This window comes from Xanthomarina sp. F1114 (assembly GCF_026410255.1).
Taxonomy (GTDB): Bacteria; Bacteroidota; Bacteroidia; order Flavobacteriales; family Flavobacteriaceae; genus Xanthomarina.
On sequence record NZ_JAPMLL010000020.1, the window covers coordinates 1 to 41326 of the forward strand.

Annotated in this window: 35 protein-coding genes and 1 pseudogene; 34 read left to right on the forward strand and 2 right to left on the reverse strand. The window is 36.1% G+C overall.

The annotated features are described in order from the left end of the window. Positions 1 to 265: 265 nt before the first annotated feature. Positions 266 to 2125: an ABC-F family ATP-binding cassette domain-containing protein gene (locus tag OS188_RS13900; RefSeq protein ID WP_267149460.1), complete on the reverse strand. Its 1860-nt coding sequence runs from the start codon at positions 2123 to 2125 to the stop codon at positions 266 to 268. Between the two features lie 106 nt (positions 2126 to 2231). Between OS188_RS13900 and OS188_RS13905 the strand changes: the two genes are divergently transcribed. The 34 genes and pseudogenes from OS188_RS13905 (at position 2232) to OS188_RS14065 (ending at position 40832) form a co-directional block, all read left to right on the forward strand. Continuing rightward, complete coding sequence (locus OS188_RS13905) at positions 2232 to 3026, forward strand: polysaccharide biosynthesis/export family protein (RefSeq protein ID WP_267149461.1); 795 nt, start codon at positions 2232 to 2234, stop codon at positions 3024 to 3026. Between the two features lie 2 nt (positions 3027 to 3028). Beyond that, positions 3029 to 5503 carry an exopolysaccharide transport family protein gene (locus OS188_RS13910; protein ID WP_267149462.1) on the forward strand — a complete coding sequence of 825 codons (2475 nt, stop codon included), beginning with the start codon at positions 3029 to 3031 and terminating at the stop codon, positions 5501 to 5503. 461 nt (positions 5504 to 5964) lie between these two features. Further along, positions 5965 to 7251 carry a nucleotide sugar dehydrogenase gene (locus OS188_RS13915; protein ID WP_267149463.1) on the forward strand — a complete coding sequence of 429 codons (1287 nt, stop codon included), beginning with the start codon at positions 5965 to 5967 and terminating at the stop codon, positions 7249 to 7251. A 345-nt stretch (positions 7252 to 7596) separates the two neighbouring features. Further along, positions 7597 to 7854: a GIY-YIG nuclease family protein gene (locus tag OS188_RS13920; protein WP_267149464.1), complete on the forward strand. Its 258-nt coding sequence runs from the start codon at positions 7597 to 7599 to the stop codon at positions 7852 to 7854. 751 nt (positions 7855 to 8605) lie between these two features. Continuing rightward, on the forward strand, positions 8606 to 9586 hold the full coding sequence (locus OS188_RS13925) for an SDR family oxidoreductase (protein WP_267149465.1): 981 nt from the start codon (positions 8606 to 8608) through the stop codon (positions 9584 to 9586). 478 nt (positions 9587 to 10064) lie between these two features. Then, entirely contained in the window at positions 10065 to 10928 is an 864-nt protein-coding gene (locus tag OS188_RS13930) for an ABC transporter permease (protein ID WP_267149466.1), read from the forward strand. A 182-nt stretch (positions 10929 to 11110) separates the two neighbouring features. After that, a complete protein-coding gene (locus OS188_RS13935) occupies positions 11111 to 11470 on the forward strand; it encodes a four helix bundle protein (RefSeq protein ID WP_267149467.1) in 360 nt (119 codons plus the stop codon). 212 nt (positions 11471 to 11682) lie between these two features. After that, complete coding sequence (locus tag OS188_RS13940; RefSeq protein ID WP_267149468.1) at positions 11683 to 12912, forward strand: ABC transporter ATP-binding protein; 1230 nt, start codon at positions 11683 to 11685, stop codon at positions 12910 to 12912. Further along, positions 12909 to 13913 (forward strand): glycosyltransferase family protein, encoded by a 1005-nt coding sequence (locus tag OS188_RS13945; RefSeq protein WP_267149469.1) that lies wholly within the window; start codon positions 12909 to 12911, stop codon positions 13911 to 13913. Before OS188_RS13940 ends, OS188_RS13945 begins: the two co-directional genes overlap by 4 nt. After that, a complete protein-coding gene (locus OS188_RS13950; protein WP_267149470.1) occupies positions 13906 to 14823 on the forward strand; it encodes a glycosyltransferase family 2 protein in 918 nt (305 codons plus the stop codon). Before OS188_RS13945 ends, OS188_RS13950 begins: the two co-directional genes overlap by 8 nt. 54 nt (positions 14824 to 14877) lie before the next feature. Beyond that, entirely contained in the window at positions 14878 to 15999 is a 1122-nt protein-coding gene (locus OS188_RS13955; protein WP_267149471.1) for a glycosyltransferase, read from the forward strand. Between the two features lie 222 nt (positions 16000 to 16221). Then, complete coding sequence (gene asnB / locus OS188_RS13960) at positions 16222 to 18045, forward strand: asparagine synthase (glutamine-hydrolyzing) (protein WP_267149472.1); 1824 nt, start codon at positions 16222 to 16224, stop codon at positions 18043 to 18045. 155 nt (positions 18046 to 18200) lie between these two features. Further along, a pseudogene (locus OS188_RS14815) lies at positions 18201 to 18377 on the forward strand (sulfotransferase); the annotation flags it as partial. 14 nt (positions 18378 to 18391) lie between these two features. Beyond that, on the forward strand, positions 18392 to 18655 hold the full coding sequence (locus OS188_RS13965) for an acyltransferase (protein WP_267149473.1): 264 nt from the start codon (positions 18392 to 18394) through the stop codon (positions 18653 to 18655). Positions 18656 to 18661: 6 nt separating this feature from the next. Beyond that, positions 18662 to 19624, forward strand: a complete 963-nt coding sequence (locus OS188_RS13970; protein ID WP_267149474.1) for a glycosyltransferase family 2 protein — start codon at positions 18662 to 18664, stop codon at positions 19622 to 19624. 76 nt (positions 19625 to 19700) lie between these two features. Continuing rightward, positions 19701 to 21086: an asparagine synthase-related protein gene (locus OS188_RS13975; RefSeq protein ID WP_267149475.1), complete on the forward strand. Its 1386-nt coding sequence runs from the start codon at positions 19701 to 19703 to the stop codon at positions 21084 to 21086. Positions 21087 to 21088: 2 nt separating this feature from the next. Then, entirely contained in the window at positions 21089 to 22084 is a 996-nt protein-coding gene (locus OS188_RS13980; protein ID WP_267149476.1) for a glycosyltransferase family 2 protein, read from the forward strand. 12 nt (positions 22085 to 22096) lie between these two features. Next, positions 22097 to 22684 carry an LbetaH domain-containing protein gene (locus OS188_RS13985; protein ID WP_267149477.1) on the forward strand — a complete coding sequence of 196 codons (588 nt, stop codon included), beginning with the start codon at positions 22097 to 22099 and terminating at the stop codon, positions 22682 to 22684. Continuing rightward, positions 22671 to 23774, forward strand: a complete 1104-nt coding sequence (locus tag OS188_RS13990; protein WP_267149478.1) for a glycosyltransferase family 4 protein — start codon at positions 22671 to 22673, stop codon at positions 23772 to 23774. Before OS188_RS13985 ends, OS188_RS13990 begins: the two co-directional genes overlap by 14 nt. Then, positions 23767 to 24618 (forward strand): sulfotransferase domain-containing protein, encoded by an 852-nt coding sequence (locus tag OS188_RS13995; protein WP_267149479.1) that lies wholly within the window; start codon positions 23767 to 23769, stop codon positions 24616 to 24618. The genes OS188_RS13990 and OS188_RS13995 overlap by 8 nt, the downstream gene beginning before the upstream one ends. 6 nt (positions 24619 to 24624) lie before the next feature. Further along, a complete protein-coding gene (locus tag OS188_RS14000) occupies positions 24625 to 26052 on the forward strand; it encodes an MBOAT family O-acyltransferase (RefSeq protein WP_267149480.1) in 1428 nt (475 codons plus the stop codon). Then, entirely contained in the window at positions 26052 to 26948 is an 897-nt protein-coding gene (locus OS188_RS14005) for a hypothetical protein (RefSeq protein WP_267149481.1), read from the forward strand. Before OS188_RS14000 ends, OS188_RS14005 begins: the two co-directional genes overlap by 1 nt. Before the next feature lie 210 nt (positions 26949 to 27158). Further along, entirely contained in the window at positions 27159 to 28325 is a 1167-nt protein-coding gene (locus OS188_RS14010; RefSeq protein ID WP_267149482.1) for a glycosyltransferase family 4 protein, read from the forward strand. Positions 28326 to 28617: 292 nt separating this feature from the next. Then, positions 28618 to 29826, forward strand: coding sequence for a glycosyltransferase family 4 protein (locus tag OS188_RS14015; protein ID WP_267149483.1), 1209 nt, complete (start codon positions 28618 to 28620; stop codon positions 29824 to 29826). A 105-nt stretch (positions 29827 to 29931) separates the two neighbouring features. Next, complete coding sequence (locus OS188_RS14020) at positions 29932 to 30669, forward strand: class I SAM-dependent methyltransferase (RefSeq protein WP_267149484.1); 738 nt, start codon at positions 29932 to 29934, stop codon at positions 30667 to 30669. Between the two features lie 119 nt (positions 30670 to 30788). Further along, on the forward strand, positions 30789 to 31832 hold the full coding sequence (locus OS188_RS14025; RefSeq protein ID WP_267149493.1) for a glycosyltransferase family 4 protein: 1044 nt from the start codon (positions 30789 to 30791) through the stop codon (positions 31830 to 31832). Next, positions 31829 to 32761 carry an FkbM family methyltransferase gene (locus OS188_RS14030; protein WP_267149485.1) on the forward strand — a complete coding sequence of 311 codons (933 nt, stop codon included), beginning with the start codon at positions 31829 to 31831 and terminating at the stop codon, positions 32759 to 32761. Before OS188_RS14025 ends, OS188_RS14030 begins: the two co-directional genes overlap by 4 nt. A 2-nt stretch (positions 32762 to 32763) precedes the next feature. Beyond that, positions 32764 to 33852, forward strand: coding sequence for a glycosyltransferase family 4 protein (locus tag OS188_RS14035; RefSeq protein ID WP_267149486.1), 1089 nt, complete (start codon positions 32764 to 32766; stop codon positions 33850 to 33852). Positions 33853 to 33924: 72 nt separating this feature from the next. After that, positions 33925 to 35205: a glycosyltransferase family 2 protein gene (locus OS188_RS14040; RefSeq protein WP_267149487.1), complete on the forward strand. Its 1281-nt coding sequence runs from the start codon at positions 33925 to 33927 to the stop codon at positions 35203 to 35205. 105 nt (positions 35206 to 35310) lie between these two features. Continuing rightward, positions 35311 to 36405, forward strand: coding sequence for a glycosyltransferase family 4 protein (locus OS188_RS14045; RefSeq protein ID WP_267149488.1), 1095 nt, complete (start codon positions 35311 to 35313; stop codon positions 36403 to 36405). Next, a complete protein-coding gene (locus tag OS188_RS14050; protein ID WP_267149489.1) occupies positions 36402 to 37526 on the forward strand; it encodes a glycosyltransferase in 1125 nt (374 codons plus the stop codon). Before OS188_RS14045 ends, OS188_RS14050 begins: the two co-directional genes overlap by 4 nt. Positions 37527 to 37659: 133 nt before the next feature. After that, positions 37660 to 38415 carry a transglutaminase-like domain-containing protein gene (locus OS188_RS14055; RefSeq protein ID WP_267149490.1) on the forward strand — a complete coding sequence of 252 codons (756 nt, stop codon included), beginning with the start codon at positions 37660 to 37662 and terminating at the stop codon, positions 38413 to 38415. A gap of 91 nt (positions 38416 to 38506) precedes the next feature. Continuing rightward, complete coding sequence (locus OS188_RS14060) at positions 38507 to 39871, forward strand: O-antigen ligase family protein (RefSeq protein ID WP_267149491.1); 1365 nt, start codon at positions 38507 to 38509, stop codon at positions 39869 to 39871. Beyond that, positions 39822 to 40832, forward strand: a complete 1011-nt coding sequence (locus OS188_RS14065) for a glycosyltransferase family 4 protein (RefSeq protein WP_267149492.1) — start codon at positions 39822 to 39824, stop codon at positions 40830 to 40832. Before OS188_RS14060 ends, OS188_RS14065 begins: the two co-directional genes overlap by 50 nt. 361 nt (positions 40833 to 41193) lie before the next feature. Here OS188_RS14065 and OS188_RS14070 read toward each other — a convergent pair. Then, on the reverse strand, positions 41194 to 41326 hold a 133-nt coding region (locus tag OS188_RS14070), incomplete at its 5' end, for a DUF559 domain-containing protein (protein ID WP_267149494.1).

The following is a 41326-nucleotide window of genomic DNA, read 5'->3' on the forward strand; positions in this document are numbered from 1 at the left end:
AACTCACAACAGATAACTCACAACATACAACTCACAACAGATACCTCACAACAGATAACTCACAACAGATAACTCACAACAGATAACTCACAACAGATAACTCACAACAGATAACTCACAACAGATAACTCACAACATACAACTCACAACATACAACTCATAACATACACATCCCTCATACCTAATACCCAACCTCTAACAACTCACCACTAACAACTAACCACTCACAACTCACCACTCACAACTCACAACTCACAACTCACCACTAACCCTCCATCTTCGCACTCAACTCAAACCACCTCATTTCTTTCTCATCAATCTCGTCCATTACTTTTTGAAGTTTTTCTGAGAGTTTTGCTATGTCATCAGGCGTGAGACTTTGGTCGTGAAACTTTTCTTCTAATTCCTTTTTATCAAACTCTAAAGAATTTAATTTGCTTTCCAGATTATTATACTCTTTCTGTTCGTTATAAGACAGGGTAGATTTGCTTTCTTTTTTCCATTGTTTCTTCTCTTTCTTAGATTCTGTAGTAGCTTCTTGAGCTACACTGTCTTCATAGGTTCTAAAGTCGGAATAGTTTCCTGGGAAGTCCTCAATAACTCCTTGTCCTCTAAACACAAATAAATGGTCCACCACCTTATCCATAAAATACCGGTCGTGAGACACCACAATCAAGCAGCCCGGAAAATCTAATAAAAAGCTTTCTAAGACATTTAGGGTTACAATATCTAAATCGTTCGTAGGTTCATCTAGGATTAAAAAGTTAGGGTTCTGAATTAACACCGTGCATAAATACAGACGTTTGCGTTCCCCACCACTTAGTTTTTCAACAAAATCGTATTGTTTTTTACGGTCAAATAAAAAGCGCTCTAACAATTGCTGTGCACTAATTTGTCGGCCTTTCTTTAAGGGAATAAACTCACCAAATTCTTTAATAACATCAATCACTTTTTGCTCTGGTTTTACCTGAATCCCTGCCTGAGTATAATACCCAAACTTGACCGTTTCTCCTAAAACTATTTTCCCAGAATCTGGTTGTTGGGTTTGTGTAATTAAGTTTAAGAACGTCGATTTCCCTGTACCGTTTTTACCAATAATGCCTAAACGTTCACCTCTTTGGAAATTATAATCAAAGCCATCTAAAATGGTTAAATCTTTATAAGCCTTAGACACCTTATGTAGCTCTAGAATTTTACTCCCCATGCGTTCCATGTTTAATTCTAACTGAACCTCATGGTCGTTTCGGCGTTGCTGTGCTTTGTGTTTTATATGATGGAAGTCGTCAATTCTGGATTTGGACTTTGTAGTTCTGGCTTTAGGCTGCTTACGCATCCAATCCAGTTCTTTTTTAAAGAGTTGTTTCGTTTTCCCAAGCTCTATGGCTTCATTTTCTATCCGAGCTTCTTTCTTCTCTAGGTAATACGAGTAGTTCCCTTTATAAGTATAGAGTTGTCCTTGATCTAATTCAATTATTTCATTACAAACACGCTCCAGGAAATACCTGTCGTGCGTCACCATAAACAAAGTCATTTGTTCTTTAGCAAAGAACGCTTCCAGCCACTCAATCATTTCTAAATCTAAATGGTTGGTTGGCTCGTCTAAAATAAGCAGATCGGGTTTTTTAAGTAAGGCAATGGCCAGAGCCAGTCTTTTTTTCTGTCCCCCAGATAGGGTGCTTACTTTCTGACTGAGGTTCTCTAATTTTAGCTGAAATAAAATCTGCTTATACTGAGTTTCAAAAACCCATGCTTCATGGATTTCCATCTGCTCAAAAGCTTTCTGATAAGCTTCAGCATCTTCCGGATTTTCTAAAGCTTTTTCGTAGTTTTTAATAACATCTAAAATGGGATTCTTAGTGTCAAAAATGGCAGCTTCAACGGTTAAGTCGTTGTTAATATCTGGTTCCTGAGATAGAAAGGCCACCTGGATGTCTTTTCTATAAATAATATTCCCAGAATCGGGGGTGTCTTTCCCCGATAGCATATTTAAAATGGACGTTTTTCCAGTCCCGTTTTTAGCTACAAAGGCTATTTTCTGATCCTTATGGATACTAAAAGAAAGATCTTGGAAGAGGTTTAGCTCTCCGTAAGATTTCGAAATATTTTCAACTGTTAGATAATTCAAAAGAGCTATGTTTTCTGCAAATAAACGTATAAAAACCAAAATTAACTACATTAGTTTTGATATTCCTATCGAAAAGTTATATTTGTGAATAACTATTTAAGTCCTCATGAAGAAACCTTTTGTTCTTGTGTGTTTTATTATTTGCATCAGTTTTATGTCTTGTATTCCAAACAAGGAATTGGTGTATTTACAAAACCAGGAAACAGCCATGGATACGACCCAGGTAATTACTGAGAAACAAAAACCTTATCGCGTTCAAATAAATGATATTTTAAATATCCGTGTCAAGTCTATGGATCAAAAAAATGTCCAGATATTCAACCCGGTGGGGGAAGAGAATTTAAATGCTGATGGGGATCAAAGAGCTTATTTTGATGGTTTTACGGTAGACCTGCACGGGAATATTAGAATCCCTGTTCTTGGGGAGATTAATGTCTTAGGTTATACCACCGAAGAATTGGAACAAATGCTGGAGAAAAAACTACTGGAAAAAGAATTTAAAGAAACGGCTAATATTTTTGTGTCTGTAAAACTAACGGGAATTCGGTTTACAGTAAATGGCGAAGTAGGTTCCACAGGAACGCAAACCTTGTATCAGGCACGGGTTAATATTTTTGAGGCCCTGGCAAATGCTGGAGATATTGAAATAACAGGAAACCGGAAAGATGTTTTAATTATCAGGCAGTATCCGCAAGGACAGCAAATTCATCATGTTAATTTATTAGATGCTGCTGTTATGCAATCGCCTTATTATTATATTCAACCCAACGATATTATTTATGTCAAGCCTTTAAAACAAAAGTCTTGGGGTACTGGAACCACGGGAATGCAAACATTGGCTACCATTATTACAGCCTTGTCTTTAGTAACTACCACGCTCTTGTTAATAGATAAAATTTAGCCATGGCAGAATACGAATACGACGATGTAGAGCAGAGCGAAGGTGGGAGTATCAACTTCGATTTTAAAGGGTATTTATTTAAAGTATTAAACCTCTGGAAGTTTGTTTTGGCATGCATTGGGGTGGCGCTTATTATAGCCTATCTCATTAATGTTAGAAAGCAAAACGTCTATAAATTAGACTCTTTGATTTCCGTTGAAAACGATCAAAATCCTTTTTTTACAGCAAATACCAGCATATCTTTTAACTGGGGAGGGGTGTCTGGAAAAATGGGAAAAACCATTACTACCCTGCAAACCCGTACACATAATGAGAAGGTTGTAGATTCCTTAAAATCTTATATGAACTATTTTGTAGAGGGAAAATATCGCAAAATAGATGTCTATACAGATGCGCCTTTTATTTTTGAGCTGGATAAATCCAAACCACAAGTATTGGGACAGTTTATCGGGATTCGCTTCTTGTCTAGCAACAGCTTTGAGGTCTTTACAGAGTTTAGTTCAGAAAGAGGTTCTGGTCAGCGTTACGATACCAAAGAGCGTCTCCCCGTAGATCTTCCTGTGGGTACCTTTACAAAAGAATATCAAATAGGTCAAAAAATAGATTTACCCTTCTTTCAGGGTGTGGTCCAATTAAGAAACGACCGACCTATTAAACCGGGGGTGGAGTTTTTTATGCAGTTCAGTAATTTCGATGGCATTGTAAATGGCTATAAGCATGGTATTGGAGTCAAGCCTTATAGCAACGCTTCGGCTTCTGTTTTGGTTTTATCTCTAGCTGGGAATAACAAGAAGAAAATAGTAGATTATTTAAATACCACAGCTGTTATTTTAAGTGAAACGGAATTGGAACGTAAAAACTTATACGCTACCAATACCATCAAGTTTATAGACAGTAGTCTGGCTGCTGTTAATACCAACTTAAAAGATTTTGGAGAGGAGATGAATACCTTCCGAAAGCAAAATAAAGTCTTTGATGTATCTACAGAAATGACCGAGGTTTCCAACAAACTTCGGGAATTAGAATCTCAAAAGGAGGTCGAGCAATCCAAATTGGATTATTTAGATGCTCTAGAAACCTATTTACGCACTAAAACGGACTATACAGGCATTGCAGCTCCCAGCTCCGTGGGGATTGAGGAGTCGAATATTATGACTTCCGTATCAAAAATTACGAGCCTGGCCATTGAGCGTCAGAGTTTGGAATATACCACCAGAGAGAATTCAGATATTTTTAAAGATATAGACAGACGTATTGACGCCGAAAAGAATGTGCTTTTGGAAACGATAGCAGCTACAAAAAGCACCATTCGCACGCTAATGAATACCCTGCAGCGTAATATGGCTATCTCTGAAGCTAAATTAAGCGACTTGCCAGAGAACCAGCAGGAGTTTTTAAAGATTCAGCGTAAGTTAGATATCTCTCAAGAGGCCTATAACTTATATATGGATAAACGCAGTGAGGCTGCCATTGTAAAAGCGGCTAATATTTCGGATATCAGTATTATAGACGAAGCTAAAGATATTGGGGGTGGCTTGATAGGGCCTAATAAGTCCTTAAATTATATGATGGGACTCATGCTGGGATTCTTTATTCCTATGTTCCTTATTTTTGTCATCTTTCTGCTGGATCATACCATTCATGGGTCCGATGAGGTGGTGCGTCTTTCAAAAATTCCTATTATCGGACTTATTGGAAAATACCGTTACCACAACAATCTGGTTGTTTTCGAAAAACCGAAGTCGGCCGTAGCAGAATCCTTTCGTTCCATTCGTTCCAGTTTGCAGTTTGTACTTAATAAAACACCCCGGGAAGGCGGAAGAACCATTCTGGTAACCTCTTCAGTATCAGGAGAAGGTAAGACATTTTGTTCCATTAATACGGCCACGGTATATGCGCTAAGTGGAAAAAAAACAATACTTTTGGGACTGGATTTACGGAAACCTAAGATTTTTGACGATTTCGGACTGTCTAACGACAATGGAATGGTAAACTATTTAATTGGCGAGAAGCCTTTTGAAGAAGTGAAATATGCTACTCACATCGAAAATTTAGATGTGGCCTCAGCAGGACCTATTCCTCCAAACCCGTCCGAATTATTAATGAGTCCGTTGTTGACAGAGCTTATTGAAAAACTGCGTCAGGAATATGATATTATTGTATTAGATACACCACCTTTAGGTTTGGTGACTGATGCTTTGGAACTGGTAAAATATGCAGATACCTCTATATTTATGATTCGTTTGGACTATACCAAAAAGGGCATGTTACAACTTATTAATGCGAAGTATCGCGGAGGGGAAGTTAAAAATATTCATTTTATACTAAACTTCTATAAGCATAAAACCAATCATAATTACGGCTATGGTTATGGCTACGGATATGGCTATGGTTACGGCGTGTATGGAAATGCCTATCATGAAGATGGAAAACAAACCTGGCTAAAGAAAATTAAGGCCTTTTTGAGGAAGATATAGGTGTTAGGTATGAGGTGTGAGGTGTTAGGTATGAGGTATGAGGTATGAGGTATGAGAAGCCAGTTGGAAGCTCTGCGAAAATCTGCGTCATCTGCGGGAAATTGATAGGTATGAGAAGCCCGTTGGAAGCTCTGCGAGAATCTGCGTCATCTGCGGGAAATTGAGAGGTTTGAGAAGCCGGTTGAAAGCTCTGCGAAAATCTGCGTCATCTGCGGGAAATTGATAGGTTTGAGGAATTAGGGATGAGGTATGAGGTATGAGGTATGAGAAGCCCGTTGGAAGCTCTGCGAGAATCTGCGTCATCTGCGGGGAATTGATAGACATGAGGTTAATTGAAAACCTTTATCAATATTACTAGCATACTAGTGCTTTTATCTAGTAAAAATTAACAGTATATACCTGTCGGAGTATTTTGCGAAGGCGGGAGAAACATTAAAAAAATAATAATTACCAATTATCATATGAATTATAAAATCACCATTGTAGGACTGGGCTATGTAGGCTTACCTTTAGCCGTAGAGTTTGCAAAAAAATATCCTGTTGTTGGCTTTGATGTTAACGCCAGACGTATTTCAGAATTACAAGCTGGAAAAGATAGAACCTTAGAAGTGTCAGATAACTTATTACAAGAGGTACTTGCTTTAAGTCCTTCCAATAATAACGGACTTTATGTAAGTGATCAATTAGATGCTATTGAAGATTCCAATATTTATATCATTACGGTTCCAACACCAACAGACGAACTCAATAAACCCATCTTTACGCCACTAGTTAAAGCAAGTGAAAGTATTGGGAAGGTTTTAAAACCTAAAGACATTGTTATCTACGAGTCTACCGTATATCCAGGAGTTACCGAAGATATTTGTGTGCCTATTCTAGAAGAAGTTTCCGGACTTAAGTTCAATACAGACTTCTATGCAGGCTATTCTCCAGAACGTATTAATCCGGGAGATAAGAAGCATACGGTGACAAAAATATTAAAAGTAACATCAGGTTCTACCCCAGAAATAGCTGTGGAAGTAGATAATTTATACAAGTCTATTATTACGGCCGGTACCCATATGGCGCCGTCTATAAAAGTAGCTGAAGCCGCTAAGGTTATTGAAAACTCACAGCGTGATATCAATATTGCTTTTGTAAACGAGCTTTCTAAAATCTTCAGACTCTTAGACATTGATACTAAAGCTGTTTTAGAAGCTGCAGGCACCAAATGGAACTTTATTAATTTCACCCCAGGTTTAGTAGGTGGGCACTGTATTGGTGTCGATCCGTATTACTTAGCACAGAAAGCCATTGAATCCGGATACAATCCAGAGATTATTTTGGCCGGGAGAAAGATGAACGATAGTATGGGGGCTTATGTGGCTACAGAAACCGTGAAAATGATGATTAAAAAGGGAGCGACTATCAAAGGCGCGAAAGTGCTGGTATTAGGAATTACCTTTAAAGAAAACTGTCCGGATATTAGAAACTCCAGAGTTATTGATATTATTAGAGAATTAGAAAGTTATAATGTGAATGTGGATGTCTTCGATCCTTGGGCGTCTTCCGAGGAAGTAAAAGAAGAATACGGTTTTGATTTGCTTTGCGATAAAAAAGAAGTGAGTCATAATTACGATGCGATTATTTTAGCAGTCAGTCACAACGAATTTATTGAGATAGATATCGAACGGTTAAAATCGCCAATAGGTGTTATTTTTGATGTGAAGTCGCTATTACCACGAGAAATGGTTGATGGGCGTTTGTAATCCTCTAAATCCCCGAAAGGGGGCTTTACTGTTGCGGGGCCCCACCCAAGCGTCATTACGAGTCTATAATTAAGGCCGTCATTGCGAGTCGTCCCCACCCAAGCGTCATTGCGAGGGAGGTACGACCGTGGCAATCTGTTAAATGGAGCGCCGAATTAAATAAGTTATAACAATACCGGAAAAAGACAGGCTCGCTACTGTAGGAATACTAGAAGTGTCGGAATGAAATAACCTACAGATTGCCACGTCGTTCCTACGTCACTCCTCGCAATGACATCTAAACAGGGGGGCTCACAATGACAGGCTCATACTCTAATTAAAAACAATTCAAATAAAAGTCAAAGTATGAAGCCAGGTTTCACATACATACTCACAAGCAAAAACAACACCACCTTATATGTGGGAGTTACTTCTAACCTTGTGCTGCGTGTGAAACAACACAAAGAAAAACACAACCCAAAATCGTTTACTGCAAGATATAATTTGGATAAACTCGTGTATTTTGAAGCTTATCACATGATTGGTGATGCCATAGGCAGAGAAAAACAATTAAAAGCAGGACGTAGAGCACAAAAAGTGAATTTGATAGCGGGTTTGGAGTAGAACTCCCTGCCTGTCCTGCAGGTATCGCTATTCTTCAAACTCCCCGTCCAGACTCCGTCTGTCCACCCCTCTTCAACTGAAGAGGGGAGCCATGCAGTTACTTTTTATAATACTTGAATAGTATTAATTATATTTTCTTTTTAATTACACTTGAAAATAAGGTTTAGTCTTGCTATTTAAATATTGTAATAAGAATTCCAAAATGGCTCCTCCCTTTAGTTAAAGGGAGGTGGCTAGCACGACGAAAGGAAGGCTAGACGGAGGGTTTGCTTTTAAAAGCTAATAGATTTATTTAGTTATTGCAAACTCCCCGTCCAGACTCCGTCTGTCCATGCCCACGCGCCAGCTCGCCCCTTCGCTAAAATAGTCCACAGGACTATTTTTATACGCTCGGTCGTAACTAAAGAGGGGAGCCGTGCAGTTAACATCCATTTAACTACATATTTTAGAAAATAACAATCTAAGCTCCTCCCTTCAGATGAAGGGAGGTGGATCATCTGAACGCAGAGAAGATGAGACGGAGCCTGCCCGACTAGGTCATTCAGGCGGGCTTGCCCGAATGCCGAACAGACAGGGAGGCAGGCGGGGGTTTGAAAACATCCCTAATTTAATTTAAATTAAATCTTCTTTTAAAACTAGATAATGTAATTAGTAGGATTTACTATTACTTCAACAAATAAATAATACAATAAGCGTTTTTATTTTCTGTGTTTGTTTAAAACCGTTACTTTTAGCTTCTAAAATAAAAACCATGTACAGTAAACCACATCATGCCCATAATCTATCCACCCTAAACTTCTTAGTAACAGGGGGTGGAGGCTTTATAGGAAGCAATCTTGTAGAATATCTCTTAAAACACGGGGCTAAAAAAGTAAGAGTTTTAGACGACTTTTCTAATGGCTATCGCGAAAACCTGGCAGAATTTGAAGCTCATCCGGCCTTTGAATTATTAGTAGGAGATATTAGAGATCTTGAAACTTGCAAAAAAGCCATGGAAGAGATGGATTATGTAAGTCACCAAGCGGCTTTAGGTTCTGTACCTCGTTCTATAAACGATCCTGCAACCACCAATGCCGTGAATATTTCTGGTTTCTTAAACATGATGATTGCTTTAAAAGAAAGTAAATCCGTGAAACGCATGGTTTATGCAGCTTCTAGTTCTACCTATGGAGATAGCAAAACCCTGCCTAAAGTAGAAGAACATATAGGGAAACCTTTATCGCCTTACGCCGTGACAAAATACGTGAACGAACTCTATGCCGATGTCTTTGGAAAAACCTATGGCACCGATGTGGTAGGGTTGCGTTATTTTAATGTTTTTGGCCCAAAGCAAAGTCCCAATGGTGCTTATGCAGCTGTTATTCCCTTATTTATGCAGGCGCTTAAAGATAAGGAAGCACCAACTATTAATGGGGATGGCGGACAAACCCGGGACTTCACCTTTGTGGATAATGCGGTGCAAGCCAATATAAAAGGCTTCTTTGCACCTAAAGAAGCATCCAATGAGGTGTTTAATGTAGCCTGTGGCGAACGTATTTCTGTCAATTATTTATGGGAGTCCTTACAACAAGCAGCAGTCTCCGACTTAAAAGCTAATCACGGCCCAGACCGTCAAGGAGATGTGCGAGATTCTTTGGCCGATATTTCAAAAGCCCAAAAGCTGTTGGGCTATCAGCCGGAGTATTCTGTGAGGGAAGGTTTGAAGGTGACTTGGGATGCGTTTAATGGGTAGTTGGTAAATCTACATACTATGAAACTTTAGAGAATCTGATATTTATTGTTATTTAAATACATATAATAAAAAGTAACAGTTTAAGGCTTCCCGCTAAAAAGCGGGATGGCTAGCCCAACGACAGGAGGGCTAGACGGAGCCTGCCCGACTAGGTCATTCAGGCGGGCTTGCCCGAATGCCGAATAGACAGGGAGGCAGGCGGGGGTTTGTTTTTCTACCCACTACCCGCCAGCCTGTCCGTAGCAAAAGCAAAGGCAGGTAGTATTTTCCTAGGTACGGGCTGGTTGCTATACGGACAGGTTGCTATACGGGCAGGTCGCTGTACGGACAGGTTGTTATACGGACAGGTCGCTGTACGGACAGGTCGCGACCTGTCCCTACAACAAATAAATAATTTCCCATTTTTTTCATTCTTAATTTTTCATTCTTAATGCCTCATTACTTATATTAGCCACAACCAAAAAAAACAGGACCCACATTGAGTAAGCTTGAAGACGAAGACTGGTTATATACCATATCTTCCAAACGTAAATTAATTGACTTTAATTTTGCCGAAATATGGCGTTATCGCGATTTACTCATGCTTTTTGTAAAACGCGATGTGGTAACCGTTTATAAGCAAACCATTTTAGGGCCGCTTTGGTATTTAATTCAGCCCTTATTTACAGCGCTCACCTTTACACTTATATTTAATAAAGTCGCCAATATAGAAACTGGAACCGTACCGCCATTCTTATTTAACCTGGCAGGCGTATCCATCTGGAATTATTTTAATACCTGTTTAACAGCAACCTCCGACACCTTTAAAACCAATGCCGCTATTTTTGGAAAGGTGTATTTCCCAAGAATTATTGTGCCTCTCTCTATCATCATTTCTAATTTGATGAAGTTTGGAATTCAATTACTCATCTTTATTGCGTTTTATATCTATTATTACCTTAATGGGGCAGATATACATATAAGTAACAGTATTGTGTTTTTTCCTGTAATAGTGATGCTCATGGGCATATTAGGCCTGGGTATGGGCATGATTATCTCCAGCATGGTTACCAAATATCGCGACTTAAAGTTTTTAGTCGGTTTTGGAGTGCAGTTACTTATGTATGTTTCGGCAGTGATGTATCCGTTGGCCTTAATGCGCGAGAAATTACCAAAAATAGCCTGGATTGTCGAGTACAACCCCTTGGCCTATATTATAGAAACAGCCAGATATATGTTGCTGGGAACCGGAACCATAAGTTGGTCTGGCATAGTATATACGGTTGCAGTAACAATTATTATATTTTTATTAGGAATTATTATCTTTAACCGAACGGAGAAGACCTTTATTGATACGGTGTAGATGGTTGTGAGTTGTGAGTTGTCCGTTGTGAGTTGTCCGTTGTGAGTTGTCCGACAACCGAACACCGACAACAGACAACCGAAAACAGACAACCGACAACAGACAACCGACAACCGAACACCGAACACCGAACACCGACAACAGAGAACCAAAATGTTTAATAATCAAAAGAAATACTTATTATGAAATCATACAGAGATCTAGATGTTTATAATTTAGCATTTGATTATGCCTTGGAAGTGCATCATGTTTCTTTAAAACTACCAAAGTTTGAATTATACGAACAAGGAAGTCAAGTAAGACGTTCCTCCAAAAGTGTTAAAGATAATATTGTTGAAGGATACGGCAGACGACGCTATAAACAAGACTTTATAAAATTTTTAGTTTACGCACATGCCTCATTATTGGAATGTGTCTCTCAATTAGAAATGATTCAAAAATTATATCCAGAATTAGAAACAGACGATTTGTTGACTAAATATGATATTTTAGGAGCAAAATTGTTCAAGTTTATAATGTATGTAGAAAAAGAGTGGAAGTGATTCCCGTTGAGTGTTGTCAGTTCTGCGTTATCTGTTAACAGACAACCGACAACCGACAACCGACAACCGACAACCGAAAACCGAAAACCGAAAACCGAAAACCGACAACCGAAAACAGACAACAGACAACAGATAACAGACAACAGACAACAGATAACAGACAACAGACAACCGAAAACAGACAACCGAAAACCGAAAACCGAAAACAGAAAATGATCATCCTAAAAGCCGAAAATATCTCAAAACAATACCGCCTAGGCCTCGTAGGCACTGGCACCATCAGTCACGATTTAAACCGTTGGTGGGCAGGTATTCGTGGGAAAGAAGACCCCTATTTAAAAGTGGGTGCTGTTAATGATAGAAGCACCAAAGCCGATAGCGACTATGTCTGGGCCTTAAAGGATATTAATTTTGAAGTCCAGCAGGGCGAAGTTTTAGGGATTATTGGTAAAAATGGCGCAGGAAAATCTACCCTGCTTAAAATACTATCTCGGGTGACCATCCCCACCACTGGAGAGATTAAAACCAAAGGCCGGATTGCTTCTTTATTAGAAGTAGGTACTGGCTTTCACCCGGAACTCACAGGACGAGAAAACATCTATTTAAACGGGGCTATTTTAGGCATGAGTAAAGCCGAAATTAAAACCAAAGAGCAGGAGATTATAGAATTCTCTGGTTGCGAGCGCTATGTAGATACCCCGGTAAAACGCTATAGTTCAGGTATGCGGGTGCGTTTGGCTTTTGCTGTAGCCGCCTTTTTAGAACCGGATATCTTGGTGATAGATGAGGTCTTGGCGGTTGGCGATGCCGAGTTCCAGAAAAAAGCCATTGGGAAGATGCAGGATATTAGCCAAGGCGAGGGGAGAACGGTCTTGTTTGTGAGCCATAATATGGCGGCGGTGAAGAGTTTGTGTACTCGGGCTATTGTATTGGAGCATGGGGAAACTGTTTTTGAAGGGGGAACGAATGAGGCTGTGGATTTTTATTTGAATAACGCTGAAGGAGAAAGCGTTTATAAGTTTGAACATAACAGTGGTGATGGAATTCTTAAAAATATTAAAATTTATTCAGAAGAAAAAACAAATACAATTTTCACTTTAGGGGCAAAGATGTTTATAGATATAGAATTAAGGAATCCTTTGAGTAATTTCAGAATGGATATAGGTATATATAATTTTAACGAAGAAAAAATATCGAATTTATCCACGGATTACTCTAAAAATATAAACAAGGAAAAACTTGAATTTAGTTGTGTTATTGACAAAATAATGATGGCAACGGGCTCTTATTATTTTAAGTTGGCAATTTTAGATAATAATACATTAATAGAATTTCATGAGCGCATTATTAGTTTTGAGGTATTAAGTAGCGATTATTATAATACAGGAATTGTAGTAGGTAAAGTGCCAAGCTATGTGTTTTTTGATCAAACGTGGAAATGAAAATACTTATAGCAAATAATCAGTTAAACAATTTAGGAGGTTCAGAAACATTTACTTTTACCTTAATAGAAGAACTTGTTAGTCGTGGTTATCATGTTGAATATTTTACTTTCGAGTTTGGGTTGGTTTCAGATAGAATTGAGCAGGATTTAAAGGTATCCTTTATGTCCAAAAAGAAGTACGATTTAATATTAGCAAATCATAATACATGTGTGAAAAAGCTTTATAAATTTGGGTTTATCATTCAAACCTGTCATGGTATATTTCCAAAATTAGAACAACCCTCATCTAAAGCAAATGCTTATGTTTCCATATCAACAGAGGTGCAAAATCATTTAGGAACACTAGGGTTTCCTAGTATTTTAATACATAATAGTATTAACTTAAAACGATTTCAATCTATAAAACCTATAAATAAAAAGTTAGAAACTGTATTAAGCTTATGTCACTCTAAAGAAGCTAATGAATTTGTAAAAAGAGCATGTACTGATTTAGAAGTTAACTTCTTAAAAGCCTTCAAGTATGGTGATACGATTTGGAATATTGAAGAAAAAATAAATGAAGCAGATTTGGTTGTTGGTTTGGGACGTAGTGCATATGAGGCAATGGCCTGTGGGCGTCCAGTATTAGTTTATGATAATCGACGTTATTTCGATTCGTGTGGTGATGGCTACGTTAAGGATAAATTAGGCTTTAGTTTACAGAATAATTGCTCTGGACGTTATACGAGACAGAGTTTTACACTTGATTTATTTAAAAAAGAGCTTCAAAAGTATAATGCTAATGACGGTTTGTATTTTAGAAATTTTGCAGAGAAAGAACTTAACGTGAAACATAATATAGAACGGTATTTAAACTTTTGGAAAGAAAATGTTAAAAATAATATACAAGCTAAAAAACAAAGGAAAATAAAATTAAGTCAAGAAATAATTGGTGTCAAGAATACCCAAAGATTAATAAAAGCTTTAAAACAAATAAGTATAATTAATAATGATGATTAATACTTTTATCATAATTGTAACATACAACGGCATGAAATGGATTCCAAAATGCCTTGAAAGTTGTAAAGATTACCCCGTAATTATAGTTGATAATGCATCTTCCGACGATACCATTTCTTTTATTGAAACCTATTACCCAAATGTTACCCTATTTAAACAGTCCGAAAATCTAGGTTTTGGTCAAGCCAATAATATAGGGATTCGTTACGCTTTGGATCAAGGAGCGGAACATGTTTTTTTACTAAATCAGGATGCATATTTGGTGGATAATGTTTTAGATAAACTAATAATTGTTCAAAAACAATATCCAGCATACGGAATTCTAAGCCCAATTCATTTAGATGGATCTGGAAGTAAATTAGATAGAAAGTTTTGTAATTATGTAGCTTATAGAAAAAATCCGGACTTCTATTCTGATTTTGTATTAGGAAAATCTTTGAAAAAAGTATATGAGGTTCCGTTTGTCAATGCAGCCGGGTGGTTGTTGTCTCGCAAGTTGTTGGAAACTGTAGGTGGTTTCGATCCATTGTTTTATCATTATGGTGAAGATGATAATTACTGTCAAAGAACAATCTACCACAATTTTAAAATTGGAGTGGTTCCCACTGCTTTCTTATTGCATGACAGAGCAGATAGAGTAGAGCCGAAATATAAAAAGGGTTCTACTGATTATTTTAAACATATAGAGCTTAATTTAAAGGCTCAATACGCAAATGTAAACCTACCCTTAATGGAGAGATTTCAGGAACTCAAACGTAGACGTATAAGAAGTAAATGGAGAGCATACATTGAGTTTAAGTTTCAAGAAGCTTTGTATTTAAAAAAGGAAGTAAAATTAATTCAAGAACTAGAATCTAAAATTAAATCAAGTAGAAAAAGAAATCAAACTCAAAGAAGTCATTATTTGTAACTTAAATAATGTTACCAAATACAAAGATTGAATGTATAAATTATAAAACTTTACATGACTAAAAAAATATGTCACTTATTAATTGCTTATGGCAATAAAAATCAGAATTATACTTCAAGACTCTTGGAAGGATTAAGTGAAAACTCTACGGATATGCATTTTGTATTCTGCCATTATAACTTTAGCAGGCCTCAAAAAACCAAAGTGGTTATTTCGCATAGTTATTCACTTTTTAATGCTATTCTTAAAAGTATAAAGCATTATACTAACAGTGCAAGTTTTAGAAGCTTAGTAAAAGAAGTTGGCTTAAAAGAAATATTAAAATGGATTTGGTTAATAGATTATAAAATTGACGTTCTACATGTACATCATGAACATGCTATTTCCTTACCTATACTAAAATATTTCAAGTCTATTGAAACTAAAATAATTATTAGCTTACGAGGAAAAGATTTATTAGTGAATTCTAAACAGCCAGAAAATTTTAAAGCATTACAATTAAAACTTTCACAAGCATCCAATATTCATTGTATTAGTAATTACATGGCAAAAGAACTACATAAAACATATAATATGACTTCTAATATTGTTTATAGAGGATTACCAGATCCAATTGCTATAAATATTAAAAGGAAAAACTTACCTACTAATGTTATAAAGATAATTGCTGTTGGTAGATTAGCATGGGAAAAAGGACATATATATATCATTGAAAGCGCTTATCGATTAAAAGCTCTAGGATATACTATACAGTTAGATATATATGGTGATGGAAAATTGAAAGAGTTTTTAACTTTTAGAGTAAAACAACTTCATTTAGAAAATGAAATTTCTTTAAAAGGATTTGTAGATAATGAAACATTGAGGAGTAAATATAAAAACTACGACATGGCTGTACAGCCTTCATTATACGAAGCCTTGTCTAATGGTTTAATTGATTTTGTCTTTCATAACATACCTTGTGTAATTTCTAACGTTGGTGGTATGACAGAGGTCATTGAACACGATAAAAACGGTTTTGTTTTCGATAATAAAAATATGCAACTGCTAGATAAAGCTATTTTACAAACCAAAAATATAAATTTTCAAAAAGTGGTTGCTTATAATGAGCAACACAATAGTAAATTTTCATCACAAAAGGAAATTAATGGTTTATTAGGGCTTTACTTGCAATAGAGTAATTTTTATTAATAACTCATTTTTGTGAGTTTTCAAGTTTAGCACAGATAGTTGACTATCAGTAAATTAAAAGCTAAAGAAGAAGATTTTATATTAAATCGTGTTAAATTTATTACTACAAAAAGCAGATTAAATCTTGCTGCATTGAATAATTATCCTTTATTAGTATTTTGTAAAAAAAAATATTAACTAATTTAAACCTATTTTCAGATAACAACTATGTGTGGATTTTTAGGCGAATTTTGCTTTCGAAATAATTTACTTTCAGAGGTAGATGAATTTTCAAATCTTTTAGCTCTTTCAAAATATAGAGGGCCAAATCATACAGGTACTTCTAGAATGGATAGCTTTCAACTCGGTTTTAATCGTTTAGCTATAATAGATACATCTTCTCAAGGAAATCAGCCCAAAACAAGCCCAAGCAATCGCTATCACGTCGTGTTTAATGGAGAGATTTATAATTATCAGGATTTAGCCAAAACGTATAGGTTGAATAACTTAAGGTCTTCGTCTGATACCGAGGTTCTTATTCATTTACTAGATAAACTTGGTGTAAAAGATACAATCTCACTTCTTAATGGCATGTTTGCCATCGCGATTATTGACACTGAAGAAGGTTGTTTGTTTTTAACTCGGGACTTTGCAGGCATTAAGCCTTTATTTTATGGAATGGCTAGAGGAGGCTGTGTGTTTGCTTCACAGTTTGATCAGGTGTTTAAGCATAACTGGTTTTTTGATACTTTAGAGTTACGGCCAGAGATTATGAAAGAGTATTTTGGTTTTGGTTATATGCAAGCACCCAATACTATTTATAAATCTATTTATCAGGTAAACCCTGGAGAATTAATACGTATATCTGAAAAAGGAGAGGTTTCTAAAAAAACCTTGGTCTCATTTAGTAAAACGCAAGAAAAGCAAGAATTAAAATCAGACTTATCTTCTGTTTTGCAAACAGCTGTTTCCAAACAATTAGTAAGTGATGTACCTATTGCTACTTTTTTAAGTGGCGGGATTGATAGTCCGATAATTTCGGCTTATGCTAAAAAACAAATTGATACTATAGAGGCTTTTACCTTAAAAGTTGATAACCCGAATTTAAATGAAAGCGACATAGCTAAAGCCTATGCTGAACATTTAAATATTAAGCAGCACATTTTATCTGTAAGTGAAACGGATTTATTGTCGGAAATCGATGCACATTTTAAAGCTTATTCAGAACCCTTTGGCGATTATTCTAGCATTCCAACTTATGTTATTTCAAAAGAAGCGAAAAAAGAACATACGGTTATGTTGTCTGGTGATGGAGGTGATGAGTTGTTTTTTGGTTACCCTAGAATGTTAGATGTGTTACAAAAACGCTGGTGGTTTAAACTGCCTTATGTATTAAGGAAGCCTTTAGCCCAAGTGAGCAATAAAATAGGGTTCACTAAAACTTGGGCTCCATATTTTAAAACTTTTGATACTTTTATTACGAATAAACAATTAAAACTACCCGAAGGAATTTTAAATAAGATGTTTCCTAATACAGCGTTTTCTAAATCTATAAACGACCTATATAAATTTAATAATTTCAACAAGAAAGAGCTTTTACACCAGTTACGCTGGAATGAATTTTATGCCCACATGCAACGTGTTTTAATTAAGGTAGATCGGGCTAGTATGGCACATAGTCTAGAGGTACGTGTGCCATTTTTAGATAAAAATAGTATTGAATGGGCTTGGAAACAAACTAGAACATTAAGCACTAAACAAGATTTAAAAAAAGATCTTAAAACATTATTGGCTAAGGAAGTTCCAGAATCTTTAATAAACCAAAATAAAATGGGGTTTACTGTACCGTTAAATGAATGGCTGCATCAGCACTTAAAAGCGGATGTTATGCAAGTTGTTTTTAAGGAACCGTTTTATGGAGAACAAGTTATGGATGTAAGTGTTTTACGCGGTTATGTACAAGATTTTTTTGATGCGAAACATGATAATGCATGGGGGGTTTGGCATATTTATGCCTGGCAGAAGTGGTGGTTAGTTCATGGTTTAGAATAATTTCAAAGAGAAAATAAATAATTATGTAAAGTCTCAACAATTAATAAAAAACAATTAACCTGTACAAAAAAGTAAATCAATATAGGGGCTTGAGCTAAGCTAATAATTTCAATAGGTGTGTTTTTAGCAGTCCAGAATCGGATGTTTATAATCAAGGCATTTTTATCGCACATTATATAGACAATAGCCAAAAAGTAAAAGATTATTTTAATAGCCGACTAGAAAAAATATTGGTTTTTAATGTGACCAACCCCAAAGATTATGCTAAATTATGTGCATTTTTAAATAAATTGCCACAAGGCAATGAATTTCCTAGGGAAAATAAAACTTAACTAGAATTTCGCTTATGATAATCGTAACCAAAACTTTTTTGCCGCCTCAAAATGACTGTCATGCCATCTTAAAACGTGCTTGGGACATGGGTTGGATAACCAATAGAGGCGTATTGGTAGAAGAGTTGAAAGAAAAATTAAGCACGTATTTACATATTAAAATTGGAAAAGGGGATAAAGTTGCTGTCGGCGCTGTAGTAACCAAAGATGTGCCCGATTATTGTATGGTGGCTGGTGTCCCTGCTGTTATAAAAAAACAATTAAAACCTCAACTCTAAGTATAGATGGAAAAACCTCAATTAAGCGTTTTTGTTATTACTTATAATCAAGCTGCTTTTGTTAAACAAACTATTGATAGTATTTTATGTCAAGAAACTAGTTTTGACTATGAGCTTATTGTAGCAAATGACTGTTCCCCAGACAATACGACCGAAGTTGTAGACTCTATTATTACCACGCATCCAAAGAGAAATTGTATTCGTTATTTCGAACATAAAAAAAACTTGGGTATGTACGGGAATTTTATGTTTACTCTTAATAAATGTCAAGGTAAATATATAGCCATTTGTGAAGGTGATGATTATTGGACCGATGCTTTAAAACTTCAAAAACAGGTGGATTTTCTAGAAGCTAACCCAGAGTATGAAGTTTGTTTTACAAATATTCGTATTGTTGATGAAAATGATACGATTACAAAACAAGCTTTAATTACTGATAATCGTAGAACAGACTACGAGCGTAAACATTTACCTATTTGGGCACCAACCTTAACACGTGTATTTAGAAATCGCGATTTTAGCACGTTGCCTTCAGCACCAGGATTAGACACGGTTATGTTATTATGGCAATCGCAGTTTGGGAAGATTAAATTTTTAAACGAAATAACAGGGTCTTACCGTAAACATGCAGGGGGTATATATAGTGCGCAAACCGAAGGGAAACGCAAAGAGCAAATAATTTTGACAGATATAATAAGTTTAGGTTTGATAGATAGCTATTTGTATTCGAAGTACTTTGGAATTCTATTAAAAAAACTCGTGGAGCTTCGATTTATAGATAAGGCACTTTTTAAAATAAATAAAGTACGAGTAAAGAAGGCTTTTGAAGATTTTAAGAATGAAATGACTTGGTTTTTAAGGCTAAAAATCCGGTTTTCTTTTTTATTAATAGCATTGCCCTTTACTAAGAGAGTTAAAAAGGTAGAAGTTTATTTGTTGAGGGTTTTAAATCGTTTGTTTATATATTGATTGATATTAAATATCTTTATTTCAAATTCTCAAGCATCGATTTTTATTTTATTATATTAGTCCACTTTTTCATTATATGACTACCTTAACCACCCCGATAATACCTAGCAAACTAAGATTTGCCAAAAGGCCAAACACACCTCATGAGCTGGATAAAAAAGCCATCTGTGTGTTTGTAGCTACAGGTTTTTTTATGGGAGACGATACCTATTGGAAGGACGAAGTATGCTTATTGCCAGCGCATGATCATACAATAGATGCTGAGGGGTGTTTAATTAAGAGCACCCCTAATTTTGATTGGCATTATAGCCCTAGAGACATTTCATTTAAACAAGCTACCGAAGAATATATACAGCTACTTAAAACCATTACCAAAGAGCAGGTGGGGGATAAGCCAGTTATCTTGGCGCTTTCTGGGGGACTAGACAGTAGAAGTCAGGCCCTTATTTTAAAAGATTTTGAGAATCCGGTACATGGTTTTAGCTATTCATTTGATGGCGGCTATCCAGAACATAAAATTAGTGAACAAATTGCAAAAGTGTGTCATATTACCTTTGATGGTTTTAAAATCCCGAAGGGCTATTTATGGGATTGTATCGATGAGTTAGCCGATATCAATGGTTGTTATTCTGAGTTTACACATCCCAGACAAATGGCCATTTTACCACAATTAACAGCCATGGAAGGCGTGTTTTCTCTAGGCCATTGGGGTGATGTGTTATTTGATAGAGGAGCTCCACCAGGAACTACCGAAGCAGATATTATTCCCTTGCTTTTTAAAAAGATGATAAAGCCAAAAGGTCTTGAGCTTGCAGAAAAATTATGGCAAGTTTGGGGTTTGGAAGGCGACTTTAAATCTTATATAATTAGTAGAATTGAAACCGACTTGGCAGCTATTAAAATAGATAATGTGAGTGCTAAAGTACGGGCTTATAAAACCAGTCAGTGGGCCCACCGTTGGACCACCACCAACTTATCTGTATTTGAAGCAGCCCACCCTATTACTTTACCATATTATGACAATCGAATGTGTGAGCTTATTTGTGGCATCCCAGAGGAGTATCTTGCCGATAGGCGGATGCAGCTAGCCCATTTGCAGCAAGATAAAGCCTTAGCAAAAATTACCTGGCATGCCGAAAAGCCATTTAATCTGACGAATTACCAATATAATAAAACACCTTATAATTTGCCGTATCGCATACTGAATAAATTGCAACGTGAAGCTATGGAATTACTAGGAAAACCTTATATACAGCGCAATTGGGAATTGCAGTTTGTAGGAACTACAAATGAGCAAGCCCTAAAAAGTTATATTTTTAATTCAGATTTTAATTCCTTTATTCCTAAAGCACTTGTGGAAGATACCTATCAACATTTTTTAAAAACGGATGCTATACATTATGCCCATCCTTTAAGTATGTTATTAACCTTGTCACTTTGGCAAAAACATTATTATCATTAATTATGAAGTTATCGATAATCGTTCCAGTATATAATGGAGAAAAGTTTATTAAAAGATGTTATAATTCTTTAATGAATCAGCATTTAGATTCAGTGGCTTATGAAATTTTATTTATTGATAATAACTCAACGGATAATTCTGTTGATATTATTAAGGATATATCTATTTCGAACTATAATGTGAAACTTATTTCACAGCCAAAACAAGGGGAGGCCCAAGCTAGAAACATGGGGGTAAGTCGGGCTCAAGGAGAATATGTTTACCAGTTGGATGTTGATGATGAGGTGTTTCCAAATGCTTTAAATCGCATGATAGATGTGTTAAATTCTTACCCTAATATTGAGGCTGTTTTTGGGAAAATGCTAAAAACTGATAAAAATTTAGCAGCATATGACGGGAGTTTAGAGGAAACTCATGAAGTTGTTTTTAAAGAGAAACCTTATTGGGGCTTAAAGTGGTTTTCGAATTTAGGCACTGTAGTTGGAGAGGGAGCTTTTATGCACCGACAGACAGTTTTTCAAAAAATAGGTGTTTATTCGGAACAACTTCCAGTCATTGGAACTGACTTAGCCTTTGATGTTAAATTAGGAATGACTTGTAACCTAGCATTTATTGATACATATATTTATTTGTATTTTAAGCATGAAGTGTCCTTGATTCAAGGTGTTAAGAGAAAAATGCCGAGAGCCTTTATGGTTTGGCCACGATTGGTAAAGGAACACTTGCCTTTTTATTTTGAAAATAAAACACCAGCCCGATTTAAAAGCTTATTATTTAGTCAACTTTTTCAATCTATGGGGAGGCAGATTGTTTTTACTAAAGGCTATACTAATCGTAAACAATTAAAACAACAGTTAGAAAAGGATCTTAAAGCCATTAAGATTCCTTGGATCATTCGTTTATATTTATCTATTTTAGTTATCTTACCAATAGAAACATTGCGTAAAGTATATGGGTACCATGTGGTGCCTTATTCGGTAAAACAACTTACGAAATAAAATAGTATACTATTGAAAACAAGTCATTTTATAAAACATGCTTTTAAAAGGTTGCTGCTACGTCGTTTGTATAAACGCTATGTTCCAAGTAATTTGGTGATTCAGGCAGATATTAAGCAAACACTTCAGGTGCGCGGTAGTAAAGTCCAAAAGGAGTCTATAGAAAAGCAGTTTAATCATTTGATGTTGTATTATCCGGAATATGCCCATATTTTTTTCTGGAGAATTAATGGAAGATATCATCCATGGAAATCTTACTTTACTAGAGACTTTAGTTGTAAAATATTTGGAAGCACTAAAATTGCAGGCGGTTTGATGTGTTACCATCCATTTGCAACTGTGATAAATGCCAAATCTATTGGTAAAAACTTTCAGTTTAGAAATGGATTAACCATTGGGAATAAAAATAACGACAACAATCTGGTTCCAGTAATAGGAAACAATGTTGTAGTTGGTGCTAATGTGGTTATAATTGGAGATATTATAATTGGAGATCATGTTATTATTGGCGCTGGTTCTGTGGTAGTAAAAGATGTACCTTCTAATTGTGTCATTGCTGGTAACCCAGCCCAAATTATTAGACAGATTGAAACACAATAAAAAAATACGCATTCTTTTTACAATTTCAAACTTCAACACAGCTGGTTCGGGGAAGGTTGTTTACGACCTGGCTAAAGGTCTTGATAAATCTAAATTCGAAGTACATATTGCTTGTGGTGATGATAAAGGAGCGTTTTTTAAAACTGTTAAAGCTCTGGGATTACCCATTCATATTTTTGAGACTAAAACTGCTTATAGGCCTTATTTTAGTTTGCCAATACGTGTATGGAGAATTTCAAGGTTTTATAAAAGGCATCAATTCGATATTATACATTCCTGGCAATGGAGTAACGATTGGACAGAGGCGCTTGCTGCAAGATGGATTGGTATTAAATGGCTCTATACTAAAAAAGCTATGGGGTTTAATAAACACTGGAGAATAAAAAGCTATTTGGCTCATTTTATTATTACTATAAATGATGACATGAGGCAGTATTTTCCAAAGAAGAAACAACAAGCCTTAATTCCTTTAGGAATAGATACCAATTATTATAATCGAGACGTTGTTAACGCTGCTTTTAAGAGTAACCTCAAACAATTCCATATTATAACAGTTGCAAATTTAGTACCTGTAAAAGGAATACAGGTTTTAATTGAGGCTGTAAACAAACTTAAAGATAAGCGGGTCTTATTGACTATTTTGGGCGATTACGACAATGATTATGGGCATGCTATGGTTGCCTTAAGCGAAACCATGGGAATTAAAAATCAAATTCAGTTTTTGGGGAAACAATTAGATGTTAGGCCGTATATAAAATCTGCCGATTTATATGTGATTCCTACTTTAGACGAAGGTCGGAAAGAAGGAATGCCCATGGCTTTGGTGGAGGCTATGAGTATGGGGATACCTGTATTAGGCTCAGATATTACGGGCATTAACTATGTATTAAAAGATTTTAAGGAACTTTTATTTCCTGCCGGTAGTAGTACAGATTTAGCTTCAAAAATAGAAAAGTTACAAGGTATGGATATAGAAGAACGTTTAATCTTGGGGCAGAGCTTACGTAATTATTGCGAATTACATTTTACCATGAATGCCTTTATTGAAGCCCATGAAGTCTTGTATAAAAAACTCCTTGGTTGTGAGTAAATTTAACAAACATATTATTGTTGTGGGCTCTGCAAGAAGTGGCACCAGTTGGTTAGGTGAAACTTTGGCACAACCGTTTCGATATAGAATGTTGTTTGAGCCTGAGCAAGAAACACGTACCAAACGTGGTTATTTACTTTGCGACCAATGGTTGACTTCTAAAGCAGAATCGCCAGAAGCTTATACATATCTAAACTCGGTTTTTAAAAACAGGGTTGATTGCAATTGGATTGCACAAAACAGTAATCGGAAGTGGAAACGTCATTTATGGCCGTTTATACCTAAAAAGTTTATCATTAAATTTGTGCGTTGCAATTTATCTGCTCATTTTATGAATAGGACATTTGATATTCCTATTATTCATATCATTAGAAATCCCTATGATACGATTCAATCGCAGCAACAAGTTAAATTTCCTTGGTTATATGACCTGTCTCATTTTGCCAAGCAAGAGAAATTAGTTAAACTTATTTTAGATAATTATAATTATGATCTCTTGAAGTATAACAACTTAACAGATGTTGAGGTTTTAGCTTTACGCTGGTGTATTGAAAATGTGATTCCCTTAGAGTTGTTAGAACCTTATTCGGGAAAAGCTTCGGTAGTTAAATATGAAGACCTGTTGACCAATATGGAGTTAATTTATGAGCTATGTGAAACTTATAATATGGAAGCTGTACCCAATTTGCAGAAACATTTTAAACAACCATCTTCTAAAACGCATCCAAATAGCACATTACATAAAAATAATGTAGAGAAAAAGAGGCTCTCTAAAGAAACCTTACAGGACATAAACACAATTTTAAATATTTTTAAAACAAATTTATACTCCAGAAGGAACTAACTTATTATGCTATTTAACTCCTTAGACTTTGCTGTTTTTCTTCCAATTGTTTTTGTGCTCTATTGGTTTATATTTCAGCGTTCATTAAAATGGCAGAACCTATTATTATTGGTAGCCAGCTATGTGTTTTATGGCTGGTGGGATTGGCGGTTTCTAGGCTTAATTATGTTTAGCACCTTAGTAGATTATTTGGTAGCCCTGGACTTAGCCAAACAGCAACAATTAACTAAGCGAAAATTATTATTAGCCATAAGCTTGATTTGTAATTTAGGTTTGTTAGGGTTTTTCAAGTACTATAATTTTTTTATAGAAAGTTGGGTAGATGCCTGGGAGAGTCTAGGTATAAATATGTCTGTTAGCACTTTATCCATTATTTTACCTGTAGGTATTTCATTTTATACCTTTCAGACCTTGAGTTATACTATTGATGTGTATCGAAAGCAGTTGAAGCCCACCAAGAATCTCATTCAATTTGCAAGCTATGTGGCCTTTTTTCCTCAATTAGTTGCAGGACCTATAGAACGTGCCAAGCAGTTGCTTCCTCAATTTTCTAGGCCACGTGTATTTAATACGGATATGGCTTTAAGTGGCGTATCCTTGATTATTTGGGGTTTATTTAAAAAAATGGTAGTTGCGGATAATTGCGCTTTTTTTGTCAATCAGATTTTTGATGGTGCCGGAAACTATTCTTCAGCCGAACTGTTTTTAGGAGCTGTACTTTTTGGGTTTCAGATTTATGGCGATTTTTCAGGCTACTCAGATATTGCCATTGGAGTCGCCCGATTATTTGGATTTTCTTTAATGACTAACTTTTCTTTCCCTTATTTCTCTAGGGATATAGCGGAGTTTTGGAGACGTTGGCACATTTCTTTGTCTACCTGGTTTCGAGATTATCTGTATATTCCCTTAGGAGGCTCACGAGGTACTAAATGGCAAGGTATTAGAAATGTGTTTATTGTATTTCTAGTGAGTGGCTTTTGGCATGGTGCCAATTGGACCTTTATAATATGGGGCGGCCTACATGGACTGTTGTTTTTACCCTTATTGATACAGAAGAAAAATAGAAAGTATATAGATGCTACATATTTGAAATTAAATCAACTACCACGTATTTTGTTTACTTTTATATTGGTGTGCTTGGCCTGGGTGTTTTTTAGAGCAGATACTTTAAGTATAGCTTGGGATATGCTACAACAGATTTTTAGTTTCAGTTCAGGTTCATTAGTACTATTTTACGCTACTTCCAAATCGCTCCTGTTTTCTCTGATTACTATATTTGGAATTTTAGTATTGTTGTTTTTTGAATTTAAAACGGTGCAAACCAATAAAAAAGAAGTTACTTTATCCACTTCTAAGCTTATTTTTATAGCCTTATTAATTGTATTTATGGGAGTTTACAAAAACCCATCGGACTTTATATACTTTCAGTTCTAATGCGTTTATTTCTAAAACATATGTTGTTTGCTTCTCTCGTTTTTATCGGGTTGTCCCTTCTTATCTCGTTTGCTAGTTTATGGGCTTTGAGACAAGGTAGTTTTTATAAGCCTTCTTTTTTAGAGTATCAGGTTGAAGCATCCAAATTTGATTATATAGTTTTGGGCTCTAGCATTGGATTAACAACTTTAAATACAGAAGTAATTGATTCGGTATTAGGGACTCGTGGTTTAAATTTGTCCATGGACGACACCGCCTTATCTAGTCAGTATATGATGTTAGAACACTTTATTGCTTCGGGAAAACAAACCAACATTTGTGTTTTAGCTGCAAGCATTCTTGATTATGACGTAGTAAACAACAGGTTGAGTGGAAATGATTATCGCTTTCTGCCTTATGGGTCACGCACTTATGTACAGGATTATTATAAGTCGTTTTCGGGACGTCCTGCTCAAATTCTGTTTTACTCCAAATGGTTTCCCATGCTTGGCATTGGATATTATAATACGGAGTTGTTTTATCCTTCCATTGTAAGTTTGATAGATTCTAAAAAACGTAACCGTTTTAATGCCTTTGGAAATTACAGTTATCCAGAAGTTTCAAAAGAATCTAAATCTATTGAAGCACGACGTGAGCTAAAAGTTGCATTTAAAAATCCTTATATGCAACGCATTCAGGATTTATGCGCTAAACATAAGATACAATTAGTTGTGTATATACCACCTCATAAGCAAATAAAGGTTCAACCTGTTGAAATGCCATTCCATATAATTAACCACAGTGCGACTCTAAAGAACACAGAATATTTTTATGATGTGCAACATGTGAATGTTTTGGGGAGACAGGCCGCTAGTTTGAGGTTTGCTCAGGAGGTTTCTGGATTGATGGGGTTTTGAATTTCTGAATAGCTTTGCAAACCCCCGCCTGCCTCCCTGTCTGTATGGCATTCGAGCAGGCTCCGTCTGGTTCTCTGTCGTCGGATTAGCCATCCCGCTTTTTAGCGGGAAGCCTTAGATTAGTTACTGTTTATTGGATTTGTTTAAAGTTTGAAATAGTTCGGTGGAATTGAGAAAGATTTTTACCTTTAGGTTTTAAAACAGGACTTGTTGGAAAAACCCTTAAAAATTGCTATTTATTCTGGAGAAATTCCTAGTACTACTTTTATTGAGCGTCTCATAAAAGGCATTGCAGATTCTGGATCAGAGGTGCTTCTTTTTGGGGCGGTAAAAAAGAAAATCAATTATCAGCCTAGAGTTAAAGTAGTAGCTTATAAACATTCACAAATGTCTAAGTTCTGGCACTTATTAAAGTTTACGACTTTATTGGTCTTGTTTAAACCAGCAGAAAAAAAACGATTAGACAGTTATTTGAAGCATCAAAAACGGAACGATTTATATACTAAAGTAAAGTGCTATCCGGTGCTGTGGTATCAACCCAATGTGTTTCATGTGCAATGGGCTAAAGGCATTGACGATTGGATGTGGGTGCAAGACTTTAATATAAAATTGGTATTAAGTTTAAGAGGCGCCCATATTAATTATTCGCCAATTGCCAATTCCAAGTTGGCTGCTATGTATAGAAAGAACTTTCCTAAAGTGGATGGTTTTCATGCTGTTTCTAGGGCTATTGGATTAGAAGCTGAAAAGTATGCTGCTCCTAAAGAAAACATACATGTGGTGTATAGTGGGTTGCCTATTGTCAAAGACCTACGGACTCCCAAGAAAGAAAATACAGTTTTTAAAATAATTTCTGTTGGCAGATCACATTGGAAAAAAGGTTATACTTACGCTTTAGATGCCTGTAAATTATTAAAAGATTCAGGTTTAGATTTTCATTATACAATAGTTGGAGGTGCAACCGATATTGAATTTGCTTACCAAATAAATGACCTCGATCTCTCAAATCAAGTTACACTTTTAGACCGACTCCCTTATAATAAGGTTCAATACTTAATTATGAACTCAGATTCACTTCTATTGCCTAGCGTTGAAGAAGGTATTGCTAACGTCGTATTGGAAGCCATGGCCTTAGGAACTTTAGTTGTAAGTACAGCTTGTGGAGGCATGGCAGAGGTGGTGATTCCAAAGCAAACAGGGTTTTTAGTACCTGTACGGGATGCACAGGCGATGGCACAGGCATTAAAAGAGGTGTCTGAATTGACTGGGGAACCCTATCAAAACATCACACAGCAAGCCAGAGCGTTTATAGGAACCCATCATAATGAGGAGCAAATGGTTAAAGGGATGCAGGAATTATATGAAAGCTTAAATTGAGTGGCGATTAACGATTAAAGAATGATGAATAAAGAATGATGAATACCGAATGATAATTGGCGATTAATGAATTAAGATTAAAGAATTACATTTAACAACTAACAACTAACAACTAACAACTAACAACTAACATTTAACAACTAACAACTAACAACTAACATTTAACAACTAACAACTAACAACTAAAAACTAAAAACTAAAAACTAACGATTGAAGATTGACGATTGAAGATTTTGAAGTCTGAATAATGATACTTCAATAATATTAGAACAAACCTCTTGCTAATAAATAAATGCGTAAAAAAAAACAACATATCCAACGAATAGGGCTAGTGCTTTCAGCAGTTCCTGGATATTCAGAAACTTTTTTTCGGAATAAAATAGCTGGGTTACAAGCTCAGGGTTTTGAGGTGGTTTTATTTGTTACGGATCAATCCGGGAGCATTCCAGATGCTTTTGGTTGTACAGTAATATCAGCAGCTTCTTTTAAAGGTTCCTTTTGGCGTGTTTTGATTATTAGTGTCTGGACTTTGATAAAAGCATTCTTATTTACGCCAATAAGAAGTTATAAGCATGTAAAATTAGATGTGGCCGATAATTTCACCTTAAAGCAAAGTTTGAAACGTTTAATTCAAAATGCCTTTTTATTTTCTCAAAATGTGACATGGCTTCATTTTGGTTTTGGGATGCTTGCCGTAGGAAGAGAAAATGTGGCAGCAGCCATTGCAGCCCAAATGGCGGTGAGTTTTAGAGGCTTTGATTTGTATTTGTCTCCTTTAAAGCATCCAAATTGTTATAAGCTGCTATTTAAAAAAGAGGTTCGGTATCACGTGCTTTCTAATGAGATGAAACAAGATTTAGTTTCAGAAGGTGTATTGGAGTCTGCCATATATGTGATAACTCCAGCTATTGATGTGTCATTCTTTAAATCTAATACCAACCAGTTAACCAGGGAGCTTCAATCTAAAATACAATTAATAACCGTAGCGCGACTACATTGGATAAAAGGTTTGGAATACACCTTGCAAGCGATGGCCGAATTAAAAAAAGCAGATATTTCTTTTCATTATACCATTATTGGAACAGGGGAAGAACGGGAACGACTTATGTTTGCAGCCTATCAATTGGATGTTTTAGATCAGGTAAGCTTTGCTGGGCGATTAGAGCCTGTTGCAGTTCGAGAACAACTTAAGGTTTCTGATATTTATATACAGTATAGCATACAGGAGGGTTTTGGTAATGCGGTTTTAGAAGCTCAGGCTTTGGGCGTATTATGTGTTGTATCAGATGCAGATGGTTTACAGGAAAATGTCCTGCACGAAAAAACAGGATGGGTGGTACCTAAACGACAACCAAAATTTTTAGCAGCGCAGATTAAGGAATTAATAAAACTGACACCCCAGGAGAAAGAACTTATAAGGGGTCGTGCTGTCACTAGAGTTCAACGCAATTTTAACCTGGATAAACAGCAAGATGAGTTTGTAGCTTTTTATGAAGTCTAGCTAAGTTGTCTCTTGTATATGACATATTTTTATAGCTTTTAAACAAACCTTATGGAATTCTTAGAGATAACACCTATTATTGTAACTTAAAACGAAACATATTCCATGACATCCTACGAATTTATGCGTTGGCTTAGCTTTCCACTTATGACCACTCACTTGGTAACAGTTAGAAACGATATTAAACAACTTGTAAAATCTAAAAGGACTTCAGGTAGTAACATATCACTATTGGATGTAGGAGGGCGAAAATCGCCTTATACAATCAATTTGCCCGTTGATGTAACCTTATTAGATGTGCCGCAAGAAGCTGGAACCAAGGAGCAGTTAAATTTAGGGTTTACGGAGACCATTTTATCAAACATACAAAAAGAACGCTCCAATATTACAGATATTATTATTCAAGATATGACTCAATCTACTTTGCCTGATGAAACTTATGATGCAGTGGTAAGTATTGAAGTTATTGAGCATGTGCCAGCCGATGATTTGTTTGTAAAACATATAGCCCAAGTGATAAAAAAAGGAGGCTGGGCCTATTTTACAACCCCCAATGGAGATTATATAAAAAATGAAGGACCCGGGAAAAATCCTGATCATATTAGACACTATACAAAAGCACAGTTACAAACATTATTAGAGAAGTATTTTGATAAAGTAGAGGTGCATTATGCGGTGAAAACGGGAAAATATCGCGTATGGAGTTTAAAAAGTTTAAAAACTAATAACCCTGTAAACATGATAAAGTCACTTGTGGGTACTATGGTCAATAAACAGCAATCTAAAGGACTTAAACAACAATCTCAAGAAACAGCGCATTTGGTGGCTGTGGCTTATAAGTAATTAACAATTTTAGTCACGAATTAAGTTTTTGATTCTTAGAAATAACATTAAATTTTGATTACTAAAATAAAGAGTAAAGTGAAATAAATATGAAGACTTGTTTTCTCTCATACAATTTAATGGCTAACTCTACTGCTGATTATTTTATTTCCCTGAGTAATAAACTTTCAGAGGAACATAGGGTTATAGTTATTACGAACAAAATTCGAAAAACAAATATTAGTTTAAGTAATAATATAACTGTTTTAAAGTTGCCTACAAATAAGGTGAACTCGTGGCGAAATTTTTGGTTCCTTTATAAACTAGTGCGGACTCATAAGCCAGACATGATGATATCCATGTTTAGTTTTGTTAATTTGTTTTTAATAGTAGGTTGGTTGTTTCGAGTAAAAGTAAGAGTGGCTTGGATACGGACACTAAGTTCTCAATATGCACAGAAAAAATATAAGGTATTGAGAAAGTCTATTATTTATAGTTTATCTACAAATATCATAACAAATTCTGAAGCTACAAAAAATGATACTTCGGGATTTTTTAGAATACCAAAGACTAAAATTACTGTACTACCAAATTCTGTAAAAGATTATAGTGGTGGTTTAAACCACATAAAAACAGACCGAAATAATTTGTTATACGTCGGTCGTTTGCATCCTAGTAAAGGTGTTGATATTTTATTACAGTCATTTTCTACGCTATCACTGAATCATCCGGATATTTATCTAATCATAATTGGTGATGGACCACTTTTAAAAGAATTAGTTAATATTACAAACTCTTTGAATATTTCAGATAAGGTGTCTTTTTTAGGAGAGAAAGATAAAGCATCGGTTCTGGAAGCTTATAAGAGGTCCTATTGTACTATTATACCTAGTTATTCGGAAGCTTTTGGCTTTACCGTTATAGAAGCCATGAGTGTCGGCACTTGTGTGGTAGGTGCTAATAATACAGGGATTAAAGAAATTATAAAGCATAATAAGTCTGGAATACTATTTGAAACTGGAAATTCACTTGATTTAGCTCAAAAATTAGAAAAGCTACTATTGAATTTAGATTATCGGAATGACTTAGCTGATGAAGGTTATAGACGATTTAAAAGTAATTATGAGAATTCTTTTGCCATAAATCGTGATATTAAATTTTTTAAGAAGTTTTTAGTAGAATGATTATAAAATATAAAATAGCAAAAACTATTTGTAGGTTTTTACCACCACTTTTCGCACAATCGGTTCGAAATAGAATTATCTCTATAGAGGAAGGGGAGTTGTTGAATATGGATTTTAGAAAAAAGAGTTTTACAGGAAATGTTTTTAGTGGAAATACATCCGATTTTCATGCTTTTAAATTTAGTATTCATGGTTATTTCGATTGGCGAAACATTATCATTTCTAATGAAGTTTTAAAATATAAGAACGGAGGCAGTATAATAGAGGTTGGTGCAAATATTGGTACAGAAACTGTTTCGTACTGTGATGTTGCAAAAAAATATCATTCAAAAGTAATTTCATTTGAACCTTTAGTTACTAATCTCGATTCGGTTATTCGGAATAAAACAGAAAACAAGATTAACAATTTAGAGGTTTTTAATTGTTTAGTATCCAATGCTCCAGGAAAGGCAAGTTTCAATGTCCCTACAGGTAATAATTCAGGCTCTGGTTTTATTACAAATACGACTGAAAAAAATACGCAAGAATTTGATGTTGTTACATTAGATGAGAAAATCAAAGATGAGTTAGTCGCATTAATTTGCGTAGATGTTGAAGGTTTTGAATATCAGGTTTTACAAGGAGGTGAGGATATTATAAAGCGAAATATGCCTGTTTTAATTTTAGAAGTAAATAAGCGGTATTTAGAAAAACGAGGCCAGGTACCATTTGAAACGTTTTGTAATTATATAAACGCTTTAGGTTATGACTGTTATTCGATTAATAAACTGGGAATCTCAAAAGTGGATTTTAACAACCATAAAACACAGGCAAATAAAAATTGGGTGTGTTTAGCCAACAAGGATCTTCCGATTATTAAAAAAATCAATAAAAATCTTATTTTTTCTGCTTTTAATCCGTTTATGCAAATAAATCAAGAATTGAACTAGTATTGAAAATTTTAATCCTCTATACCCATAACAAAGGCCTGCTCTCCGAGTTTTTCCAAGAACTGTCCGAAAAACTTTATTCCGATGGTTTTGAAGTGGACAATTTTTACTTAAAACATGAAAAAGCAGTTTTTATGCAGAATGGTGTGTCTGTATATGGGGAAAAGCGTCGTGGTTTTATTGCTAATTATACAGCCATCTATAGCATGATAAAACAATCTCAGCCAGACGTGGTGATTTCAAATTTTTCCTATATCAATCCAGCCATCTTATTTGGTAAACTGCTGGGGGTGAAACATAATATTGCTTGGTTTCATACGGCTTTTGGTCACACGAAGCCCAATTGGTTAAAAATATGGAATAAAGCCATGTATTTAAATATGGCAGATCTGGTTCTCACAAACTCCAAATCTTTACAAAGTGAAATGCATAGTGTTTATAAGGTTTCAAAAGCCAAAACAAGGCGCATTCCTTTTTGGACCAATATAGATAAGTATCGGTCAAAAAAGCACAGCCTAAGCATCCAAGACAAGCAATCCGTGATAAACATCGGTTGTCCAGGGCGATTGGTAGCCGATAAAAATCACCGCTTAGTTATTGAGGCACTATACCAGTTAAAACAGTCTGATAATCGACATGTTTGCCTATATATTGCAGGAAGCGGTCCGTATAAGAGCCAATTGGAAGCATTGGTGAAGGATTTAAACTTAGAACAAGAGGTTGTTTTTTTAGGACTTTTAAATGTCGCTGAGATGACAGCCTTTTATGAGGCTATGGACCTGGTTGTCTTACCAAGCCATCATGAAGCTTTTGGCTTGGTCTTTATAGAAGCTATTGCTTTGGGGACTCCTGTGCTTGTTTCTAAGGCTTTTGGGGCTTTGAGTTTTATAGACACTCAAAAATTTAACTTAGATGACTTTTGTTTTAATCCGAGTGCTATTCAAGAATTAATTGATAAATTAGAACCTTATGTAAATAGGAAGGGGTTAGAATCAGACTATTTTAAATCCATGTATAAACAAACTTTTGAAAAAGATGTGATTTATAATCAGATAAAAGCTGTTATTTTGAACCAGAATAATACATCGTAAAAAATAAATGCTATAACACTTTTAATGCCTTTCCAATTTTTAACATATCTACAACCCACCCATTATTTTCGATTGTTTAAGACATCGGGCAAAAGCATATTCCCTAAAGCATCCATCTTACCAGAAGCTGTTTTAGAGCAACTCATAGTAGATTCAGACTACAAATCGAAGGTGGCTCAGGATTACGATTTGTCTTGGCAGGCTGTGCAACAAGGCTATATAGGGGCTACTGAAACCTATAGTAGCTTTAAAAAGGTTCCCATTAAAGACGAATACCATTTTATTAGAAAACAATTTCATCCAGCCTGGGTGTTTTATGTCTTATTCATGCGTTTGGTGACCTTTCATAACCCCATAAAAGAAATTCAAGGCTGGTTGTCAACCATGCATATTAAACAACGAACTAAAGACTTAACTCCTATAGCTTACCCCAAATGGGACACCTATTCATCCGAATTAATTGAGGAAAAACCTCTGGTGTCTGTGGTGATTCCCACCTTAAACCGCTATACCTATTTAAGAGATGTGCTCCAGGATTTTGAAAAACAAGAGTATCCCCATTTTGAAATCCTTGTGGTGGATCAGTCGGAACCCTTTCAACCTGAGTTTTATAAAGAATTTAATTTAAACCTTCGTGTGCTTCGTCAGGAAGAAAAAGCCTTATGGCTGGCACGAAATACAGCAATAAAGGAAGCCAAAGGGACTTTAATAGCCTTATCAGAAGACGATGTACGCATAAAACCGGATTGGTTGTCAACGCATTTAAAATGCCTGGATTTTTTTGATGCGCAGGTATCTGCAGGCGTCTTTTATCCCGAAGGGCAAAGCATCCCAAAAGACCGGAATTTCTTTGCATTAGCCTCACAATTTGCTACGGGAAATGCCATGCTTTATAAAGATGTTTTTAAGCAGGTAGGCTTATTCGACAGACAGTTTGAAAAACAACGTATGGGCGATGGGGAATTTGGTCTGCGTGTGTATTTGGAAGGAATGAGATCGGTGTCTAATCCGTTGGCCTCTTGTATTGATGTCAAGGCAGGCACAGGTGGCTTACGAGAGATGGGCTCCTGGGATGCTTTTCGGACTAAAAAATGGTTCGCTCCAAGACCCATTCCCAGTGTGTTATATTATTTTAGAACCTATTATGGGAATCATGCGGCACGATGGGCACTATTACGTACGGTTCCTTTGTCTATCATGCCCTATCAATTTAAAAAAAACAAACCCATGTTGGTACTTGGCGTGTTTTTGAGTATGCTGCTGCTGCCGGTGGTAGTTTTTCAGGTGTTTAAGAGTTGGGGGTTGGCTGGTAAAAAATTAAAGCAAGGCCCATTAATTGAAAAGTTAGAATAAATAAAATACATAGAAAAAACCGACAACAGATAACCGACAACCGACAACCGATAACCGACAACCGATAACCGATAACTGATAACCGACAACCGACAATCGATAACAGTGAAAAAAAACATCCTCATAATAACCTCCGAATTCCCTCCACAACCTGGGGGCATAGGAAACCATGCCTACTACTTAGCGATGTATTTGGCTAAGAATGGCTATGCCGTTTCTGTGATTGCAGATCAGCGTGATTTGGAGAATGAAGCAGAAATAGCCTTTGATAGTGCTTTGCCTTTTGCTATAAATCGGGTGGCTTTAAAATCCCCCAGAGGTTTTATGTATGTACATAGGGTGTTTAAAACTCTGAAAGGGTTTAGACAGGCAGATCATATTATAGCTACTGGGAAATTCTCTCTTTGGAATGTGGCCTTTTGTTCCTTGTTTTATAAACGCCATACCATGGCTGTGACTCATGGGACGGAAGTGAACTTTAAATCGGCCGGCTTAAAAAGGGCCATTAATATGTCCCTCAAGCGTTTTGATACCGTCATAGCTGTGTCTAAGTATACCAAACACCTGGTGGCCAATTTAAACTTGGATGTGAAGGTAATTCCTAATGGGATAGATGTAAGTGAATGGCAGCCAGATAAGCTTAGCAAGATAAATTTAGAAGGGGACCCTGTTTTAACCACCGTAGGGCGTGTAAGTACGCGAAAAGGGCAGCTGCAAATGATTCAACTTTTGCCCGAATTAATAAAGAACCATCCCAAGATTCAGTATCATTGTATCGGGATTCCTACCGAAGCCCCTGCTTTTTTAGAGCAGGCCAAACAACTGGGGGTTGAAAAGCATGTGATATTCCATGGGGCTGTTTCAGAGGCCGACTTAAAGTCTATGCTATTAGCAACCGATGTTTTTGTGATGCTAAGCACCGAAAGTACTAGTGGAGATGTGGAAGGTTTTGGAATTGCTATTTTAGAGGCTAATGCCATGGGCGTTCCTGCCCTTGGTTCTAAAGGCTGTGGGATAGAAGATGCTATTAATCATGGGATTTCTGGCTTTTTAGTGGATGCCAAGGATGTTGTGGATTTTGAAGCAAAGTTGTCCATGCTATTAGAGGCTCCAAAAACCTATAAAGAGCAGGCAAAAGCATGGGCTCAGCAACATGACTGGAACCAAATTATTAAACAGTATATAAAGTATCTGTCATGAGAAGTTTATGTATTATTTCGCATACAGAGCATTATCTGTTACCAGATGGGAGCGTGGTAGGCCTGGGATCTACGGTAACAGAAATCAACCAGCTTTTAGCTGTTTTTGATAAGATAATACATGTGGCTATGCTGCATAAATCCCAAGCACCTGCAAGCGCTTTACCTTATACATCCAATCACATTGAATTTGTGGCTTTGCCGGAAGTAGGCGGAGCTGCTTTAAAAGATAAATTGGAAATCCTACTTCAGGCTCCTAAAATGATAGCGATTATCCATAAAGCCTTAAAGAGATCTGATTGTTTTCAATTTAGAGCTCCCACAGGAATTGGCGTTTATATAATTCCTTATTTGATATTATTTAGCTCAAAAAAAGGCTGGTTTAAATATGCTGGAAACTGGAAGCAGAAAGATGCGCCTTTGGCTTATAGTTTTCAAAAATGGCTCTTAGAAAAACAATCTCGTCCGGTAACTATTAATGGTTTTTGGGAAGATCAGCCCAAGCAGTGTTTGAGTTTTGAAAACCCCTGTTTAACTGAAACGGAAATCCAATCTGGACAGCAAGTTATAGCAGATATATCCTTTCAGTTTCCTTTACAGTTATGTTTTGTTGGGAGATTAGAAACTGCCAAAGGCGTAGATTTAATTATAGATACCTTGGCTAGTTTAAAACCTGAGATTCTTGAAAAAATAGGAAGCCTTCATTTGGTAGGGGCAGGCGCACAAATGGAAGCTTATCAAAAGCAAGCAAAAACTTTGGGTTTACCAATTGTGTTTCATGGGTATTTGTCAAGAAATGAAGTTCATAATATTTATAAGAAATCACATGCTATTGTATTACCATCTGCCTCTGAAGGTTTCCCGAAAGTGATTGCCGAAGCTATGAATTACGGCTGTGTTCCTATTGTTTCCAGGGTATCTTCTATTGGTCATTATATAAAAGATAATGAAAATGGGTTTTTAATGGCCAACTTAAGTCAGGCTTCTTTAGAAACCTGTCTGATGAATTTATTGACTCTGGAACAAGCAGCCTATCAGCAGCTATCGTCCACTTCTTTAGATTTTATCGGTAGGTTTAGTTACCCCTATTATAACCAACGGATTTTAAAAGATATTTTATAAATAGTCATTTTTTGAAATAACACCCATCTATTAAAAAAAAATTGATATTTTTAACTCAGAATAATACCATCCTATTTCTTTAATGCTACTTAAAAAACTTCGCTGGACCATAAAAAGACACCCTTTCTTGTATATGACCCGTTTTAGGTTATTATCCAGGAATTCCACTGAGGATGCCATTGATTCCATCTCTTATAATACCTGGAATAAAAAGGAAGATATTCCTGAGTATTTTCAGGAGATGAATGCGAAGATTTTTGAAAGAGGGAAACCGGATTCCGATTTAGAACGTGTTAAACACCTGGTGTCCTGGCTATGTGCACATACCAGAGTAGGGCCTGGCTTGAGTGAACCTTCGGCCAAAGCTTTGGAAACAATGGTTTATGGAAAGGGCGGGGTGTGTTCTGATATGGCACAGATCTTTAATAATTTTTGTGTGATTAATGATATTCAAGTTCGGGAATGGGGCACCACCTCGGCGCCTTTTAGTCGCGATAATGGAGGTCATTCTTTTAATGAAGTGTATATAAAAGAACTCCAAAAATGGGTCTTGATAGACCCGTCTTTAGGCATGTTGTTTTATAACGAACAGGAAGCACCCTTATCGGTTGTTGACATGTATCAATTAGTCCGGGGCGGGCAGAAAGTACATTTCCGTTCGTTTATTACAGATAAGAGGATTGAAGAAACTCAGGTAAATAAAAACTATTTAAATCCAGATATTACGCCCTTCTTAATTTGTGACTACCGAAACAAAACTTACGACCGGTATTTAAAAATAGCCAGACCTTATCTGCCAGTTTTTGTCATTCATTTTTTTGTGTATCTCTCGGGTAAAAGTTATCATTATAAGTTTCCTTTAGACGATTATAAACGAATTTTTTCATAAAAACAGTGTCTTTATTAATACAGTTTAAATTTGGTAATTTAATAGTACCTTGCCAAAAATACAGTACTAATAAAACTCAAAATGCTTTTGTTTGAAAACTAATATCACCTACATATCTGCTGTTGGTTTCCATCTAATTTTAGGAATTTTAATTTACCTAAATGAGAGTATTGCCAAGGCTTATTTCTTTATTGCTGTTTTTTATTTTTTGTACCGCATTATTACAGTAGCAGATAATAAAAAAACCTATGAAGTTTTAAAAGCCTGTGCTTATTTTGTGGGGGCCGAAGTGTTTTTTAGAACAACGGGAGGAGCCATTTCTTACGAGGCTGGAAAGTATCTGGTCATTGTATTTGTCTTGATAGGAATGTTTTATAGTGGCTTATCAGGAAAAGGCTACCCTTACTTTATTTATTTGATGTTTTTAATTCCCTCTATTTTTGTAGCTTCTACCACTTTAAGCTTTGATGCCAATTTTAGAACCAATATTGCTTTTGTTTTAAGTGGCCCTGTGTGTTTGGGTTTGGCAGCCTTATTCTGTTATGACAAACGGATTAGTCACAAACAGATGTCTCAGATACTCTTATTTATGCTTCTGCCTATTATTGCGCATACAGCTTATGTATATCTTTATACGCCAAACTTGAAAGAAGTTCTTTCAAGTACAGCTTCTAATCGTGCGGCTTCTGGAGGTTGGGGGGCTAATCAGGTATCTGCTGCTCTAGGGCTGGGGATGTTTTTGATAGCCATCCGGCTGTTTACAAAGTCTCCCAGTTTGCCATTAAAACTGTTAAATGTGGGTGTCCTTGGATTGATCACTTTTCGAGCTATTACAACCATGAGCAGAGGTGGGGTAATCGCGGCCATCATGACAATAATTGTATTTTTGTTTTATTATTATAGACAGTCCCGCTCTAAAAAGCGTAATGAACTCATCGCTATTTTTGGGCTGTTTTGTATAAGTTTGGTAATGACCTGGTTTGTAAGTGTTAATCAAACAGGTGGATTAGTTGGTTTGCGCTATGAGAATAAGGATCATTTGGGACGCGAAAAAGAAAGTTTAACTACAGGAAGAGAGCAGTTATTTAAAAGCGAACTAGAAGGTTTTATAGAAAGTCCGTTTTTTGGAATTGGATCCAGTCGCGCTAAAGACCAGCGGATTGAAGAGGAGGGACAGGGAGTGACTTCACATAGTGAATTTAGTAGAACCTTAGCAGAACATGGGCTTCTGGGTGTCATGATACTATTAATTCTTATTTTTAAACCTTTAGAAGTGCGGTCAAGAAATAAGGGTAATTACTATTTTTATGCGTTTTTAGCCTTCTGGTTTTTAACTATTAATCATATGTCTATGCGCTTAGCCATGCCTGCTTTTATCTATGCCTTAGCCTTATTAAACGTCACACATGAAAAACGTCCTTTACATAGGAAACAACTTAAAGCAACAGAACGCTAATATCTCTGCCATAGGTATTCTGGGACCTAAATTGGAGCAGGAGGGGTATCAGGTCTCTTATGCCTCTTCTAAGTCTCATAAATTGGCTAGACTGCTGGACATGCTTTGGGCTTGCTTTAAACATAGAAAACAAACGGATGTAGTGCTCATTGATACCTATAGCACTCAAAATTTTTACTATGCGCTTTTGGTAAGTCAGCTATGTCGGGTTTTAAATCTAAAATATATTCCCATTCTTCATGGCGGGAATTTACCCCAGCGCTTAAAAACCAGTCCTAAACTTAGTCGTGCTATTTTTAAAAACGCCTATAAATTAGTCTCCCCTTCCATCTATTTAAAAGAGGCCTTTGAAGCCCATGGCTATCAGCAAGTGCAGTTTATACCTAATAGCCTGGACATTGAGAACTACACGTTTCATAAAAAAGACTTTCAGGAGGTAAACCTCCTTTGGGTGCGTTCTTTTTCAACCATATACAACCCCTTACTGGCTTTAAGTGTGTTAAAAGCTTTAAAAGACCAGGGCATAAATGCCAGCCTCTGTATGGTGGGGCCGGATGCTGATGGCACTTTGGCTAGCGTGAAACAGCTAGCCTTAGATCTGGATATTCCTGTGAAGCTAACAGGGAAACTGCCTAAAAAAGAATGGCTTGCCCTGGCTAAAGATTATAATTTTTTTATAAATACCACCAATTTCGATAATATGCCCGTCAGCGTGATAGAAGCTATGGCCTTGGGCTTAGCAGTTGTATCCACTAATGTGGGAGGCCTGCCTTATTTAATAGCTCAGGGAAAAGATGGCGTCTTAGTCCCCCCGGAAAATGTAGAAGCCTTTGTAGAAGCTATTAAAAACCTTCTTTACAGCCCGGAAACCACAAGAGAAATGACAATTCAGGCTAGAAAAAAAGTAGAGAGATTTGATTGGGAGCTGGTGAAACACAAATGGTTTGAGCTGCTGAGTTAGATGATTTCTGGATTTTAAGATTTGCAAACTCCCCTTTCTTTACCTCCGTTGCCCTTCGGTAAATTCATTCCCCTCTTTAACTAAAGCGGGGAGCTTGGTGTAGTTATTATTCATTTAACTACATATACTTAGTAAATAACAATCTAGGCTCCTCACTTTAGATAAAGGGAGGTGGCTCATCTGAACGCAGAGAGGATGAGACGGAGGGTTTGAAAGAAACAAGAGTTAATTTATAAGTAGCAAACACCCCTTTCTTTACCTCCGTTGCCCTTCGGTAAATTCATTCCCTTCTTCATCTGAAGAGGGGAGCCGTGTAGTTAATGTTTATTAATATTTGTAATATTATTAATAATTTGTTTTTTTAAGTAAACTTGAAAATAGGAGTTAGGTTTATTATTCCTTTTAAAACAGAAGGTAAATAATCAAATACCATTTTGTTTTCAAATCGGATGACTTTATAGCCTTGTCTTTCTAGATAGTTAGTTCGTTTTTTA

Excerpts from the sequence above, each read along its gene's own strand:
- OS188_RS14005 (WP_267149481.1), top strand. The coding sequence starts at position 26,052 with ATGCGTTTATTTCTAAAACATATGTTGTTTGCTTCTCTCGTTTTTATC.
- OS188_RS14000 (WP_267149480.1), top strand. The coding sequence starts at position 24,625 with ATGCTATTTAACTCCTTAGACTTTGCTGTTTTTCTTCCAATTGTTTTT.
- asnB (WP_267149472.1), top strand. The coding sequence starts at position 16,222 with ATGTGTGGATTTTTAGGCGAATTTTGCTTTCGAAATAATTTACTTTCA.
- OS188_RS14025 (WP_267149493.1), top strand. The coding sequence starts at position 30,789 with ATGGCTAACTCTACTGCTGATTATTTTATTTCCCTGAGTAATAAACTT.
- OS188_RS14030 (WP_267149485.1), top strand. The coding sequence starts at position 31,829 with ATGATTATAAAATATAAAATAGCAAAAACTATTTGTAGGTTTTTACCA.
- OS188_RS13980 (WP_267149476.1), top strand. The coding sequence starts at position 21,089 with ATGAAGTTATCGATAATCGTTCCAGTATATAATGGAGAAAAGTTTATT.
- OS188_RS13975 (WP_267149475.1), top strand. The coding sequence starts at position 19,701 with ATGACTACCTTAACCACCCCGATAATACCTAGCAAACTAAGATTTGCC.
- OS188_RS13935 (WP_267149467.1), top strand. The coding sequence starts at position 11,111 with ATGAAATCATACAGAGATCTAGATGTTTATAATTTAGCATTTGATTAT.
- OS188_RS13970 (WP_267149474.1), top strand. The coding sequence starts at position 18,662 with ATGGAAAAACCTCAATTAAGCGTTTTTGTTATTACTTATAATCAAGCT.
- OS188_RS13925 (WP_267149465.1), top strand. The coding sequence starts at position 8,606 with ATGTACAGTAAACCACATCATGCCCATAATCTATCCACCCTAAACTTC.
- OS188_RS14055 (WP_267149490.1), top strand. The coding sequence starts at position 37,660 with ATGACCCGTTTTAGGTTATTATCCAGGAATTCCACTGAGGATGCCATT.
- OS188_RS14020 (WP_267149484.1), top strand. The coding sequence starts at position 29,932 with ATGACATCCTACGAATTTATGCGTTGGCTTAGCTTTCCACTTATGACC.
- OS188_RS13910 (WP_267149462.1), top strand. The coding sequence starts at position 3,029 with ATGGCAGAATACGAATACGACGATGTAGAGCAGAGCGAAGGTGGGAGT.
- OS188_RS13955 (WP_267149471.1), top strand. The coding sequence starts at position 14,878 with ATGACTAAAAAAATATGTCACTTATTAATTGCTTATGGCAATAAAAAT.
- OS188_RS14065 (WP_267149492.1), top strand. The coding sequence starts at position 39,822 with ATGAAAAACGTCCTTTACATAGGAAACAACTTAAAGCAACAGAACGCT.
- OS188_RS14050 (WP_267149489.1), top strand. The coding sequence starts at position 36,402 with ATGAGAAGTTTATGTATTATTTCGCATACAGAGCATTATCTGTTACCA.
- OS188_RS13920 (WP_267149464.1), top strand. The coding sequence starts at position 7,597 with ATGAAGCCAGGTTTCACATACATACTCACAAGCAAAAACAACACCACC.
- OS188_RS13940 (WP_267149468.1), top strand. The coding sequence starts at position 11,683 with ATGATCATCCTAAAAGCCGAAAATATCTCAAAACAATACCGCCTAGGC.
- OS188_RS14015 (WP_267149483.1), top strand. The coding sequence starts at position 28,618 with ATGCGTAAAAAAAAACAACATATCCAACGAATAGGGCTAGTGCTTTCA.
- OS188_RS13950 (WP_267149470.1), top strand. The coding sequence starts at position 13,906 with ATGATTAATACTTTTATCATAATTGTAACATACAACGGCATGAAATGG.
- OS188_RS13905 (WP_267149461.1), top strand. The coding sequence starts at position 2,232 with ATGAAGAAACCTTTTGTTCTTGTGTGTTTTATTATTTGCATCAGTTTT.
- OS188_RS13915 (WP_267149463.1), top strand. The coding sequence starts at position 5,965 with ATGAATTATAAAATCACCATTGTAGGACTGGGCTATGTAGGCTTACCT.
- OS188_RS13945 (WP_267149469.1), top strand. The coding sequence starts at position 12,909 with ATGAAAATACTTATAGCAAATAATCAGTTAAACAATTTAGGAGGTTCA.
- OS188_RS13965 (WP_267149473.1), top strand. The coding sequence starts at position 18,392 with ATGATAATCGTAACCAAAACTTTTTTGCCGCCTCAAAATGACTGTCAT.